This is a genomic window from Cupriavidus basilensis OR16, from assembly GCF_000243095.1.
Classification (GTDB): Bacteria; Pseudomonadota; Gammaproteobacteria; order Burkholderiales; family Burkholderiaceae; genus Cupriavidus; species Cupriavidus basilensis_D.
On the sequence record NZ_AHJE01000057.1, the window covers coordinates 1 to 56,659 of the forward strand.

General features: G+C 66.8%; 47 protein-coding genes and 8 pseudogenes (1 of these 55 cut by a window edge). 22 read left to right on the top strand and 33 right to left on the bottom strand.

Annotation, left to right across the window (positions count from 1 at the left end; translation table 11 throughout):
* The coding region (locus OR16_RS21205; protein ID WP_423739672.1) for an MFS transporter at positions 1–632 on the top strand (632 nt) is incomplete at its 5' end.
* 47 nt (positions 633–679) lie between these two features.
* Here OR16_RS21205 and OR16_RS21210 read toward each other — a convergent pair.
* Both OR16_RS21210 and OR16_RS21215 read right to left on the bottom strand, forming a co-directional pair.
* Complete coding sequence (locus OR16_RS21210) at positions 680–1,510, bottom strand: mechanosensitive ion channel family protein (protein WP_006160010.1); 831 nt, start codon at positions 1,508–1,510, stop codon at positions 680–682.
* A gap of 234 nt (positions 1,511–1,744) precedes the next feature.
* Positions 1,745–2,947 (bottom strand): ammonium transporter, encoded by a 1,203-nt coding sequence (locus OR16_RS21215; protein WP_006160011.1) that lies wholly within the window; start codon positions 2,945–2,947, stop codon positions 1,745–1,747.
* 620 nt (positions 2,948–3,567) lie between these two features.
* On the opposite strand from OR16_RS21215, the gene OR16_RS21220 reads away from it, so the two are divergent.
* Together OR16_RS21220 and OR16_RS21225 are read left to right on the top strand one after the other, a co-directional pair.
* Positions 3,568–4,077: a CreA family protein gene (locus tag OR16_RS21220; RefSeq protein ID WP_006160012.1), complete on the top strand. Its 510-nt coding sequence runs from the start codon at positions 3,568–3,570 to the stop codon at positions 4,075–4,077.
* 78 nt (positions 4,078–4,155) lie between these two features.
* Entirely contained in the window at positions 4,156–4,914 is a 759-nt protein-coding gene (locus OR16_RS21225; protein ID WP_006160013.1) for an SDR family oxidoreductase, read from the top strand.
* Between the two features lie 66 nt (positions 4,915–4,980).
* On the opposite strand, the gene OR16_RS21230 is transcribed toward OR16_RS21225, so the two are convergent.
* The 3 genes from OR16_RS21230 to OR16_RS21240 form a co-directional block, all read right to left on the bottom strand.
* A complete protein-coding gene (locus tag OR16_RS21230; RefSeq protein ID WP_006160014.1) occupies positions 4,981–5,784 on the bottom strand; it encodes an acid phosphatase in 804 nt (267 codons plus the stop codon).
* A gap of 92 nt (positions 5,785–5,876) precedes the next feature.
* Positions 5,877–7,625 carry a class I adenylate-forming enzyme family protein gene (locus tag OR16_RS21235; RefSeq protein ID WP_006160015.1) on the bottom strand — a complete coding sequence of 583 codons (1,749 nt, stop codon included), beginning with the start codon at positions 7,623–7,625 and terminating at the stop codon, positions 5,877–5,879.
* A 199-nt stretch (positions 7,626–7,824) separates the two neighbouring features.
* The gene (locus OR16_RS21240) at positions 7,825–8,589 is read right to left on the bottom strand and encodes an SDR family oxidoreductase (protein ID WP_006160016.1); all 765 of its coding nucleotides are present in this window, start codon (positions 8,587–8,589) and stop codon (positions 7,825–7,827) included.
* 354 nt (positions 8,590–8,943) lie between these two features.
* Here OR16_RS21240 and OR16_RS21245 point away from each other — a divergent pair, with 354 nt between their 5' ends.
* Positions 8,944–9,717, top strand: coding sequence for a TraB/GumN family protein (locus OR16_RS21245; protein ID WP_006160017.1), 774 nt, complete (start codon positions 8,944–8,946; stop codon positions 9,715–9,717).
* Between the two features lie 9 nt (positions 9,718–9,726).
* On the opposite strand, the gene OR16_RS21250 is transcribed toward OR16_RS21245, so the two are convergent.
* Together OR16_RS21250 and OR16_RS21255 are read right to left on the bottom strand one after the other, a co-directional pair.
* Positions 9,727–10,590 carry an arylamine N-acetyltransferase family protein gene (locus OR16_RS21250; RefSeq protein ID WP_006160018.1) on the bottom strand — a complete coding sequence of 288 codons (864 nt, stop codon included), beginning with the start codon at positions 10,588–10,590 and terminating at the stop codon, positions 9,727–9,729.
* Between the two features lie 72 nt (positions 10,591–10,662).
* Positions 10,663–11,373: a Crp/Fnr family transcriptional regulator gene (locus OR16_RS21255; RefSeq protein ID WP_006160019.1), complete on the bottom strand. Its 711-nt coding sequence runs from the start codon at positions 11,371–11,373 to the stop codon at positions 10,663–10,665.
* A gap of 219 nt (positions 11,374–11,592) precedes the next feature.
* Between OR16_RS21255 and OR16_RS41600 the strand changes: the two are divergent.
* Positions 11,593–11,919: pseudogene (locus tag OR16_RS41600) on the top strand (DUF962 domain-containing protein); the annotation flags it as partial.
* On the opposite strand, the gene OR16_RS21260 reads toward OR16_RS41600, so the two are convergent.
* The gene (locus OR16_RS21260; protein ID WP_006160021.1) at positions 11,895–12,830 is read right to left on the bottom strand and encodes a LysR substrate-binding domain-containing protein; all 936 of its coding nucleotides are present in this window, start codon (positions 12,828–12,830) and stop codon (positions 11,895–11,897) included. The pseudogene OR16_RS41600 and the gene OR16_RS21260 overlap by 25 nt on opposite strands.
* Before the next feature lie 134 nt (positions 12,831–12,964).
* Here OR16_RS21260 and OR16_RS21265 point away from each other — a divergent pair, with 134 nt between their 5' ends.
* Entirely contained in the window at positions 12,965–13,984 is a 1,020-nt protein-coding gene (locus OR16_RS21265; protein ID WP_006160022.1) for a DUF1338 domain-containing protein, read from the top strand.
* Positions 13,985–14,038: 54 nt separating this feature from the next.
* Here OR16_RS21265 and OR16_RS46165 read toward each other — a convergent pair whose 3' ends face one another.
* Genes OR16_RS46165 through OR16_RS21280 form a run of 4 tightly spaced genes read right to left on the bottom strand, consistent with a single transcriptional unit; the run spans position 14,039 to position 16,253 of the window.
* Complete coding sequence (locus OR16_RS46165; protein ID WP_237717161.1) at positions 14,039–14,350, bottom strand: ATP-binding protein; 312 nt, start codon at positions 14,348–14,350, stop codon at positions 14,039–14,041.
* Complete coding sequence (locus tag OR16_RS21270; protein ID WP_237717162.1) at positions 14,256–15,203, bottom strand: hypothetical protein; 948 nt, start codon at positions 15,201–15,203, stop codon at positions 14,256–14,258. Before OR16_RS21270 ends, OR16_RS46165 begins: the two co-directional genes overlap by 95 nt.
* Positions 15,204–15,206: 3 nt before the next feature.
* A complete protein-coding gene (locus OR16_RS21275; protein ID WP_006160023.1) occupies positions 15,207–15,899 on the bottom strand; it encodes a response regulator in 693 nt (230 codons plus the stop codon).
* 6 nt (positions 15,900–15,905) lie between these two features.
* Complete coding sequence (locus OR16_RS21280; protein ID WP_043420554.1) at positions 15,906–16,253, bottom strand: PepSY domain-containing protein; 348 nt, start codon at positions 16,251–16,253, stop codon at positions 15,906–15,908.
* 199 nt (positions 16,254–16,452) lie between these two features.
* Here OR16_RS21280 and OR16_RS21285 point away from each other — a divergent pair, with 199 nt between their 5' ends.
* The 6 genes and pseudogenes from OR16_RS21285 to OR16_RS21310 all read left to right on the top strand — a co-directional run bounded on the left by OR16_RS21285 (position 16,453) and on the right by OR16_RS21310 (position 22,716).
* Positions 16,453–16,698 carry a hypothetical protein gene (locus tag OR16_RS21285; RefSeq protein ID WP_006160025.1) on the top strand — a complete coding sequence of 82 codons (246 nt, stop codon included), beginning with the start codon at positions 16,453–16,455 and terminating at the stop codon, positions 16,696–16,698.
* A 191-nt stretch (positions 16,699–16,889) separates the two neighbouring features.
* Positions 16,890–17,695 (top strand): annotated as a pseudogene (locus OR16_RS21290) (cyclase family protein).
* A gap of 132 nt (positions 17,696–17,827) precedes the next feature.
* Positions 17,828–19,201, top strand: a complete 1,374-nt coding sequence (locus OR16_RS21295) for an AMP-binding protein (protein WP_006160026.1) — start codon at positions 17,828–17,830, stop codon at positions 19,199–19,201.
* A gap of 346 nt (positions 19,202–19,547) precedes the next feature.
* Positions 19,548–20,012: an HU family DNA-binding protein gene (locus tag OR16_RS21300; protein WP_006160027.1), complete on the top strand. Its 465-nt coding sequence runs from the start codon at positions 19,548–19,550 to the stop codon at positions 20,010–20,012.
* A gap of 159 nt (positions 20,013–20,171) precedes the next feature.
* On the top strand, positions 20,172–21,134 hold the full coding sequence (locus tag OR16_RS21305) for an alpha/beta hydrolase (RefSeq protein ID WP_006160028.1): 963 nt from the start codon (positions 20,172–20,174) through the stop codon (positions 21,132–21,134).
* 65 nt (positions 21,135–21,199) lie between these two features.
* Positions 21,200–22,716, top strand: a pseudogene (locus OR16_RS21310) (FMN-binding glutamate synthase family protein).
* Between the two features lie 9 nt (positions 22,717–22,725).
* On the opposite strand, the gene OR16_RS21315 reads toward OR16_RS21310, so the two are convergent.
* The 4 genes and pseudogenes from OR16_RS21315 to OR16_RS21330 form a co-directional block, all read right to left on the bottom strand.
* Positions 22,726–23,640 carry a helix-turn-helix domain-containing protein gene (locus OR16_RS21315; RefSeq protein ID WP_006160029.1) on the bottom strand — a complete coding sequence of 305 codons (915 nt, stop codon included), beginning with the start codon at positions 23,638–23,640 and terminating at the stop codon, positions 22,726–22,728.
* A gap of 91 nt (positions 23,641–23,731) precedes the next feature.
* Positions 23,732–24,843: pseudogene (locus OR16_RS21320) on the bottom strand (Bug family tripartite tricarboxylate transporter substrate binding protein).
* On the bottom strand, positions 24,819–25,850 hold the full coding sequence (locus tag OR16_RS21325) for an NADPH:quinone oxidoreductase family protein (protein WP_043420541.1): 1,032 nt from the start codon (positions 25,848–25,850) through the stop codon (positions 24,819–24,821). The pseudogene OR16_RS21320 and the gene OR16_RS21325 overlap by 25 nt, the downstream one beginning before the upstream one ends.
* A complete protein-coding gene (locus tag OR16_RS21330) occupies positions 25,850–27,118 on the bottom strand; it encodes a CaiB/BaiF CoA transferase family protein (RefSeq protein WP_006160031.1) in 1,269 nt (422 codons plus the stop codon). The genes OR16_RS21325 and OR16_RS21330 overlap by 1 nt, the downstream gene beginning before the upstream one ends.
* A gap of 100 nt (positions 27,119–27,218) precedes the next feature.
* On the opposite strand from OR16_RS21330, the gene OR16_RS21335 reads away from it, so the two are divergent.
* On the top strand, positions 27,219–28,166 hold the full coding sequence (locus OR16_RS21335; RefSeq protein ID WP_006160032.1) for a LysR family transcriptional regulator: 948 nt from the start codon (positions 27,219–27,221) through the stop codon (positions 28,164–28,166).
* Between the two features lie 201 nt (positions 28,167–28,367).
* On the opposite strand, the gene kdgD is transcribed toward OR16_RS21335, so the two are convergent.
* Positions 28,368–29,282, bottom strand: coding sequence for a 5-dehydro-4-deoxyglucarate dehydratase (gene kdgD, locus OR16_RS21340; protein ID WP_006160033.1), 915 nt, complete (start codon positions 29,280–29,282; stop codon positions 28,368–28,370).
* A 506-nt stretch (positions 29,283–29,788) separates the two neighbouring features.
* Between kdgD and OR16_RS21345 the strand changes: the two genes are divergently transcribed.
* From OR16_RS21345 to OR16_RS21355, 3 genes and pseudogenes are all read left to right on the top strand, one after another.
* Complete coding sequence (locus tag OR16_RS21345; protein ID WP_006160034.1) at positions 29,789–31,144, top strand: MFS transporter; 1,356 nt, start codon at positions 29,789–29,791, stop codon at positions 31,142–31,144.
* 126 nt (positions 31,145–31,270) lie between these two features.
* A pseudogene (locus tag OR16_RS21350) lies at positions 31,271–32,672 on the top strand (UxaA family hydrolase).
* Positions 32,673–32,938: 266 nt separating this feature from the next.
* Positions 32,939–34,104 (top strand): annotated as a pseudogene (locus tag OR16_RS21355) (FAD-binding oxidoreductase).
* A gap of 15 nt (positions 34,105–34,119) precedes the next feature.
* On the opposite strand, the gene OR16_RS21360 reads toward OR16_RS21355, so the two are convergent.
* From OR16_RS21360 to OR16_RS21385, 6 genes and pseudogenes are all read right to left on the bottom strand, one after another.
* Positions 34,120–34,641 carry an OsmC family protein gene (locus OR16_RS21360; protein WP_006160035.1) on the bottom strand — a complete coding sequence of 174 codons (522 nt, stop codon included), beginning with the start codon at positions 34,639–34,641 and terminating at the stop codon, positions 34,120–34,122.
* A gap of 181 nt (positions 34,642–34,822) precedes the next feature.
* Positions 34,823–35,749, bottom strand: a complete 927-nt coding sequence (locus tag OR16_RS21365; RefSeq protein WP_006160036.1) for a LysR family transcriptional regulator — start codon at positions 35,747–35,749, stop codon at positions 34,823–34,825.
* 8 nt (positions 35,750–35,757) lie between these two features.
* Complete coding sequence (garL, locus tag OR16_RS21370; protein ID WP_006160037.1) at positions 35,758–36,549, bottom strand: 2-dehydro-3-deoxyglucarate aldolase; 792 nt, start codon at positions 36,547–36,549, stop codon at positions 35,758–35,760.
* A 118-nt stretch (positions 36,550–36,667) separates the two neighbouring features.
* Positions 36,668–37,042 carry a 5-carboxymethyl-2-hydroxymuconate Delta-isomerase gene (locus OR16_RS21375; RefSeq protein ID WP_006160038.1) on the bottom strand — a complete coding sequence of 125 codons (375 nt, stop codon included), beginning with the start codon at positions 37,040–37,042 and terminating at the stop codon, positions 36,668–36,670.
* 45 nt (positions 37,043–37,087) lie between these two features.
* Positions 37,088–37,988 (bottom strand): annotated as a pseudogene (locus tag OR16_RS21380) (malate/lactate/ureidoglycolate dehydrogenase).
* A 123-nt stretch (positions 37,989–38,111) separates the two neighbouring features.
* Positions 38,112–39,164, bottom strand: coding sequence for a Bug family tripartite tricarboxylate transporter substrate binding protein (locus OR16_RS21385; protein ID WP_006160039.1), 1,053 nt, complete (start codon positions 39,162–39,164; stop codon positions 38,112–38,114).
* Positions 39,165–39,443: 279 nt separating this feature from the next.
* Between OR16_RS21385 and OR16_RS21390 the strand changes: the two genes are divergently transcribed.
* From OR16_RS21390 to OR16_RS47785, 4 genes and pseudogenes are all read left to right on the top strand, one after another.
* The gene (locus OR16_RS21390) at positions 39,444–41,156 is read left to right on the top strand and encodes a thiamine pyrophosphate-binding protein (RefSeq protein WP_050983055.1); all 1,713 of its coding nucleotides are present in this window, start codon (positions 39,444–39,446) and stop codon (positions 41,154–41,156) included.
* A 78-nt stretch (positions 41,157–41,234) separates the two neighbouring features.
* On the top strand, positions 41,235–42,659 hold the full coding sequence (locus OR16_RS21395) for an FAD-binding oxidoreductase (RefSeq protein ID WP_006160041.1): 1,425 nt from the start codon (positions 41,235–41,237) through the stop codon (positions 42,657–42,659).
* 128 nt (positions 42,660–42,787) lie between these two features.
* Positions 42,788–43,243 (top strand): Bug family tripartite tricarboxylate transporter substrate binding protein, encoded by a 456-nt coding sequence (locus OR16_RS21400; protein WP_006160042.1) that lies wholly within the window; start codon positions 42,788–42,790, stop codon positions 43,241–43,243.
* Between the two features lie 126 nt (positions 43,244–43,369).
* A pseudogene (locus OR16_RS47785) lies at positions 43,370–43,990 on the top strand (Ldh family oxidoreductase); the annotation flags it as partial.
* Between the two features lie 368 nt (positions 43,991–44,358).
* On the opposite strand, the gene OR16_RS21410 reads toward OR16_RS47785, so the two are convergent.
* From OR16_RS21410 to OR16_RS21425, 4 genes are all read right to left on the bottom strand, one after another.
* Positions 44,359–44,892, bottom strand: coding sequence for a nucleoside deaminase (locus OR16_RS21410; RefSeq protein WP_006160043.1), 534 nt, complete (start codon positions 44,890–44,892; stop codon positions 44,359–44,361).
* 111 nt (positions 44,893–45,003) lie between these two features.
* Complete coding sequence (locus OR16_RS21415) at positions 45,004–45,810, bottom strand: IclR family transcriptional regulator (protein ID WP_006160044.1); 807 nt, start codon at positions 45,808–45,810, stop codon at positions 45,004–45,006.
* Between the two features lie 38 nt (positions 45,811–45,848).
* The gene (locus OR16_RS21420; RefSeq protein WP_006160045.1) at positions 45,849–47,405 is read right to left on the bottom strand and encodes a class I adenylate-forming enzyme family protein; all 1,557 of its coding nucleotides are present in this window, start codon (positions 47,403–47,405) and stop codon (positions 45,849–45,851) included.
* A 128-nt stretch (positions 47,406–47,533) separates the two neighbouring features.
* A complete protein-coding gene (locus OR16_RS21425; protein WP_006160046.1) occupies positions 47,534–49,138 on the bottom strand; it encodes a methyl-accepting chemotaxis protein in 1,605 nt (534 codons plus the stop codon).
* Positions 49,139–49,432: 294 nt separating this feature from the next.
* Here OR16_RS21425 and OR16_RS21430 point away from each other — a divergent pair, with 294 nt between their 5' ends.
* Positions 49,433–50,251, top strand: coding sequence for an EAL domain-containing protein (locus OR16_RS21430; RefSeq protein ID WP_050983056.1), 819 nt, complete (start codon positions 49,433–49,435; stop codon positions 50,249–50,251).
* Here OR16_RS21430 and OR16_RS21435 read toward each other — a convergent pair.
* On the bottom strand, positions 50,169–50,894 hold the full coding sequence (locus OR16_RS21435) for a response regulator transcription factor (RefSeq protein ID WP_006160048.1): 726 nt from the start codon (positions 50,892–50,894) through the stop codon (positions 50,169–50,171). The genes OR16_RS21430 and OR16_RS21435 overlap by 83 nt on opposite strands.
* Before the next feature lie 93 nt (positions 50,895–50,987).
* Here OR16_RS21435 and OR16_RS43605 point away from each other — a divergent pair, with 93 nt between their 5' ends.
* Complete coding sequence (locus tag OR16_RS43605; protein WP_141639898.1) at positions 50,988–51,404, top strand: hypothetical protein; 417 nt, start codon at positions 50,988–50,990, stop codon at positions 51,402–51,404.
* Here OR16_RS43605 and OR16_RS21440 read toward each other — a convergent pair.
* The 5 genes from OR16_RS21440 to OR16_RS21460 all read right to left on the bottom strand — a co-directional run.
* Positions 51,382–52,695, bottom strand: coding sequence for a F390 synthetase-related protein (locus OR16_RS21440; protein WP_006160049.1), 1,314 nt, complete (start codon positions 52,693–52,695; stop codon positions 51,382–51,384). The two genes, OR16_RS43605 and OR16_RS21440, sit on opposite strands and share 23 nt — an antisense overlap.
* Positions 52,695–53,501: an MBL fold metallo-hydrolase gene (locus OR16_RS21445; RefSeq protein ID WP_006160050.1), complete on the bottom strand. Its 807-nt coding sequence runs from the start codon at positions 53,499–53,501 to the stop codon at positions 52,695–52,697. Before OR16_RS21445 ends, OR16_RS21440 begins: the two co-directional genes overlap by 1 nt.
* Complete coding sequence (locus OR16_RS21450; RefSeq protein ID WP_006160051.1) at positions 53,479–54,495, bottom strand: NAD-dependent epimerase/dehydratase family protein; 1,017 nt, start codon at positions 54,493–54,495, stop codon at positions 53,479–53,481. The genes OR16_RS21445 and OR16_RS21450 overlap by 23 nt, the downstream gene beginning before the upstream one ends.
* Entirely contained in the window at positions 54,492–55,472 is a 981-nt protein-coding gene (locus tag OR16_RS21455; RefSeq protein WP_006160052.1) for a 3-oxoacyl-[acyl-carrier-protein] synthase III C-terminal domain-containing protein, read from the bottom strand. Before OR16_RS21455 ends, OR16_RS21450 begins: the two co-directional genes overlap by 4 nt.
* A gap of 141 nt (positions 55,473–55,613) precedes the next feature.
* Positions 55,614–56,659, bottom strand: partial view of a potassium transporter Kup gene (locus tag OR16_RS21460; protein WP_006160053.1) — the 3' portion only. It continues 832 nt past the right edge of the window; the window shows 1,046 of its 1,878 coding nt (coding positions 833–1,878); its start codon lies beyond the right edge, outside the window — the gene reads right to left on this strand; the stop codon is at positions 55,614–55,616.

A 56,659-nucleotide genomic window follows, 5' to 3' on the forward strand; every position in this document is an offset into this window, starting at 1 on the left:
GTGTGCTCTCCAACTACGGCGAGTTGCTGCGAGATCGGGTTTTCGTCGGCTATTCGCTGTCGGCTGGCTGCGCGCAGGCGGGCATGTTTGCCTACATCGCGGGCTCGCCGTTCGTGCTGATCGAGTTGCATGGCATCGATCCCTCCCATTACGGCTTGGTGTTCGGCGCCAACGCATTGGGCCTGATCGGCATGTCGCAGCTCAACGCACGCCTGGTGCGCAACCGCACGCTCGACCACGTGTTGCGCGGCGCGCTGGTCGCGCCGTGCCTGGCCGGACTTGCGCTGGCCGCTGCCGTGCTGGCCGGCCTGGCGCCGTTGCCTGTGCTGCTGGCAGGCTTTTTTGTGTTTATCGCCAGTCTCGGCTGCATCCTGCCGAACGCCTCCGCACTGGCCATGGACCGGCAGGGCCATCGCGCCGGTACCGCTTCCGCGCTGATGGGGACGCTGCAATTCTCCCTGGGCACCCTGGACCCTGGCCGGCGCCGCCGTCAGCTTCTGGCGCGACGGCAGCGCGCTGCCGCTGGCGGTGGTCATGGGCGTTTGCGGTACCGGCGCCGTGCTGATGCGGGCCTTTGGCCGTTCAGGCGCTACGGTGCAAAGCGCCGAACCAACTGGGCCCTGATGGCGTAGCGGGGCGGCCCGGCTGCACGCGGCCGCACCATCCGGTCGATTCACGGCTAAGCGGCCGCGCTGTTTTGCAGCACCACCAGTTGGGCGGGCATGGGCGCGGCGAAACCGGCCTCGCCAAAGCTCTCGCGGATCATGCGGTTGCTGTCGAAATAGACCTGCCAGTAATGGTCGGTATGGCAGTACGGACGTACCGCGAGCACTGGCCCCACCAGGGTGAACTCGATAATCTCGACGTCGGGCGACGGTTCGGCCAGCACGTTGGGCAGCGCGGCCAACCGTTCCTTGAGCAGGGTGACGGCCGCCGCCACGTCGGTGCTTCCGGCCAGCTGGGCCTTGAGCTCGACCCGGCGGTACGCGTTGGCGCTGAAGTTCTGGATGGTGTCCGCAAAGACTTTGTTGTTGCCTACGACGGTGAGGACATTGTCAGGCGTGTCCAGCGTGGTGGCGAACAGGCCGATCTCCCTGACGGTGCCGGTCACTCCGCCCACGGTGACGAAATCCCCGACCTTGAAGGGCCGCAGCACCACCAGGAAAGCGCCTGCCGCGAAGTTGGACATCAGCCCCGACCACGCCATGCCGATGGCGATGCCGGCGGCCGCGATCAGCGCGGCAAAGCTGGTGGTCTGGATGCCGAAGTAACCCAGGATCCCGATCACCAGCACGATATTCAAGGTCACCGTAACGATGGAGCCGACGTAGCGCAGCAAGGTCGGGTCGACCTTCTGCTTGGTCAGGGACCCTTGCACCATCCGCACCACGACGTGGATCAGCCACCGGCCAACCACCCAGAAGACGAGGGCGGCGATGACTTTGAACCCGACTTCCGTCGCATAGGCGACGACAACATCCTGATACTTCTGCAGCGTTGTAGCATCCATCGCGTTTCTCCCTTGCTGGCTCGGTAGGTACTCATTCAAGTAACATCATGCAGCGGAAGCCCGGGCGCGTGGGGGGGGCGGGGCGCGAAGGCGGGCAACGCATTATTGCTACGCAGCGAGCGGAAGTTCAAGCACAAAATGGCCGCAAAGGGCGCAGGGCGCCACTCGCGGCTATGGCTCGCAGGAGAGGGGGCAGGCGCGGTGCGAGGGCGTTGTGCCCCTTCGCGCCGTGCCCTACCAGTTGGTTTCGCGTTCCGGCGTGGCGGAGATGCGATGCAGCGACAGGTCCGCGCCGTTGTATTCCGATTCAGCGTCAAGCCGGATGCCCACTAGCTTCTTGAGCGTGCCGTAGACCACGGTGCCGCCCACCAGGGCGATCACGATGCCAAGCAACGTGCCGATGCACTGCGCGCCGAGCGAAACGCCACCGATGCCCGCGAGCGACTTGCTGCCAAAGATGCCGGCGGCAATGCCGCCCCATGCGCCGCACAGCCCGTGCAGCGGCCAGACACCCAGCACATCATCGATATGCCACTTGTTCTGGGCCAGCGTAAACAGGTAGACGAACAGGACGCCGGCGATGGCACCCGTGACCAGCGCGCCCAGCGGGTGCATCAGGTCGGATCCGGCGCAGACCGCCACCAGCCCCGCCAGCGGGCCGTTGTAGGCAAAGCCGGGGTCGTTGCGGCCGGCCGCCCAGGCGGCCAGCGTGCCGCCGGCCATGGCCATCAGGGAGTTGATGGCCACCAGCCCGCTGATCTTGTCGACGGTTTGCGCGCTCATGACATTGAAACCGAACCAGCCTACCGCCAGCACCCATGCACCCAGCGCCAGGAACGGAATGTTCGAGGGCGGGTGCGCGCTGATGCGGCCGTCTTTCTGGTAGCGGCCGCGGCGCGCGCCCAGCAGCAAGATGGCGGGCAGCGCGATCCAGCCACCCATGGCATGGACCACGACCGAGCCCGCGAAGTCGTGGAACGGCGCGCCCGCGACCGAGGTGATCCAGTCTTGCACGCCGAAGCGGTTGTTCCAGGCAATGCCTTCGAAGAAGGGGTAGACCAGGCCAACCAGGACGAAGGTGGCTACCAGTTGCGGATTGAAGCGCGAGCGCTCGGCAATCCCGCCAGAAATAATTGCCGGTATGGCGGCGGCAAACGTTGCCAGGAAAAAGAACTTCACCAACTCATAGCCGCTGCGCTCCGCCAACGCGTGGGCGCTGGTGAAGAACTCGACCCCGTAGGCCACGGTGTAGCCGATAAAGAAATAGGCGATCGTGGAAACGGCAAAATCCACCAATATCTTGACCAGTGCATTGACCTGGTTCTTCTTGCGTACCGTGCCCAGTTCCAGGAACGCGAAGCCCGCGTGCATGGCGAGCACCATGATCGCTCCTAGCAAGATAAACAGGGCATCGGTACCGCTCTTCCAATTGTCCATACAATCCTCAATGCGCAAAATGGGAGCACACGGACGCAAAAAGCGTACCAGTCTGGGGCGTCTCGGCCGGGAAACTGCACCGTGTTGGTGGGTTTTGCACCGGTTTGTCGCGCTCGATTGGGGTGCGGCACGGATTGCGATGCATGATTTGGGGTGCGATCCTCATGCGACCGGCATGCCCGGTGTACGGGGCGTGCGCCAAAATGATGCAATGCTCCGCTTTGGGGCGCTCGCTCGCCAGCTTCATGCACCATAATGGGTTGCCATGGGGCGGTCCGAAACCACCGGGATGCGGCCGATCAAGCCGTCCATCGAGAGCCGGTCGGGCGATCCCGATGACGGCGCGGCGGGTGCGGAGACGGCCCGGCCTTGTCAAGCAATGTCGTCATCCCCTACGGGCGTTCGAATGGCCATTACCCTTGACGGCCGCATTTGAAAGCATGGAAAAGGCGGGGTAAATTCCCCGCAAAGGCGCTTGACTCAAGGATTTGCGGCTTTTTTCGTTGCATTGGTGCCACTGGGGATTGCCCAATGCGTAAAGCGCGGATTAGACTGCGCCGATCGGTAATTTGCCGCGTGGCAGACACTCCGATCAAGACGACCAACAAGGGAAATCAGCCATGAATAAAGGTGAACTGGTATCTGCCATCGCCGCTGACGCGGAACTGAGCAATGCTGCAGCACTGGCGGCGCTGGCACTGCTGGCGCCGGCCGCGCAAGCCGAGGAAATCGGCAGTGTGAGCACCAATTTCCGCATGACCGGTTCCGACAAGGTCGTGATTGAGGCCTATGACGACCCGCTGGTTGATGGCGTGACCTGCTACGTGTCACGCGCTCGCACCGGCGGTATCAAGGGCACGCTGGGCATGGCCGAAGACCCGGCGGAAAGCTCCATCGCCTGCCGCCAGGTCGGGCCGATCACGTTCAAGGGGCCGCTGCGCCAGCAGGACAATGTGTTTTCCGAGCGCATGTCGATCCTGTTCAAGACCCTGCACGTGGTGCGCACGGTGGACCGCAAGCGCAATACCCTGGTCTACCTGACCTACTCGGACCGCATCGTGTCCGGCAGCCCGCAAAATAGTGTGACAGCCGTGCCGGTGGCGGCCGCAACGCCGATCCCGGTCAAGTAGGCATCCAGGCATCGAGGCATTGAGGCATCCGTGTCACGATCCACGACCCATTCCACAATCCAGTCCGGAGAAGACAGCATGAGTGAGCAAGGCAAGGTTGCGCTGGTAACGGGCGCGGCCCGCGGCATCGGCAAGGCGGTGGCGCAGGCGCTGCTCGTGGCGGGCTATCGGGTGGTGTTTGCCGGGCGGACCGCCGAGCCCCTCGAGGCACTGGCCGCGCAAGCCCGGGCCGAGGGCCATACGGCGCTGGCGGTACAGTGCGACGTCAGCGATCCGGCTTCGGTGGAGAGTCTCTTCGCCCAGGTCCGCGACCATTTCGGCCGTCTCGACGTGCTGTTCAACAACGCGGGCATCAATGCGCCAGCGGTGTCGATCGATGAGCTGTCGGTTGCGCAATGGAAAGCGGTGCTCGACACCAACCTGACCGGCGTCTTCCTGTGCTCGCGCGCCGCCTTTGCGCTGATGAAGTCGCAGAGCCCGCGTGGCGGCCGCATTATCAACAACGGCTCCATCTCGGCGCACGCGCCGCGTCCCAATACGGTGCCGTACACGGCTACCAAGCACGCCATCACCGGGCTGACCAAGAGCATCTCGCTGGATGGCCGCGCGTTCGACATCGCCTGCGGGCAGATCGATATCGGCAACGCCGCCACCGACATGGCCTCGCGTATGGCGCGCGGCGTGCCGCAAGCCAATGGGGAGATCGCGCCCGAGCCGCTGATGGACGTGGCGCACGTGGCAAGCTCGGTGGTGCACATGGCCAACCTGCCGCTCGATGCCAATGTGCAATTCATGACGGTCATGGCGACCAAGATGCCGTTCGTCGGGCGCGGCTGAACGCCACGAGCCGCAGCGCCGCCTTGCCGTTTTGGATCGGCAAGGTGGCTGCCCTGAGCTATCTGGCTATCTGGCTGTCGGGGCCAGCGCCTCACTCTCCGCCTTGCAATCGCCTGCCGGGTTCAGGCCCTTGGCACGGATATCGGCAAGCTCTGCCTTTGCCGCAGCCAGGTCAGCTCTGAACGTGGGCTCGGCATGCAGCCGTGCCACGGTGGCCGCGCCCATCACGCGGCCTTGCGTGGCATCGCTTTGCCAATGCACATTGCAGACCAGCCGGCTTTGCCCGTACGCCAGCCCGCGCGCCAGGATGGCGTTGGAGCGCTCTGGCGCAATCTCTGCCAACACCAGTGCCCACGCCCAGCCAACGGCATTGTGCCCGGACGGGTAGGAGCCATCCTTGGCCAGCTTGGCCTCCTCGTCGGGCGTGCAGGTGGGCTGGTGGTTGACCATGAACGGCCGGGCGCGCGTGTACTTGTCCTTCACGGCATAGGTCGACAAGCCGGCATCGGCCAGGGTGCGCCTTAGCAGCAGGTACAGCCTGGGTGTCAGTTGCTCGGATACCGGCGCGTCCAGTGCGCAGGAGAAGGATTGCGCGGCCTCCGGGAATTTCAGGTTGGCATCCAGCGTGGCCTGACGCCACCGTGGCGTTGCACGCAAGGCCAGGTTGGCGCGTGACGTTTCATCGTCTAGCGCCTGGGCCGCAGACCCGGGGGCAGGTGGTGGGGGCACCAGCAGCAAGCTGTCCGGCCGCGCCTGCGTGGGCAGGTAGCCGGAGAGGACGCCGGGGCGTATTTCGGGCACGGGGCTGACGCTGCCTTGATCGAAACTTGCACAGCCGGCAACAAGCAGGGCGCCTGCCATGACCGGCATGGCGGCGTACCGCCGGCGGGCTGGGCGTGGCAAGCATTGCTCTCGGGACTGCGGTGGGTGGCGTAGTTGCATCTGTCTGGGTTCCCGTGATCTCAAGCAGCCGGATCGAACATCTTGCGCAGTGTCGATTTCAGGATCTTGCCGTTGGCATTGCGCGGCAGCATGTCGGGGCAGAAAACAATCCGCACCGGCACCTTGAAGGCTGCCAGCCTCTCGCCCACGAAAGCCTGCAGTTCCGCCTCGGTGGCCTGCGCGCCTGGTTTCAGGCTGACCACGGCCGCGGGTTCTTCGCCTAGCGTGCGGTGGGCAATGCCGACCAGTGCCGCATCCATGACCGCCGGGTGGTCGTACAGCGCGCTCTCGACCTCGATGCTGTAGATGTTCTCGCCGCCGCGAATCAACATATCCTTCATGCGATCGACAATGTAGACAAAGCCCTCCTCGTCCAGTCGGGCGATGTCGCCCGTCTTGAGCCAGCCGTCGATGAAGGTCTGCGCGGTGGCTTCCGGTTTGTTCCAGTAGCCACGCACCACGTTGGCGCCGCGCACCATCAGTTCGCCGGTTTCGCCGGTGGGCAAGCTGCGTCCGCGTCCGTCCACCACCTTCATCTCGCCGATGGGCAATGCCGGGCCGCCGCTTTCGGGCCGCTCCACATATTCCTCGGCGCTGTGGCTGGTGAAGGTAGCGGAGGTTTCGGTCATGCCCCAGCCAATGCCGGGGGCCGAATGTGGGAACACTTCCTTGATGCGGCGCACCAGTTCGGCCGACGCGGGGGCGCCGCCGTAGTTCACGTTTTCCAGCGAGGACAAGTCGAAGCGCTCACGCTCCGGATGCTCGATGATCTGCCAGGCGATGGTGGGCACGCCGCCGGCAGCCGTGCATCGCTCGCGCTCGATCAGGCCCATGGCACGCACGGCGTCCCAGCGGCGCATCAACACGAGCTTGCCGCCGCTGGCAAGCGCGCCGTTGAGCGCCGCCATGCAGCCGGTCACGTGGAAGAACGGCACCGACAGCAGCATGCCTTTTTGCGGCGCGGCCGGATCCGGCGCGGGGATCGCTTCGCCGCGGCGCAGGCAATTGCGCATCGGGCTGAAGGCGGCAGCAATGGCCACCGTGGTGGCGTTGCGGTGGGTGCCAAGCGCGCCCTTGGGTTTGCCGGTGGTCCCCGAGGTATAGAAGATGGTGGCGTCGTCGTCGGTGTCGATGGCCACGTCCGGCACCGGCAGATCGGGCAGCGATGCCCATTGCTCAGGCTTGCCGATCAGGCTTTCCAGCGTGGCGATGCGCGCATCGCCCGTCGGGGTTTCGGTGCGGCTGACGTAGATTTTCTCCAGCGCGGGGCAGCCTGGCAGGTGCTCGATGATGCGGCCCAGGCGTTCATCGTCAACGATGGCGATCTTGCTGCCGGAATCAGCCAGGCCGTATTCCAGCTCTGCCCCCGTCCACCAGGCATTGAGCGGCGTGACGATGGCGCCCGTCAGCAGGGTGCCATAGAAGACCGCGGGCCATTCCGGCAGGTTGCGCATGGCCAGCGCCACGCGGTCGCCTTTCTTGATGCCGTCGCGGATCAGCGCATGGGCGATGGTGATCGCAGCGCGTGCGAACGCTCCGTAAGAGACGCGCTCGTTTTCATAGACGACAAAGGTCTTGTCACCAAGCGCGCGCGCTTGCAGGAATAGATCGCGCAGCGTGGGCGGCGCATTTTTCCAAACCACGGTGGAAATGCCCCGGATCACGCGCGTTTCGGTTTCGAACGGGGTGCCGGGTGCGGTAAGGCGGGCGTGGGCCTCGGCCAGGCTGATAGCCGGCCAGGTCGTAGCGGATTGCGGGTTGTTCGACATCGGTGCCTCCCTGACTGCATGGCAGGATGGGCAACGCTCTGGCATGCCGGTGCGCAAGCTTGCCCGCATGCGGCGCCTGCCCGGAAAGGCGGGCGGCAATGCACGCGGGCACGAAGTGCCCGGCTCAGGCCTCAGGCATCGGGCATTGGGCCCTGGCCCCGGAGCGAGCCCGGAACGGGAACAGCAGCTGCGTGGCGGCTCAGATCGTGACGCCGCCGTCCACCACCATGGCCTGGCCGGTCATGAAGGTGCTGGCCGAGGAGGCCAGGAACACCGCGGCGCCGGCGATCTCCACCGGCTCGCCGATGCGGCGCAGGGGCGCGCCTTGCGTCGACAGCTTGTAGCGCTCCGGATCCTCCCACAGCGCCTTGGCGAAATCGGTGCGGATCAGGCCAGGAGCAATGCAGTTCACGCGCACGTTGCTCGGGCCGAACTCCACCGCGAGGTTGCGCGCCAGCTGGAAGTCGGCCGCCTTCGACACGTTGTACACGCCGATGGTGGGCGAGCCGCGCAGGCCGCCGATGGACGACACGATGATGATCGAGCCGTCCTTGCGTTCAAGCATCTGTGGCGCCACCATCTGGATCAGCCAGTGGTTGGAGATGACGTTGTTGTCCAGTACCTTGCGGAACTGTTCATCGGTCACGCCGCTCATCGGTCCATAGTAGGGATTGGAGGCCGCGTTGCAGACCAGCACGTCGATCTTGCCGAACGTGCTGTTGGTCTGGTCGACCAGGCGCTGCAGGTCTTCCTTGGAGGAGATATTGGCCGGCACGGCAATCGCGGTGCCTGCGCCGTGCTTGGCATTGATGGCATCGACGACTTCCTGGCAGGCTTCGGCCTTGCGGGAGGAAATCACGACTTTGGCTCCCTGCACCGCCATCTGCTCGGCGATGGCGCGGCCGATGCCGCGTGAAGAGCCGGTGACGACGGCAACCTTGCCGGTCAGGTCGAACAATGACATGCGTGTCTCCTGGTGTCCTGGTCCTCGCGGGGCGGGGCCAGATGATCATTAAAAGGCGCTATGGAATCTGCATCTTGGCAGCACTGCCCGGTGCGGGTTCTGCACAGCGGTTCGCGCAGAAGCCTGCGAGCATCAGGGTGCTACCGGCCGGTACATTATGGTTGGGAGGCATGGCTCAGTCCACAGGCAAATCGGCTGCCAGCCTGGCTTATCAGAGAATTTTCTGTTGGCAATGCATTCGGTGCATGACGTCTTGCCTGACTGCGGCATGAGGTCCGGGCCCACAAACGGCAAACAAGCCATAACAGGCCGTAACAGGCCACAACTAGCAACAAAGGACGAGGTAAGCGTTTCATGCTTTGGCAAATCAGGGGTACCGAGGTCTACCTGCTCGGAGCGATCCACGTGCTGGATGCGCCGTTGTCGGCGCTGGTGCCGGCCGCGGAGCGCGCCTATCGGGCTTCGGCGCGGGTGGTCTTCGAAGTGGCGCTGGACCAGCCGCCTGACTTTGGGCCGGCGTATTTCCCGGAAGGCGATGGTCTTAGCCAGCACCTGCATCCGGCCACCTTCGAGCAGGTGCGCGCGCTTTGGCTGGATTTCGGCCTGCCCGGCCCGGAGCTGGAGCGCCTGCGGCCCGTGTTCGCCGCGATGCACTTGCAGTTCGCGGTGGCCGCCAGGCACGGCATCCTCGCGCAGCACGGCGTTGATCGTTTCTTGTGGGGGCGCACCGCCGCGGATGGGCGGGCAACGGATGCACTGGAGGATGGCGCAGAGGCGCTACGCATGTTGCAGTGCGTGCCGCTGGCGGAGCAGGTTTCAATGCTGGCCTTCTTCGCCGAACAGCCGGAGCTGGCCGCGGCCGAGCCGGCCGATATGGTGCGCTGGTGGCGGCAGGGGCAGGCCGGGCCGTTCGCCACGCTGCTCGCGCAGCGCCGCGGCCAGTGGCCGGACACGCTGGCGGTGCTGGTCGACGCTCGCAACCGGCTGTGGGTACCGAAGATCCGAGCGCTGATCGCGGATCGCGTGCCGACCCTGATCGTGGCTGGTGCCCTGCACATGGTGGGCGACGCGGGGCTGCCGGCGCTGCTTGGGGCCGCCGGGTTCGATTTGCTGCCCGAGCCCTGGTGAGGCGAACGCCTATCTGTTGCGGCGCGCTTCAATCAGCGCGGGCAATATCCCGGCCAATTGCGCCTGGCTGGCAGGATCCAGCGCCAGCCCGAAGCGATCCCCCAGCACTTGGAGGATGGCCGCCGGCGTTTCCAGTTGCTGGCGCTGCACGCTGCCATCGGCCGCGCGCACGGCAAAGTCGCCGTTGACCAGCGTCAGCCGGGCGTCGTCCTGCGAGCGAGCCAGGGTCAGGGCGTTGCGGAACAAGCTGTCGGGATGCGTGGAGGTGTACCAGTTGCGGGACTCGAAATCGATGGCCTGTTGCGGAGAAAGATCGAATTGGTAGAGCTTGAACCAGGCGCTCGCGTTCCTGACCTCCAGGTCGTAGACGTGAAAGGCCGCACCTGACGCTGACGCCTCAACGCTCGACAGGCGGTACGGGAACGACGGATCGGCTGGCTCCGCTTGCGGCAGCGGCATGGCGCGATACGGGGTAGGGCCGCCAAAGCCCACGTCCACGATATAGCTGCGATGCGCGGCCTCTACGCGCAGCAGCATGTGCGATTGCATGGTGGGCACGTCTTCCGGCACATTCCAGCGCACGCGGGCGGCAAGCGGGGTGACCCTGTAGCCAAGCGCACGCAGCGCGGCGGCAAGCAAGGTGTTTTGCTCGAAGCAATAGCCGCCGCGCGCGTTGGCGACCAGCTTGTCGAACACCGCGTCCAGGCTGATCTTGATCGGGCGTTGCAGCAATACGTCGACATTTTCAAAGGGGACGTGCGCTAGCTGCGCGGCGATCAGGCTGTCGAGCGTGGCGAGGTCCGGCTGGCCGGGCAGCGGATGGCCAATGCGGCTGAGATAGGCTTGCAGGCGGGTGTCGTCTAGTGAGGTCATGGCGATGTTGGGTTGGCTTGTGCTGCCAGCGCAAGCTGAACGAATCGGAAAGGACGATGCTCTCAGCTGAGCTCAGCTCAGCGCCAGCAATGCGGGCAGGTCGATCAGCTCGATGTCGGCGTAGTGCAGCCGCAACAGCCCGCGGGCTTCGAGTTCGCGCAGGGCCTGGTTGACGGTCTGGCGCGACAGCCCGAGCATCTGGCCGAGTTGCTCCTGCGGGATATGCACGGAGCGGCGTTCGAGCCCGGGCAGGTCGCCATAGGCCTGGGCAATGGCTACCAGCCGGCGCCCGGTGCGCGCCAGCGGGGGCAGCAACTGCGTTTCTTCGACGTAATGAAAGGCCTCGCGGGTCTTGCCGGCGAGCAGTTTGCCGAACTCCCGCCACCATTCGGGATGCATGGACAGCATCGCGTAGAGCTTGTCGCGCTGCAGGTGCAGCACGGTGGCCGCGCTGGTGGCATGGGCGTCGTGCGTGCGCTCGAGTCCGTCGAACAGGCAAATCTCGCCAAACCAGCTGCCCGGCCCCAGCAGGCCAAGCAAAGCGGCCTTGCCGGATTCGCTGTGGGTGTCGATCTGCACCGTGCCGGCGACCACGCCATAGATGCCGTCGAAGGCATTGCCGCGGGTAAACAGCAACTGGCCCGCTGCCAGCTTGCGCGTGGCCGCGTCCCGCAGCAGGGCGTCCCGCATGGCTGCTGGCAAGGCGCCAAACCAGCTGCCGCCGCGCAAGGCGCGCAGCGGATCCAGGGCCGGCTCGTGCTGGCCGGGGGTTGCCAAGCGCATGATGGTCTCCTTGGTCGATGCCCTTGCGGACTGTCAAAAACCGGACAGACGGGCGTTTTCCTGCCTATTAATATACGGGCGCAAGCGTAGCCGCAATAGGTGGCCACGGATGCGCGACCGCAGATACGCGGCCACAACGATGCCCCGGCAGGAGACCCCTTGAAGACACTGATCGATCACCTGGCTAACTATGCAGCCTATCACCGCGACGCGCGCAATGTGTTCAGCCATTTCATCGGCATCCCCATGATCGTGCTGGCCGTGACCACGCTGCTGGCGCGTCCGGCCATGCCGCTGGGCGACGATGGTTCGGCGTACCTGACGCCGGCGATGGTCATGTATGGCCTGTCCTGCCTGTTCTACCTGCGCCTGTCGGCGGGCTTCGGGCTGGCGATGACGGTGATCCTGGCTGGCTTCGTCTACGCCGGCGGGGCGATTGCGGCGCTGTCCACCGGCGCGTGGCTGGCCTGGGGCATAGGGCTGTTCGTGGCGGGCTGGCTCATCCAGTTCGTCGGCCACTATTACGAAGGCCGCAAGCCGGCGTTTGTGGATGACCTTGTCGGGCTTCTGATCGGGCCGCTTTTCCTGGTGGCCGAGGTGGCTTTCGCGATGGGCCTGGCGCGCGACACCCGCGAGGCCGTCAGCGCCCACGCGCGTGGGCGAAGTAATAGGCCTTGCGATTGTCGATCTGCGCCGGTATATGCCAGTTCCTCTGTGATCAGAATGCGCGGGATCAGCGCTACGCCGATGCCCGCGGCCGCCGCCTGCGCCAGCATGGTGTAGAGATCGTAGCGCGGGCCGCGCAAGGCTTGTGCCGGCAGTGCCGCGCCCGTGGCGGCGAGCCAGTCGCCCCAGGCGCGCAAGCGCGTGTTCAGGTGCAGCAGCGGCAATGCCAGCAACTGATCCAGTTCTAGCCGCTTGCGGCGCCCCAGCAGGGCGGGGCTGCACACCGGCACCGACGGGCCTTCCTGCAGGATCCGCTCGCCCTGCGTGCCCGGCCACAGGCCTTCACCGTAATAGATTGCCGCGTCGAACGCGGTATCGCTGAGCTCGAACGCCTCGGTGCGCGCCGACAGATGCAGCGTGAGATCGGGCAGGGCGCGCGCTAGTTGCGGCAGGCGGGGGATCAGCCACTGGCTGGCAAAGGTGGGGCCGATCGCCAACTCGATGGCGCGCCCGCGCGGGCGCTGGGCCATCACATCCAGCGTTACCTGTTCGATCTGGTCAAGCCGTTCCCGCACTTCTTCGGCATAAGTCCCGCCGGCCGGGGTCAGCACGATGCGCTTGCGGATGCGGTGAAACAGCGGCACGCCAAGCCGTGCCTCCAGCCCTGCGATCTGCCTGCAAACCGCGCTCTCTGTCACCGCCAACTCGTCGGCGGCGCGGGTAAAGCTGCCCAGGCGTGCCGCGGCCTCGAACATCTGCAGTGCCGTGAGACTGGGAATGCCTTTGCGCATAGTGCGTTTTTGGAAGGAAGTTGGTGCGAAGTTATCAATTGTACGAAGTCTGCCGCGGTCGCACAATAAGCCCCACCCGGAGGCCACCGGCCCCCGCCATCCCCCGAAAACAAACGAATTCCAGCGCATAGACCATGACGAAGCCGAATCTGCAACGCCTCCTCGAGACCGTTTGTGGCGAGACCCAGGCAGCCGAGTTGCTGCAATTGATGAATGTTTCTCCGCAACTGCTGTCTTCCACCAGTGAACAAGCCAGCCGCGCCGAAGTGGCGCAGGCGCTCAATATGGTGCTGTTCGCCGGCATCCTCGAGCGCGTGCCGACCGGCATGGCCTATACCCGCGACGTGATCCAGGCGGGCGGGCAAGTGGTGTTCGACCACGGCGCGCTGCGCACGGTGAAGTGGGATTGCGGCAACCTGCCCGCGGGCGAGATCGCTTTCACCCGCATCCTGGCGCCGCTGGGCTACCGCCTCAACGGCACCTATCCGCTCGATCGCATCGGCATGACGGGCCGCTCGTACGCGCATGCCGACTTGCCTGACGATATTGCCCAGTACTTCCTGAGCGAGTTGCATCCCGAGCGTTTCAGCGCCGGGTTCCAGGCCGCCGTGTCGCGCGTGGTGTCGCGATCCGACGATCCGCTAGGCGACGACGCTGTGGCGCAACTGGCCCTGCTCGAGCGCGACGCGAGCCTGCCGATGGCCGATGCGGCACGCCTGGTGCCGCAATTGGCGGCCTGCTTCGCCCGCCAGCACGCCGAGCCGGCGCTGGCCGACTATGAATTGCTGCTGAAGGAATCGGCCGAGATGGCCTGGATTTCCACCGAGGGCAATGCCTTCAACCACGCCACCGACCGCGTGGCGGATGTGCGTGCCGTGGCCGATGCGCAGCGCAGCCTGGGCCGTCCCATCAAGGATTCGGTGGAAGTGTCGCGCTCCGGGCGGGTCCTGCAGACGGCATTCAAGGCCGATCCGGTGGAGCGCGGGTTTGTCGGTGCCGACGGCGCGGTGGTCAGGCGCAGCGTGCCGGGCTCGTTCTACGAGTTCATCACGCGCGATTTCGTGCCCGCGACAGAGGCCGCAGGCGGCACGCTGGACCTGTCGTTCGATGCGGGCAATGCGCAAGGCATCTTCAAGATGACTGCGGCCTGTTAAAGCAGGGCATGCGGAGATCGGAAAAGGGTCGGCTCGTCCGGCCCTTTTTTTGATTTATGGCTGGCCGGCCGGCAGGCGCAGGCGGACCAGCAACCCGCCCAGCTCGCTGTTGCCCAGCTCCAGCCCCCCTTCATATAGGGCTGCTATCTCGCTGACGATGGCCAGACCCAGTCCGCTGCCGGCAGCGGACTCATCCAGCCGCCCAAAGGGTGCCGCAGCCAGCTTGTGGGCCTCGGCCTGCATGCCCGGCCCATCGTCTTCCACCACGACCTCAAGCATGCCGCCACGCTCCGCGAGCTTGACGCGAACACGCGAGCGCGCCCATTGGCAGGCATTGTCGAGCAGGTTGCCAAGGATCTCGATCAAGTCCTGGCGATCGCCGGCGAAGTGCCCGTTGCCTTCCACCTGGATCTCGATCTCGCGCCCGCTGTGCAGGCGGGTCAGCGCGCGCGCCAGCTCGCCCGCAGGGCGTCTTGACGGCGTGGGCGAGGTCGGCGGCCTGGCGTCGCGAGCGCTCCAGCGCGTCGGCGTTGCGCGCTAGCAAGGTATTGATCTCGGTGACCAGCGGCACTACCTCGGCTGGCCACGTGCCGCCCAGGCGGCTCTCGCGCCGGGCTTGCAGGGTAGCCAGCGCTTCGCGCAGCCGCGCCAGCGGCGCAAGGCCGAACTTGACCTGGGCCGCCACCGCCAGCAGCAGGCCGGCGCCCAGCGCCGTCAGCGACCAGCCCAGCAAGCGGTTGAAGGCCTGGCGCGCCGCCCGCAGCTCGGTGCGGTCCAGCGCCACCGACAGCATCACCGGCGTATCGGCCGACGCCAGCACGATGGGGCGCGACACCACCAGCAACGATTGCCCGTTTGGCCCGGGCCGGATCTCGGCGTGGCTGCCCGCCACCTTATTGCCCACCGTGGCGGGCATCTCTGCATCCCAGAGCGAGCGTGAACGCAGCGTGGCCCCCGCCGCCTGCGCCTGCCAGTAGGCGCCGGAGTAGGGCAGTGCAAAGCGCGGGTCGGCCGGGGTGCGGGTCAAGGTGAGCTTGCCGTCGGGGCTCCAGTCCAGCGCGGCGGCGAGGCTGGTGAGCTGGTTGTCGAGCTGCCGCACATAGGTGTCGTTGACGTGGCGCGCGAACAGGGTGGAGAGCAGCCAGCCGGTGCCGCTGAGCGCCGCGGCCAGCCAGATGGCCGCGACCGCGAGCAGGCGGATGGCTAGTGACTGGCGCATGGGTCAGTTCGCGGCGGCTGCGGGGGCGCCGCGAGATGCCGGCGGGCGCAGGCGGTAGCCTTGCCCGCGCACGGTCTCGATCACGTCCACGCCAAGCTTGCGCCGCAGCCGTGCGATGAAGACTTCGATGGTGTTGCTGTCGCGGTCGAAATCCTGCGCGTAGATGTGCTCGGTCAGCACCGTCTTGCTGATGATCGCGCCCGGATGGTGCATCAGGTAATCCAGCACCTTGAACTCATGCGCGGTCAGCACCACCGCACTGCCATCGACGGTCACCACGCCGGTGCGCGCGTTCAGCCGAACCGGGCCGCAGGCCAGCTCGGGCGCCGACATGCCATGGGCGCGGCGGATCAGCGCGCGGATGCGGGCCAGCAACTCCTCCATGCGGAAAGGCTTGGCGAGATAGTCGTCGGCTCCGGCATCGATGCCCTCCACCTTGTCGGTCCAGCTGTCGCGCGCGGTCAGGATCAGCACCGGCAGGTTCACCTGCGCGGCGCGCCAGCGGCGCAGCACGGACAGTCCGTCGAGCCCCGGCAGGCCAAGGTCGAGCACCACGACATCGTAGGGCGCTTCGGCGCCCAGGTGCCAGGCATCGATGCCGTCCGCGGCCGTATCGACCGCGTAGCCCGCGTTGACCAGCGCGGCGTGGATCTGGGCGGCCAGCACGGCCTCGTCTTCTACCAGCAGGATGCGCATGGGGAATCAGGGTTTCTTGCGGGCCTGGTCAAGATCGCGTCCCTTGGCCTTGAGCAGGGTGGCGGTCTTTGCATCGTATTCGAGCTTGGCGACCGAGCCGCTCGCCAGCAGCAGCTTGACCTCGTATTGCCAGACGCCATCGTCGCGGTCGAGCTTGACGCCGATCACATCGCCTGTGTATTGCGCCGACACCGCCTCCAGGATGCGCGTGAGCGGCAGGATCTCGCCCGACTGCACGGCGGCGCGGGCGCGGTCGGCGTCCTTGTCGGCATGGGCGGGCGGCGGGACTGCCAGCAGCAACGACAGGGCGGCGACCAGCGGCAACAGGGCGCGCGGCAGGAATGCGGTGCGCACGGATCGCGCGGTGTGGGACGAAGGCAATGGCGTGAGGGAGCGGGGCAAACCGGTTGTGGGCAAGCCTTGGTTGATCAATGCAGTCTGCCATGCCGTGGCTGAACGCAAGCTGAACGGGGCACTCAGCAGCGGTTCAGGCAGAGATTGCCAGAATCGGCGCCACAGATCGTCATCGCCATCTGGATCCAGGAGCCATGCCATGCAAGCCATCCGCAGCACCCCCAATGATAGCCCTTCCGATATCCACCGCCGCGCCACGCGCGACGGCCTCGCGCTGGCCGCGGCGGTGATCGTCGTCCTGCTTGGCGTGGTGTCCTTGTTCTGGGCGCAGGTCGATGCGCATGCCGTGCTGCACGAATGGAAGCACATGGACAGCGGCCTGTCCATGATCGTGCTCGGGGCGCTGGTGCTTGGTCCGCTGCTGGCCTTTGGCCTGGACGACTGAGGCAAAGTCCCTGACGCCCGCGGACGGGTTTTCCATGTCTGGACTTCTTCCTGCGCCTGGTCCTACACTCGATTCACAATAAAAGCGCACGACCGTTCTAATTTATGCCCCCCGCGCATGGTTGACCATGCGCGGGGGGCATGACCGGCACAGTGCGATCCCTCAGGGTCAATCCACCAAGGAGACATGGCATGGAATCGAAGAACGTCCCGCTGGTAGCCGAATTGTTGCGTGATGCACCAAAGAACTGGGGCAAGTGGGGGCCGGATGATGAGGTTGGATCGCTCAACTACCTGACCCAGGCGGAGGTGCTCCCGGCGAGGCCGAGTACGCCGACGACATGATGATCATGTACCTGCAGGGCTCCACCCAGTACGATGCCCTGGGCCATGTCTGGTACGGCGATCAGCTGTGGAACGGCTACGATGCCAAGTCCACGATCGGCGGCCTGGAAAAAGCCAGCGTCCTGCCGATCGCGGAGCGCGGCGTGGTCGGGCGCGGCGTGCTGATCGACATGGCGCGCCATCGCGGCAAGGACGTGCTCGCGCCGGGCGAGACCTTCACCCACCTGGACTTGCTCGCCGCCGCCGAAATGCAGGGCGTGCGCATCGAGAAGCACGACATCCTGGTGATCCGCACCGGCTGGATCGGCTCGTTCTACAAGCGCGACCAGGCCGAGTTCTACCGCGAGTTCGTCGAGCCCGGCCTGACCTACAGCCCCGAACTGGTCGAGTGGTTCCATCGCATGGAGATCCCCAACCTCGTCACCGACACGATCGCCAACGAGGTGACGGTGGACCCGGTCTCGGGCGTGGCATTGCCGCTGCACAATGCGCTGATGCGCAACCTGGGCATCACCCTGACCGAGATCGCCCAGCTCGACCCGCTCGCGGCGGACTGCGCGCACGATCAGCAGTGGACGTTCCTGTATACGGCGGCGCCGCTCAAGGTAGTGAACGGTAGCGGCGCGCCGGTCAACCCGGTGGTGATCAAGTAAGCCAGGCAGAAAACCAGCCCCCGGCGCCGCCCGGTGGAGAAGCCTGAACGGCAGCTTCCGCCGGGTAGCGCCAGCTTCGTTCCGACCAAGCGCTATCCTTGACACTCCCCGCCGTGCCTATCGAGGTGCCTCATGACGCCCTATGAAGAGAAGCCCTGGCTCTCCAGCTACAACGCTGGCCAGCCGCACACCATTACCCCGCAATTTACCGACGCGCTGTCCATTTTCCGGGCCGCGGCGGACCGCGCGCCGGCCAGCCCGGCGATCCATTATTTCGACGCCACGCTCAGTTATGCCGAGGTGGATACGCTCTCCGATGCGCTGGCGGTAGCGCTATCATCGCGCGGCTGCACGCGCGGCGAGCGCGTCGCGCTATACCTGCAGAACGTGCCCCAGTTTGTCATCGGGCTGGTTGCCGCGTGGAAGCTCGGCGCCATCGCGGTGCCCGTCAACCCGATGAACCGCGCACGCGAGCTGCGCCTGGTGCTGGCCGACTCCGGCGCGAAGGTGCTGATCTGCCACGAATCGCTCTATGCCGACGTGGTCAGCGGGTTGTTCGACGCCGAGCGCGGCGGCCAGGGCGGCGGTGCCTCGCCCCTGGCGCTGCCCGAGGTGATCACGACGTCCGAGCTGGATTTCCAGACGCGCGCCGATCCGCGCTTGTTTGCCGCGGCAAAGCGCCAGTCCGCCGATGGCGTGCCCGATCTGCTGGCGCTGGTGCAAGAGCACCTGGGCCAGAGCCCCGCGCCGGTTGCGCTTTCGGCCAACGACGTCGCGATGCTGGTGTACACCTCCGGCACCACAGGGGTGCCCAAAGGCGCGATGAACACCCATGGCAATGTTGCTTTCAATGCGCAGGTGTACCGCGACTGGATCGGTTTGCGGGAGGGCGGCCCGATCCTGGGTGTGGCGCCGCTGTTCCATATCACCGGACTGGTGGGGCACGTGGCAGCGGCGTTCATCTGTGCCGCGCCGCTGGTGCTGGCCTGCCGTTTCGAGCCGGGCGTGGTCCTGGAGGCCATCCGCGACCGGCGGGTCGAGTTCACCATCGGCTCGATCACGGTCTTCATCGCGCTGATGAATCATCCCGAGGCGACCCGCGAGCATTTCGCCACGCTGGGCAAGATCTACTCGGGCGGCGCGCCGATCCCGCCGAGTGTAGTGGAGCAATTCCAAGCCAGGTTTGGCCACTATATCCTCGACCGCAAGAAGGACATGATCGTCGCCGCCGGCTACAAGGTCTGGCCGCGCGAGGTGGAAGACGTCTTGTATACGCATCCCGCGGTGCGCGAGGCAGCCGTGGTGGGCATCCCCGACGCCTATCGTGGCGAGACGGTGAAGGCCGTGGTCAGCCTGAAGCCGCAGGCCAGCGTCACGCCGGAAGCGCTGCTGGCCTGGTGCAAGGAGCGCATGGCAGCCTACAAGTACCCGCGCGTGGTGGAGATCATCGACGAGTTGCCGAAGACGGTCACGGGCAAGATCCTGCGGCGCGAGCTGCGCGGCTGAGGGTGCCGTGCGCGCAAGAAGGCGGCTGAAATCCTCGGCGCGCGCGCGGCATCCGGCGTGGCAAAAAAGACGAAATCACGCGTTTACCCCTTGTATATAGAGTCAGCGGACGCATCCACTGCTGCGTCTGCGCGACACAACGGCAGGCCGCGCGAGGCAAAACCTCAAAAAAACCCGGGGAAAACCCCGGTTTTTACACTCGCACACACGAAAACCCCTTGACGTCTCGTTGTTTCCGCTATGATTCAGTCGATGCCGCACGCCGATAGTCGATCGACGAAGCGTCGAGCGACATCCGATGCGACATCCCGTGCGACATCATTCTGTTCAACTCATATTTATCGATATGGCGACCAAAGCGAATCCGACCGCGAAGACTGCAACCAAGACCGCTGCCAAGAAGGCACCGGCAACCAAAGCCGCTCCCGTAAAGGCGGCTGCCAAGAAGGCCGTGCCGGCCAAGAAGGCTGCTCCGGCTGCCGCGGTGACCCCGCGCCCGCTGAAGGAAACCTTCAACAAGTCGAGCCTGGTCGCTCACCTGGTAGCACAGACCCAGCTGGAAGCCAAGGCCGTGAAGACGGTGCTGGCCCATCTGGAAAACACCATCGTCAGCGCGCTGCACAAGAAGGGCGCCGGCGAATTCACGCTGCCTGGCCTGATGAAGGTCACGGCTCAGCAAGTACCGGCCAAGAAGAAGCGCTTCGGCAAGGACCCGTTCTCCGGTGAAGAGCGTTGGTTCCCGGCCAAGCCGGCCAGCGTCAAGGTCAAGGTACGCCCGCTGAAGAAGCTGAAGGACGCAGCTGCCGCCTGATAGGGGCCCTGTTTCCAGCTTGAAAAGGAGCCGCTAGCCGGCTCCTTTTTTATATCTGGCGAATACGTTGCCGTGCCCGTAGTTCCCGCTGTTTTGGTAGTTTCCGCAGTTCCTCAGCCGGCCGCCAATGAAGCCGGCGCACCACACCGGGAGATCGTCATGCCTAGCATCCAGTGCCGCCTGTGGCGGCTTGCCTTGCGCCTGGTCCGGCGCAAACAGCGTTTTTCCAGCGCGCAGGCGCTGCATGAGGAAATCCGCCGTCGGCGCAAGATCGGCCGCGCGGAGCCCACGCCGAGCTTGCTGGCGCGTCACCAGGTGAGCATGGAACCTGTGGCCGGCGTGGAGGTCTATACCGTGCGCCCGCGCGGCAACGACAGCGGCAGGCAGATCCTTTACCTGCATGGCGGTGGCTACGTCTTCGATATCGTCAGCCAGCACTGGGACTTCATCGGCAAGCTGGTGGACGCGCTCGGCGCGACGGTGGTCGTGCCGATCTATCCGCTGGCGCCCGAGCATACCCACCGTGAAGTTTTTGCAGGATTACTGCCGCTCTACGACCAGCTGGTCCGCGGCATGCCGCCCGCCAGCCTGACCGTCATGGGCGACTCCGCTGGCGGCGGCATGGCGCTCGCGCTGGCGCAAGTGGCCCGGGATACCGGACGCGCGCTGCCTGGCCGCCTGGTCTTGCTGTCGCCGTTCCTGGATGCCACCGGCAGCAACCCGGCCATCGATGCGCTCGAGCCCCTCGATCCGATGCTGTCGAAGCCCGGCGGTATCGAGTGCGGACGCGTCTATGCTGGCGGCGATCCCGTCACCCTGCCGCAGGTCAGCCCCCTCTACGGCAGCCTGCGTGGCCTGCCACCCGTGACGCTGTTCATCGGCACCCACGACGTCTTGCTGCCAGACTGCCGCGCCTACCGCGCGCTTGCGGAGCAGCAGGGCTTGCCGCTGCGGTATTACGAATACGAGGGCATGTTCCACGTGTGGATGCTGTTGCCAATGCCGGAATCCAATGCCGCCTTCGCGCAGATCGTCGCCGCCATCGAGGCCGAGGACGCTCCGCAGCGGCCGCCGGAGGTGCGCGCTGGGCAGGGCGCTGCAACCGGGTATCAGCCGATGTAGCAAGGAACGGCGATAATCGCGGGGTTGCCGGCCAGGTGCCGGCCTAAAGTAGTTAGGGAGTCCCCATGCTTTCTCGTCGTTATGGCGCGGTCTGGCTGACCGTGCTCGCCTTGCTGATCCTTGGCGCACTTGCCGCCGGTCACCGGATTTCCCCGGCGTGGCTGGCTGGGCCCGTCGTGCTGCTGCTGGTTGGCCTGCATGACATCAGCCAGTCGCGCCACTCCATCCTGCGCAACTATCCGATCTGGGGCCACCTGCGCTTCTTGTTCGAGTTCATCCGCCCGGAGATCCGCCAGTATTTCATCGAGGACGACACCAACGAGATGCCGTTCTCGCGCCAGCAGCGCAGCCTGGTCTACCAGCGTGCCAAGAACGAGGTCGACAGCCGGCCCTTTGGCACCGAGATCGATGTGCGCCTGGCGGGCCATGAGTGGATCAGCCACTCGCTCGCACCGACCCGCATCCCCTCCGCCGACTTCCGCATCACCGTGGGCGAGGGCCGCGCCCAGCCGTACTCGCTGTCGATCTTCAACGTCTCGGCCATGAGCTTCTCGAAGGGTCCATCTCGCCGTACCACCGTGCCGAAGGCGGCGACCTGATCTGGGAGGTGGCCTCCGGCTACTTCGGCTGCCGGCGTCCCGATGGCGGCTTCGACCCGGACAAGTTCGCCGAGCAGGCACGCTCGCCGCAGGTCAAGATGATCGAGGTCAAGCTCTCCCAGGGCGCCAAGCCGGGCCACGGCGGCGTGCTGCCGGCGGCCAAGGTGACGCCGGAGATTGCCGCCACGCGCGGCATTGGCATGGGCGAGGATTGCATCTCGCCGGCCACCCACAGTGAGTTTTCCACACCGCTTGGCCTGCTGCAGTTTGTCGATCGGCTGCGCACGCTGTCCGGCGGCAAGCCCACCGGCTTCAAGCTTTGCATCGGGCACCCGTGGGAATTCTTCGGCATCGTCAAAGCCATGCTGGAATCCGGCATCCTGCCCGACTTTATCGTGGTGGATGGTGCCGAAGGCGGCACGGGCGCGGCGCCGCTGGAGTTCGTCGACCATATCGGCGTGCCGCTGCAGGAAGGGCTGCTGCTGGTGCACAACACACTGGTTGGCGTGAACCTGCGCGACAAGATCCGCGTTGGCGCAAGCGGCAAGATCATCACGGCGTTCGATGTGGCGCGCACGCTGGCCACCGGTGCCGACTGGTGCAACTCGGCGCGCGGCTTCATGTTTGCGCTTGGCTGCGTGCAGGCGCAAAAATGCCATACCGACCGCTGCCCCGTGGGCGTGGCCACGCAGGATCCGGTGCGCCAGCGCGCCATCGTGGTGCCGGACAAGGCGGATCGCGTAGCCAGCTTCCACCGCCAGACGTTGCATGCGTTGCTGGAAATCCTGCAGGCAGCCGGCCTGCATCATCCGGCCGATCTCAAGCCGCACCATATCGTGCGGCGTATCTCGCCCAACGAAGTGCGGCTGATGTCCGAACTGCTCAAGTTCCTGACGCCGGGAGACCTGATCAACGGCAATTTCCGCTACCAGCTCTACGAGAAGTATTGGCCGCTGGCGCGCTCCGACAGTTTCGCGATGTAAAGCGCTGCGCTAGCGTGCGGCTTGCGGCGCCGGCAGGCGGGCGCGCCCGTGCTGGCGGAATGCGCTGGGCGCCTGCCCGACATGCTTGGCAAAGAAGCGCGCGAAATACGCGGCATCCGCAAAGCCCAGCGTCGAGGCGATCTGCTTGATATCGAGATCGCTATAGAGCAGATCGCGCTGCGCCTCCACGATCAGGCGCGAATGGATCAGCTGCAGCGCGCTCCTGCCGGCAAGCTGCTGGCAGATGCGGTTGAGCTGGGTGGGCGAGATACCGAGCGTGTCGGCATAGCCGGCCAGATCCTGGTGGTTCCGAAAACGTGCCTCCACCAATTGCTGGAACTGCTGAAAATGGCGTGCGGTCCTGCCCGCCGGCTGCGCCCCGGTTGCACCCGCGCCCGAAGCGCGCCGGGCAATACCGACCAGCAGCAAGGACAGCAGCGCCGACAAGGCCGCGCCGCGCCACAGCGAGACCGCGTTCATTTCCGCACGGAACAGTTCCAGCGCCCCGGCAAGCACGGTGGCGTCATCGCACTCTGCACGGGCCGGGTCAGCGAACTGGTCGTGGTAGGGCCGCTCGAACAGCGGCAGCGCATCCGGCACGCCAGCCAGCAGCGTGTGCAGGTAGTGATCGGTCATGGTGATCACGATGCCGTCCACGTCAGGCGTAAACCGAAAGCCATGCACGCAGCGCGGCGGCACCGTCACCACGGTGCGCGAGCCCAGCGGGTACTCGCGGTCGTCGAGCAGCGCGCGGCCGCCCCCCTCGTGCACGTAGAGAACCTGGAAGAAGCGCTCGTGGCGGTGCGGCTTGATCTCCCAGTCATTGATGCCGCTGCGCTCCGGGATCGACTCGAAATGCAGTTGTTCCAGCAGGGGCTCGTTGGAGTTGACCCCATAGAGCGAATAGGTCGGGACGGTTTTCATGGGGCGGGGGCAGCACCGGGGTGCCAATTGTCTCGCCAGGGGGCGGATCTGTCCATCCGCGCTGCCGCTCTCCATGGCAGCGCGGCGATGGTTACTGATCCGCCTTGGCGCCCGACTTGCGCACGATCTCGGCCCACTTGTTGCCCTCCGCCACGGTGTAGCGCGCGAACTCGGCGGGGGAAGAGCCTACGGGCTCGGCGCCCATGTCGGCGTACTGGCGCTGCACGTCGGGCTGGCGCAACGCTTGCGCGGCGTGGGCCGCCAGTTTCGCCACGATCGGGGCCGGCGTGCCGCGCGGTGCCCATAGGCCGTACCAGGTGCTGATATTGAAGCCAGGCAAGCCCGACTCCGCCACCGTAGGCACGTCCGGCAGGGCGCGCGCGCGCTTGAGCGTGGTGACGGCCACGGCGCGCAGCTTGCCGGCCTTGATAAACGGCATGGCTGATGGCATGGAATCGAACATCAACTGGATCTGGCCGCCCATCAGGTCGGTCAGCGCGGGCGAGCTGCCCTTGTACGGCACGTGCTGCATCGAGACGTTGGCGGCGAACTTGAACGACTCGCCCGCCAGTTGCTGGGCCGACGCATTACCCGCTGAACCAAAGTTGATGCTGCCGCCCTTGGCCTTCGCATAGGCAATCAGGTCCTGCACGGTCTTGACCGGCGAATCGTTGTTGACCACCAGCACCAGCGGCACATCGGCCAACTGCGTGATGGGCACAAAAATCGCGGAACGCGTCGTAGCGCATCTTGGGGTAGATGCTCGGGTTGATCACATGCAGCGAGGCATTGGCCAGGGATCGTGTANCCCGTCGGGCGCGGCCTTGGCGACCACTTCCGCGCCGATCATGCCGCTGGCGCCCCGTCGGGCGCGGCCTTGGCGACCACTTCCGCGCCGATCATGCCGCTGGCGCCCGGCTTGTTGTCGATCACGACCGTCTGGCCGAGCGTGTCGCCCATCTTGACGCCGACCACGCGCGCCAGCAGGTCGGTGGGACCGCCCGGCGGGTAAGGCAGCACCATGCGGATGGGGCGTTGCGGGAAATCATCGGCGGCACGGGCGGGAGAAGCGCCGAAGGCGGCGATGGTGGCGACGGCAGCCGTGGCCAGGCTCGCCAGCAAGACCAGATGGCGTGCGTTATGGCGATGCTTGGTGCGGTGTGTACCGTGTTGCGTGTTCAGGACCCTGAATCGGAATGGCATGACTTTGTCTCCTTGATTTTTATCGCGACTTTGCCGATGACCTGCCGGGCTTCCAGGGCGCCCAGCGCCTCGGCCAGCCCGCTCATCGGGTACACCTTCGACACCGTCGGTCGAATCTTGCCCTCGCTGGCCCAGGCGCACAGCGTGCGCATGACGGCCTGCAGCGCAGGTGCATGCTGTGCCCGCTCGTTGGCGGGGGTCCAGCCGATATAGCGGCCGACAAAAAATCCATGCAGCGTCAGGTTCTTCACCAGCAGCAGGTTCAGCGGCGCTTGCGGGATGCGGCCGCTGGCAAAGCCGATGCTGAGAATCCGCGCATTGGCAGCGGCCGCGCGCAGCGCCTGGTCGAACAGGTCGCCGCCTACCGGATCTACCACCACGTCGGCGCCATGCCCGCCGGTTACGCGCTTGACGGCGGCGGCCAGGTCTTCCGGGGCCAGCGCATGCTGAGCGCCGCGGAGCAGGGCCTGCGCGCGTTTCGATTCGGTGCTGGCGCAGGCGATCACCTGCGCGCCCAACTGGTGGGCGATTTCCACCGCGGCCAGGCCCACGCCGGCGCCGGCGCCGAGCACCAGCACCGTTTCGCCCGGCTGCACGGCGCCGCGCCACACCAGGCCGCAGTAAGCGGTGCCGTAGGAGAGCGGGACCGGCAGGGCTTGCAGTGCGTCAAGCGTATCGGGTATGGGGTAGACCGTGTACTCCGGCAGCGTGACTTCATCGGCAAAGCAGCCCCAGTCGGCAATGGCCACCACGCGGTCGCCGGGGCGCAAGCGCGTGACGGCCGCGCCGCAAGCCACTACCCGGCCGACCGCCTCGGTGCCGGGCACGAACGGCAACGGCGGCTTGGTCTGGTAGCGTCCCGCGACCATCAGGCCGGTGGCGTGGCTCACACTTGCATATTCCACGGCAAGCGTGACCGCGTGCGGATCCGCAAGCGCCGGCCGCGGGATGCTCGCCAGGCGGACGTCTTGTGCTTTGCCGAAGTGCTCGCAGAGCAGGGCGCGCATCATGCTGTGGCTCCCGCCGTGTTTTGGCCAGCCAACGGGCTAGCCTGCCTGACAACGCCGCACTCCAGCAATCGGGCGAGCTTGTCAGGCGTTATGCCACATTCGCGCAGCACGGCTTCGGTGTGTTCGCCGACACGCGGCGCTGCGCTCGGCGCGCGCCGCATGCCCTTGGCCGGGATGCCGGCAAACGGCAAGGTACCCAGGCCAGCCTGCGCTACCGTCTGGAACGTCTCCTGCTGCGCGGCTTGCGGGTGGTCGAGCACTTGCCGGTAGTCGCGCACCGGCGCATGGAGGATATCGTGCGCCTGAAGGACGCGCAGCCAGTGCCCCGTGCTCTTGCCGGCAAGCACCGCAGCCACGGCGTCCTGCAGCCACGCCGCGTGCGCCATGCGGCTGGCATTGTCGGCAAAGCGCGCATCGTCCGCCCACGCCGGGCGATCCAGCGCCACGCACAGCCTGCCGAACTGCGCGTTGTTCAGCGCCAGCAAGGTGAGGCTGCCGTCGCTGGTGGCAAACACGCCATTCGGCGCGCTCACCGGCCCGGCAGCCACGGCGCCCTGGATGGCGTACTCGAGGATATTGTTGGCCTGCAGCGCTACGCAGGCGTCGAACAGGTTCAGCTCGACATGTGCGCCGAGGCCGCGGCGAAAGCGCCTGCACAAGGCGGCGGCGCAGGCCTGCGCTGCATACAGGCCGGTGGCCGCGTCCGCCAGCAGCATGCCGATGCGGCGCGGCGTGCCGTCGGCCATGCGGTTGGTGTGCATGAGGCCGCTGTCGGCCTGCATCACCGAGTCCGAAGCCGGATAGTCGGCATAGGGGCCGTGCGCGCCGTAGCCGCTGATCGACACATAGACCAGCGCCGGGTTGCGCGCGCACAGCGCGGCATAGCCCACGCCGAGCCGCTCGGCAACCTGCGGCCGGAAGTTCTGCACCACGATATCCGCCTGCAGCGCGAGGTCGAACAGCAGCGCCTTGCCGGCGTCGGTGGCCGCATCGATGCAGACGCCGCGCTTGCCGGCGTTGTACGCGATCGACAGCGCGCTATGCTCCCCGCGCACCACGCCCACATGCCTGCCCCAGTCGCCCGCCGGCGGATCGACCTTGATGACCTCGGCGCCTTGTTGCCAGAGGATATGCGCACAATACGGGCCCGCAATGCCCTGGCTGATATCCAGGATGCGCAGGCCAGAGAAGGGCAGCTCGTCGACCGCTTCGGAAGATGAGGCGGTATGTGAAGCTAGGGCGGATTGCAGGTCGGTCTGGGACATCGGCAGGGATCCGGGAGTCGTAAGGTGGTGTCGGATGGCTTATGCTAGGGCGTACTCCTGGCCGTGACAATCCGCCGGCCTGTGCCACCCGTGTTGACTCATGATTGACAATAATCCCAGCTTCGACCTGAACCTGATCCGGCTGTTCGTCACGCTGGTGGAGTCCAGAACGCTCACGGCCGCCGCCGCGCGCGGCGGCATGACCCGCTCCAATGTCTCGCGCCGTCTCAAGGCGCTTGAGCAGCATATGGGCGCGCAATTGATGCGGCGCACTACCCGCCATGTGGAGCTGACCGAGGCCGGGCGGCTGCTGTATGCGCACGGCGTTCGCATGCTCGATGAGCTGCAGGCGGCGGGCACCTCTATCGACAGCCTTGGCCAGACCGTGCGCGGCGACGTGCGGATCCGCCTGCCCACCGGACTCGGGCATCTCTACCTGGCGCAGGTATTACTGGAGTTTGCCCGGCAATACCCGGCCATCTCCCTGCGCGTGCTGATCAACGACTATATCGGCGACCTGATTTCCGCCGAGGTGGATGTGGCGCTGAAGATCACCTCCCTGCCGCCGGAGGACCACGTGGCGCGCAGGATTTGCGGGGTAGGCTGGTGCCTGTGCGCAGCGCCGGCCTTCCTGGCCGAGCATGGGCCAGTGAGCCGCGCCGAGGATCTTGGCCATTGCGACCTGATTGCGCCGGCATCGCTCGGGCGGCGCTTCGATCTCAAGCTGAGACTGGCCGGCACGCCGCTGATCCTGCGGGTCGCCCCGCGCATCCAGTCCGGCGATTATCCCTTCCTGTTCGAGTCGATGATGGCTGGACTTGGCGTTGCTCTGTTGCCGCGCTATGCGGTGTGGCAACAGATCGGCCGCGGCGAAGTGGTGGAGGTGTTGCCCGAATACGAACCCGAAGGCGTGGGCGACAGCATTTACATGCTGACGGCGCCGAACCGGTTTCCCACGCTGGCCACCCGCACCCTGATGGATTTCATCCGGGCGCGGCTGGAGAGCCAGGCGGGCAACTGGATTGGGCGTGGAGCTGGCGGGGAATGAGCGCGAGGAGCCTGGCGCGCCTATTGTAAAAACAGGCGCCACTTTTTAGTGACTCTGGTTTCGTGGAGCACTCGAACTGATTTGCCTGGAAATACCCTGGGCAACCAGCTGTGGCGGCTGACCGTTGGATGCTGAAGCGGATATTCGAAATACCGCCCTCCCAGGCGGCTCGCCTCGAGCAGGCGCGACTAGCCGCGCCCCTTACTGCGGGCCCAGCTTCTTGATCAGCGCGTCCAGCATCGCCAGCTCCTGCTCGTCCAGATCCGTCAGCGGCGCGCGGACCGGGCCGGCGTCGTGCCCGACCAGCTTGGCCCCGGCCTTGACGATGCTCACCGCGTAGCCTGCGCGGCGGTTGCGGATGTCCAGGTAGGGCAGGAAGAACTCGTCGATCAGGCGGTTGGTGGTGGCGTGGTCGTCGGCGGCAATCGCGCGGTAGAAGTCCATCGCCGTCTTGGGGATGAAGTTGAACACGGCCGACGAGTACACGGGCACGCCCAGCGCCTTGTAGGCCGCGGCATAGACTTCCGCGGTGGGCAGGCCGCCCAAGTAGGAAAGGCGGTCGCCCAGCTTACGGCGGATGCGGACCATGCCTTCGATCTCGCCCACGCCATCCTTGAAGCCGATCAGGTTCGGGCAGCGATCGGCCAGGCGTTCCAGCATGTCCGCGTTGATGCGGGAATTGCCGCGGTTGTACACGATCACGCCGATATGGACCGACTTGCAGACTTCTTCAATATGGTTGGCAATGCCGTCCTGGCAGGCTTCGGTCAGGTAGTGCGGCAGCAGCAGGATGCCCTTGGCACCCAGACGCTGGGCTTCCTTGGCGTAGGCGATGGCCATACGGGTTGGGCCGCCTGCGCCGGCGAGGATGGGCACCTTGCCGGCGCAGGTTTCCACCGCGGTGCGGATGACGTTGGCGTAGTCGTCCGGCGTCAGCGAGAAGAACTCGCCGGTGCCACCGGCGGCGAACAGGGCGGTGGCGCCGTAGGGGGCCAGCCATTCCAGGCGCTCTACATAGGTCTCGGGGCGGAAGTTGCCTTGCGCGTCGAAGTCGGTCACGGGGAAGGAAAGCAGGCCTTCCGAGACGATCTGCTTGAGTTCTTGTGGTGTGGTCATGGGGGCTGGTCCTGATACCCGCAAGGGCAGGGTTGGTTCACGGGGTCTTGTGCTGGATTCTGATTGGCACAATTTCGATATACGTCATCGTACAACTAGGAATTTGAATGCGCAAGTGTTTTTGCCCGGATGGAGGCCGTGACCCCGGCGGTGCTCGCATGGCACTTTGCCCGAAGGCGGCGGCGGTCATCTGAGACAGCCCCGGCGAGCCGTTGAGAGGGTGGAGCAGAATCTTCCCAAAGCACGGTGAAAGCTGGCTGAAAGCTTCTTGTATCCCTTTTTTTTTGGCACAGGACGCGGGAGGCGGTCACGGCTCGGCGGGCTAGAACGGTCTCGCGGAGGTGTTGCACCCAAACTCGGGTAAACACTTAATGTTGTCGATCAACGCCGGTGCCTATAATTCGAGTCATACGATGACATATCACGTAGCCGACCAAGCACGCGAGAAGGACGCCAGCCGCAAGCCGGTCTCCGGATCTCTCAGCCGGCTCCGTGCAGGAGACCCCATGAATCTCAGCAATTCAATCAGTGTGGCCGGCGCGGCCACCCGTCGCAGCAATGTCCGTTACTGGATCCTGCTGATGATCTTCGTGGTGACGACGGTGAACTACGCCGACCGCGCCACGCTTTCCATCACCGGCCCCGCGATGCGCGCGGAGTTCGGCTTCGATGCCGTGCAGATGGGCTTTATCTTCTCGGCCTTCAGCTGGGCCTATGTGATGGCGCAGATCCCGGGCGGCTGGCTGCTCGACCGGTTTGGCGCCCGCCGCATCTACGCCTGCAGTATTTTCCTGTGGTCGCTCTTTACGCTGCTGCAGGGTTTTATCGGCGTGTTCGCCACGGTTGGCGCGGCGGTGACCACGTTGTTCGTGCTGCGATTTGCCGTGGGCCTGGCCGAGTCGCCGGCGTTCCCGGCCAATGCCAAGGTCGTGGCCAGCTGGTTTCCCACGGCCGAGCGCGGCACGGCTTCGGCCATCTTCAACTCGGCGCAGTATTTTGCCGCGGTGCTCTTTACGCCCTTGATGGCGTGGCTGACCCACGCGCTGGGCTGGCACCACGTCTATATGTGGATGGGTGCGCTGGGCATGGTGCTGGCCGGTCTCTGGCTCAAGGTGGTGCGCAGCCCGGCGACGCATCCGGGCGTGAACCGCGCGGAACTTGACTACATCAAGCAGGGCGGCGGGCTGATCGAGATGAGCGGTGACGCTGGCAAGAAGGAGAAGGAAGCGCCCGGCACGCGCTGGTTCTACGTGCGCCAGTTGCTCTCCAACCGGATGTTGCTGGGCGTGTACCTGGGCCAGTATTGCATCAACGTGCTGACGTACTTCTTCCTGACGTGGTTTCCCGTGTACCTGGTGCAGGCCCGCGGCATGTCGATCCTGAAAGCCGGCTTCGTGGCTTCGCTGCCAGCGATCTGCGGCTTCCTGGGTGGCGTGCTGGGCGGCGTGATCTCCGATGGGTTCCTGCGCCGCGGCTATTCGCTGACGGTGGCCCGCAAGGTGCCGATCGTCGCCGGCATGCTGCTGTCGGTCAGCATGATTGCCTGCAATTATGTGGATAGCGAATGGCTGGTGGTGGGCTTCATGGCGCTGGCGTTCTTCGGCAAGGGGATCGGCGCGCTGGGCTGGGCGGTGGTGGCGGATACGGCACCGAAGGAAGTGATCGGCCTGGCCGGCAGCATCTTTAACATGTTCGGAAACATCGCGGGCATCGTCACGCCGATCGTGATCGGCTATATCCTTGGCACCACCGGTTCCTTCAACGGCGCGCTGGTCTTCGTCGGCGCCAACGCGCTGGTGACCGTGATCAGCTACCTGGTGATCGTCAAGGAAATCAAGCGCGTCGAGCTCAAGCATCCCTGAATTCAGTGGCGCCGGCTGCGCGGGCGCAGCCCCGGCGCAGCGGCCAAGCGTTTCGCAAGGAAAAAAGACATGTCGGTGATCGATATCAAAGTAGAGCAGCCAGGCGGTTCGCAGCCGGCTGCGCAGGTGCAGGGCACTCCGCTGTACATTCGCATCCACGAACTGGATAACGTGGCCATCGTCGCCAACGATGGCGGCCTGCCGGAAGGCACGGTGTTTCCCTGCGGCCTGACCCTGCGCGAGCGGGTGCCCCAGGGCCACAAGGTGGCGCTGGCCGACCTGGCGGCCGGCGATGCCGTGGTGCGCTACAACGTGGTGATCGGCTATGCGCTGCGCGACCTGCCCAAGGGCAGCTGGGTCAATGAGCGCGTGATCGAGATGCCGGTGGCGCCCGGGCTGGACAACCTGCCGATCGGCACGCGCGTGGCGGACCCGCTGCCGCCGCTGGATGGCTATACCTTCGAGGGCTTCCGCAATCCGGACGGCTCGGTCGGCAGCCGCAACATCCTTGCCATCACCACCACCGTGCAGTGCGTGTCGGGCGTGGTGGAGCACGCGGTGCGGCGCATCAAGGCCGAGCTGCTGCCACGGTATCCCAATGTGGATGACGTGGTGGGGCTGGAGCATACCTATGGCTGCGGCGTGGCCATCGATGCGCCGGACGCCATCGTGCCGATCCGCACCCTGCGCAATATCGCGCTGAACCCGAATTTTGGCGGCACCGCGATGATGGTGAGCCTGGGTTGCGAGAAGCTCCAGCCAGAGCGCCTGCTGCCGGCCGGCAGCTTGCCCGGCGGCCTGGATGTGGGCGTGGTGTGCCTGCAGGACGACGAGCTTTTCGGGCGTGACCGCCAATCCCGCCGTGGGGTTTGCCACCGACCTGCTGGTGCGCGCCGGCGCCACCGTAATGTTCTCCGAAGTCACTGAAGTGCGCGACGGCATCGACCAGCTCACCGCGCGCGCCGCCACGCCGGAAGTGGCGCAGGCCATGATCCGCGAGATGGATTGGTACGACCGCTACCTGGAAAAGGGCCGGGTCGACCGCAGCGCCAATACCACGCCCGGCAACAAGAAGGGCGGGCTGTCCAATATCGTCGAGAAGGCCATGGGCTCGATCGTCAAGTCCGGCAGCACAGCCATTACCGGCGTGCTCTCCCCGGGCGAGAAGCTCAAGCAAAAGGGCCTGATCTATGCAGCCACGCCCGCCAGCGACTTTATCTGCGGGACCCTGCAGCTGGCCGCCGGCATGAACCTGCACGTATTCACCACCGGCCGCGGCACGCCGTATGGCCTGGCCGAAGTACCCGTGATCAAGGTGGCAACGCGCAGTGATCTGGCCCGCCGCTGGCACGACCTGATGGACGTGAATGCCGGGCGCATCGCCACTGGCGAGGCCACCATCGAGGATGTGGGCTGGGAGTTGTTCCGCTTGATGCTGGACGTGGCAAGCGGGCGCAAGAAGACCTGGGCCGAGCACCATAAGCTGCACAATGCGCTGGCGCTGTTCAACCCGGCGCCGGTGACCTGAGTGTCTTGCGTGGCCTGCGCCCCTCGGAATCGTTGCCGGCGGCCGGGACCAGAGTCACGGCCGCTTTACATTCCCGCCGGACCCACCTTAAATGAGGAGGGATCCGGCCCCTCCCGGCCACCACACCTTCCGCCTTTCTCTCCCTCGGTTCGCCATGCCATCCTTCTTCCCGACATGACGCTGGAGACGGAGAGATGCCGTTCTTCGTGGCGCGTAGCCGGCGGGACGGCCGAACCCGTATCCGGGATTCCGTCGCGAGGTGCATCATGGCCGATTTGTCGAGTGAGCTGGTCAATGGGTTGAAGTCGAAACTGAGAGGCCAGGTGCTGCAACCTGGCGAGGCGGGCTATGAGGAGGCGCGGCAAGTCTGGAACGCCATGATCGACCGCCGTCCCGCGCTGATCGTCAAGAGCGCCGGCACGGCCGATGTCATCGATACCATCGTGTTCGCGCGGGACAACGGCATGCTGCTGTCCGTGCGCGCTGGCGGCCATAATATCGGCGGCCTGGCTCTTTGCGATGGTGGCGTCACGCTGGACCTGTCAGGCATGAAATCGGTGCGGATCGACCCCACCGCGCTGCGCGCCTACGTGGAGCCCGGCGCCACGCTGGGCGATTTCGACCACGAGGCGCAGGCCTTCGGCCTTGCTACGCCGCTCGGCATCAACTCCACCACCGGTGTGGCCGGACTCACCTTGGGCGGCGGCTTCGGCTGGATCAGCCGCAAGTACGGCACCACCGTGGATAAGACCGTTTCGACGCCATGCCCGATGAGCTGACCGTATGGGCCGTGCTGCGGCTCGCGCCGCCGCTGCCGTTCCTGTCGCCCGAGACCCATGGCAAGCCCGTCGTGGCGCTGGCCATCTGCTATATCGGGCCGCCAGCGAACGGGCCGCAACTGGTCGAGCCATTGCGTCATTTCGGCACGCCGTATGGCGAGCATGTCGGGCCCATGCCGTTTGCGGCCTGGCAGCAGGCGTTCGATCCCTTGCTCACGCCCGGTGCGCGCAACTACTGGAAGTCGCACAACTTCGCCGGACTCGACGATGGCCTGCTCACGCTGTTGACGGACTACGTCAACAAGCTGCCCTCGCCGCACACCGAGATCTTTATCGGCGCCATGGGCGGGCAAACCAACCGGGTCGCGGTGGACGCCGCTGCGTATCCCAATCGCGATAGCAACTATGTGATGAACGTGCACGGACGCTGGACCGAGCCGGCCGACGACGACGCCTGCATCGCCTGGTCGCGCGAGGTCTTCCAGGCTGCGGCACCCTACGCGCTCGGCTCGGTTTACGTGAATTTCCTGACACAGGAAGAGGGCGATCGCGTCGGCGCCGCGTACGGGCCGAACTACGCGAGGCTGGTCGAGGTCAAGCGGCGCTACGATCCCGACAACCTGTTCCGCCACAACCAGAACATCAAGCCCTGAGCGCGCCTTTGCAGCCTATGCCGCCGGCCCCGTGCCGACGGCATGGGTAACGTCGATCTTCGTGCCGCCGGCGAGCGTCTGGTACACCACGCAATAGCGCTCGGTCAGCCGCAACAGCGTTTCGACCTGATCGGCCCGCGCGTCCGTATCCAGTTCAAACCGCACCCGGATCGCGTGGAAGCCCACGGCGGCGTCCTTGCTAACGCCAAGCGTGCCGCGAAAATCGAGGTCGCCTTCCACCAGCACGCGCGCGCCGCGCAGTGCAATGTCCAGCGCTGTCGCTACGGCGTTCAGCGTGACCCCGGCGCAGGCAGCCAGGGCCTCCAGCAGCATGTCGCCGGAGCAGGCGCTCAGGCCGGTGCCGCCGGTGGCGGGATGCAGGCCGGCTTCGACCAGCGCCTTGCCGGTTTCGAGGCTGCAGGTGATTCCTTCACCGAGACGGCTGGAAGCCCGCAACGTGATCGATGCGGTTTCCGGGTGTTCCCGATACTTTTCCTTGAGCGGGGCCTGGAGGGTGCGGAGCTGGTCGGCGTTCATGGGAGTGCTCTCGACGCTAGGTGTTGGTCGTGACCGGTGGCGGTCCTGGCAGTGTAATCCTCAACGCTTCCGGGGATTTGCCATGGCGCCTGAACGGCTGGCTGCAAGGCCGCCGCAGGTTCTCCAGAAGCATGGTTCGGTCGCGTTTGCCTGATCGCCGGTTTCAGGACAACCAAGCGATTCAGATCAACCGCGCCCCCGGCCAGGCCCCCGACATCACAATATTGCGCACCGACTGCCTGACTGTCTGCATGATGTCCCACAATTCAGGCACTGGCGTGCGGTTACGCGCGGTGGCGAGCGCCACTTGCCGCGTCACTACCGGCTCCACCAGCCGGGCTGAATGCAGCCGGCCTTGCGCCACGCGATCCGCCACGGCGGCAAATGGCAGCAGGGTAGCGCCGCAGCCGTCTTCCACCAAGCGCATCGATACGGTGTTCGACGCATCGCACTCCAGCGCGAGCTGCAGGCTGGCGCCCGCCCTGGCCGCGAGCGATTCGGCCAGGACCCGCAGGCCATGCCCGGTACTGGGCAGTATCAGCGGCACTTCGCCAAGGCGGCGTACCGGAAAGGTCGGGCCGAGGTGGCTCCAGGATGTGGGCGTGACCAGCGTCAGGTCTTCTTCCAGCAGGATGTCGACCTTCAGCGCCCCTTGTTGCTCGGGCAGGTAGAGCAGGGCGACGTCAATCTCGCCCGCGGCCAGCCAGGCCAGCACGGGGCTCGCCAGCCCTTCGACAAAGCGCACCTTGGTCGCGGGAAAGCGCTGTTTGAGCGCGGTGCCGATGCTGGCAAACGCGGTGTTGGCGATGGTGGGCTGTGCCGCGATCACCAACTGCGCGGGGCCCTGCGCCGACGATGCGCGGATGGCTTCGCGCGCTTCGGCCAGCGTGGCCGCTACCTGGCGGGCGTAGACGATGAGGGTCTGGCCGGCCTCGGTCAGCACCACGCCGCGCCCGCTGCGGTGGAACAGGCGGGTGTCCAGCGCGGCTTCGAGCCGGGCGATCTGCCGGCTTACGGTCGACTGGTCCGCGCCCATCTCGAGCGCGGCGCGCGAGATGCTCTGCGTGTTGGCGACGCAGACGAAGCAGGCCAGATCCTCGGAGTTCATCGCGACGCTCAGCCGGCGAAGCGATCGCGCAGTGCCTGCGTCGCGGTACGGAAGAGATTCTGGTCCAGGCCCACCGCCACGAAGCTCGCGCCCATGTCCAGGTAGCGGCGCGCGTCGGCTTCCACCGGCGTCAGCGTGCCCACGGCCTTGCCGGCGCGCTTGGCGGCCTCGAAGATGCGCGCCACTTGCACCTGCACTTCGGGATGGTTGGGGTTGCCGAGGTGGCCGCAGGCGGCCGCCAGGTCATTCGGGCCGATAAAGATGCCGTCCACGCCATCCACCGCGCAGATCTCGTCGGCCGCATCCACGCCTTTCTGGCTCTCGATCTGCACCAGCACGCAGATATTGTCGTTGATCTGGCTGAAGTACTCCGGCACCGTGCCGTAGCGGTTGCTGCGCTGGACCATCGACACGCCGCGCACGCCAGCGGGCGGGTAGCGGGTGGCGCTCACCGCGCGCTCGGCCTGCTCGGCGCTCTCCACGAAGGGAATCAGGAAATTATAGAAACCGATATCCAGCAGGCGCTTCATCAGCACCGGATCGTTGACGGGAGGGCGCACTACCGGCGCGCTCGCGCTGCCTTGCAGCGCCATCAGTTGCGGGATGAAGGTCAGCACATCGTTGGGCGAATGCTCGCCATCGAGCAGCAGCCAGTCGAAGCCGGCCAGGCCGAGGATCTCGGTGGTGGTGGCGTTGCCGAGCGAGCACCAGCACCCGATCGCGCGCTTGCGCGCCAGCACGTCGGCACGAAAGCGGTTGGGCAGGGGCGAGGGCAAGCTCGAATTCGGGAGGGTGGACATCACGATGGTGTTCCTGTTTTCAGTCTGGGAGGCGAATGCCTCAGCCGATGATGCCGGTCTGCCAGGGCGGCGTGGTCCTTCATGCCGCCGTTGACAGGCTGCTTGCTTGCCTGGCGGGTCAGTGCGAGCCGCTGACGATCTGCTTGGTGAAGCTGGCGCGCTCCATCTGGACCACCTCCACGCTGACCTGCACGCTGTCTTCCGAGTTGGCTGGGCGCACCGCGTCGGCAATGATCTCGCAGATCGCTTGACTCAGTGCCTGGCGCACGGCCAGGTCGCGGCCGTCCAGGATGTGCAGGCGCGCATGGACGAAGGCGCGCTCGCGCGCCTCGGTGCCCTGGCGGTAGGAGGTCAGCGTGATGCAGCGTGACTTGATGTCCGGCTCGCCGAACTGGCCTGAGGCCAGCAGCGCGGCATTGGCTTCGTCCAGCAGTTCTTCCTGCGAGCAGGTCAGCCGGGTGTTTTCGGTGATTTCAATGATGAGGTGCGGCATGGTGGCTAGGCCTGAAAGTTACGGTTGGTTGCCGGGGCGGGCGGACTAGTCCACCGCCAGCCGCGATAGCGGGCCGGGCGATTTGCCTCGGGCCGCGTGCACGCGCGCGGCGGCATCGTCGAGCTGGGCCAGCGTGCCGCTGTCCACCGGCATGAACTCGGCGCGGGCACGGCGCCACGCGCGCTCAGGCTCGCCGGGCAGCAGGATGGCATCGGTGCCGGGCTGCAGGTGCGACGAGCGCAGCCAGTCGACGAAGGCCTGCACTTCATGGCCAAAGGTGGTGCTGCTGCCCAGGCGTTCCGGATCGAACACGATGGCCAGCATGTTGTTCCAGACCGCGTGCGGGCACCGTCACGCCCTTGTTGTTGGCCACGCGCACCTTGCCCAGCGCGATCGCGCTGGTGGCGAAATCCATCACCAGCGGCTCGCCGCCGGCCACCGGCACGCCGATGGTGAACGGGTTGGTGCCATAGCGCGCCTCATAGCCGCCATGCGGGGCCACGATCGGCTTGGATAGCACATTGACGAAGTGGATGGAGATCATGCCGGCAGCGGTAGCTTGCTCGGCCCAATGGCCAACCCGGCCAAGATGGTGCGAGCTGCGTAGCCCCAGCACGCATACGCCGTGCGCGCGCGCGCGCTCGATGGCCAGGCCCATGGCTTCCTCGGTCACCGCCTGGCCCATGCCGCGGTTGCCATCCAGGCTGAGGATGCCGCCAGCCTCGTGCACCACGCTCACGCGCTGGTTCAGTTGAAGCTGCTCGCCTTGCCAGGACATCACATACTTCGGGATCATGCCGACCCCGTGCGAGTCGTGGCCTGACAGGTTGGCGCCGACCAGGTGGTCGGCGGTCAGGCGGGCCTCGCGGGTATCGGAGCCGGCGGCGAGCCAGAGATCGACCACCCATTGATGGAGGGCGGGAGTCGGGATGCGGTGTTCACTCATGGGCTTGGGCGTTGAAAGAGGAGGGGAGATCGGTGGGGAAATCGGTAGAACAAGGCGGCCCCCATGATAAGCCGCCGGGCCCGGCTTGGGTACCCGGCAAGCCATGCGAGCCATGCGCCGGCGTCATTCCGCCCGGATGTTCGCGCTCTTGATGAGTTGCGCCCACTTGGCCACTTCGCTCTTCTGGAACGCGGCCAGTTCGGCCGGGCCCGCGCCGGAAGGCTCGATCCCGAGCGAGGCCAGCCGAGCGCGCATGTCCGGCTCCTGGATGATCTTGCCGATGTCCGTGGCAAGGCGGTTGACGATGGGCGCGGGGGTGCCGGCGGGGGCGAACACGGCTTGCCAGGAAACGATCTCGTAGCCTTGCAGCTTCGGGCCGCCGGCCTCGGCGATCGTGGCGACGTCAGGCAGTTCGCGCGAGCGCTTGGCGGCGGTGGTGGCCAGCGCCCGGAACTTGCCGGACTGGATCATCGGCATGGCGGCCACGCTGTTCTCGAACAAGACATCGACCTGGTTGCCCAGCAAGGCCTGCACGGCCGGGCTGCTGCCCTTGAACGGCACGTGGAGCAGCTTGACGCCGGCCATGCTGGAGAACAGCTCGCCGGCCAGATGCTGCGAGGTGCCGTTACCAGCCGAGCCGAAGGAGACCGCGCCGGGCTTGGCCTTGGCGGCGGCGATCACGTCTTGCACGTTCTTCCACGGGCTGTTGGCGTTGACCACCAGCAGGTTGGGCAGCGTGCCGATCAGGGCCACGGGCTGAAAGCTCTTGATCGGGTCGTACGGCATCTTCGGGTACAGGCTCACATTGATCGAGTGCGAGCTGATGGTGCCGCCGACCAGGGTGTAACCATCCGGCGCGGCCTTGGCCACGTAGTCGGAGCCGATATTGCCGCCTGCGCCGGCACGGTTTTCCACCACCACCGGCTGGCCGATCATCTGCGACAGGCGCTGGCCGATCAGGCGGCCGAGCACGTCGGTGGTGCCGCCCGCGGCAAAGGGAACCACATAGCTGATCGGCTTGGCCGGCCAGGCGTCCTGTGCATGGGCCGGGGCGCCAACGGTCGACAGGGCGCAGGCAAGCAGGCCTAAGGCGAGGCGGCAACGGGAAAGCGGATGGGACCGGCGGGACCGATGGGCTGGCTGGCTGGCCCGGAGGGGCCGCAGGTGCAGAAGCATGTCTTGGTCTCCATGGTATTTTTGTCTTGGCTATCGTCCTTTGCGCTGCGTTGCACGGCCGCTATGATCTGGCAAGCGGCACATGTGGCAGGGCGGGATCGCCTGGCAACAATCTACACGCGTGCTGCAGCAGTAGCCTTGCGTTTCATGCATAACAGAAATGCGCCTTATGCCAAGCGCTCAAAGCATTCGCGACATAACAATCGCTACATTCCCGGGCCTTCCGGATCCCCGTGAGCCGGCCCCGGCCTGATCGCACCGCACCATTGCTTCCCTGCCATGACCAGCCAATCCGTTGCAGCTACCGTGTCTTCCTCCTCCTCTTCTTCAACCACCGCCAAGCCGGCGGCCCGCTCCGGCGGCCGGGTCCTGGTGGATGCGCTGCGCATCCATGGCGCCGAGCGCATCTTCTGCGTGCCCGGTGAGAGCTTCCTGGATGTCCTTGACGCACTGCACGATCAACCCGCCATCGACCTGATCGTCTGCAAGCACGAAGGCGCGGCGGCCAATATGGCTGAGGCCGATGGCAAGCTCACCGGCCGGCCGGGCATCTGCTTTGTCACGCGCGGGCCGGGTGCTACCCACGCCAGCATCGGCGTGCATATCGCGGCGCAGGATTCCACGCCGATGCTGCTCTTCGTTGGGCAGATCGCCCGCGGCCACAAGGGCAGGGAGGCCTTCCAGGAGGTTGACTACGGCGCCATGTTCGGCTCCATCGCCAAGTGGGTGGTGGAGATCGAGGATCCGGCTCGTATCCCCGAGCTGGTGGCGCGCGCGTTCCAGTGCGCGACGTCGGGCCGGCCGGGCCCGGTGGTGATTTCCCTGCCGGAAGACGTGCTGGACGGCCTGTGCGAGGTGGCCGATACCGGCCGCTATCGCCCGGTGGCGGCGGCACCGGGCGCGGCTGATGCCGATGCACTCGCGACCGCGCTGGCCGGGGCCGAGCGCCCGCTGGTGATTGCCGGCGGCGCCAACTGGAGCGCGCGCGCCGCGGCCGATTTTGCGGCCTTCGTGCAGCGCTGGAACCTGCCGGTGGCCTGCGCCTTCCGCCGCCAGGACGTGTTCGACAACCGTGACCCGCACTACGTCGGGCACCTCAGCCTGGGCGTGAACCCGGCGCTGGCCGAGCGCGTGCGCACGGCCGACGTGATCCTGGCCTTCGGCACGCGGCTGGGCGATATCGTGACCGACGGCTATACCTTGCTGGAGGCCCCGCAGCCGCGCCAGCGCCTGTTCCACCTGCATGCCGACAGCGCCGAGCTGGGCCGCGTCTACCAGCCCGAGCTGGCCATCCACGCGGGCATCGAACCCGGCGCTGCCATGCTGGCCGCGCTCACGCCGCCGGCGGCGGCGCGCTGGGGCAATTGGACCAGCGCCGCGCGCGCCGCGCATGGCGCCTTCGTGGCCCCGGCCAAGCCGCACCCGCAGCTCACCGGCGTGGACATGGGTGCCGTGATCGCGCACCTGGACCGCGTCCTGCCCGACGATGCGGTGCTGACCAATGGCGCTGGCAACTACACGGTCTGGCTGCATCGCTACTATGCCTATCGGCAGCCGCGCACCGAGCTGGCCCCCACCTGCGGCGCCATGGGCTACGGCCTGCCCGCGGCGGTCGCCGCCAAGCTGCGCGACCCGCAGCGCACGGTGGTGTGCTTTGCCGGCGACGGCTGCTTCCTGATGTACCCGCAAGAAGTGGCCACGGCCGCGCAGTACGGCGCCAACCTGATCGTGGTGGTGGTCAACAACGGCATGTACGGCACCATCCGCATGCATCAGGAAAAGCGCTATCCCGGACGCGTCAGCGGCACGGATATCCCGAGCCCGGATTTCGTGGCGATGGCGCAATCGTGCGGAGCCTGGGCCGAGCGCGTGACGCGCACGGAAGACTTCGCCGCGGCCTTTGCGCGTGCCCAGGCCGCGGGCAAGCCCGCCGTGCTGGAACTGGTCACGGACCCGCGCCAGATCACCCCGGCGATGCGGATCGCGGACTAAAGGAAAAAGCAAAAAAACAAAAAACGAAAAACGAAAAACAAAAAACAAAAAACAAAAATACAAGACAGGAGACACCACATGACCGATGCCACGCTGGCCGGCTTGCGCAGCCAGTTTGCCGGCCGCTTGCTGACCACCGCCGAGGACACGGCGCCGTTTCTCACCGACTGGCGCCGCAGCCGCACCGGCCGCGCCCTGGCGGTGGCGCAGCCCGATAGCACTGCCGACGTGGCGGCCATCGTGCGCTGGTGCGCAGCGCACCAGGTGCCGCTGGTGCCGCAGGGTGGCAATACCGGCATGGTCGGCGGCGCCATCCCCGACGACGGCGGCCGCGCGCTGGTGCTTTCCACGGCGCGGCTGAACCGCATCCGCGAGATCGATCCGCTCAACAATACGTTGACCGCCGAGGCGGGCTGCATCCTGGCCGCCGTCCAGCAGGCGGCGCAGGATGCCGGGCGCCTGTACCCGCTGTCGCTCGGCGCTGAGGGCAGTTGCACCATCGGCGGCAATCTCGCCAGCAACGCGGGCGGCGTGCAGGTGCTGCGCTACGGCAATACGCGCGAGCTGTGCCTGGGGCTGGAAGTGGTGACGCCCGACGGCGAGTTATGGGACGGCCTGCGCGGCCTGCGCAAGGACAACACCGGCTACGACCTCAAGCAGCTCTTCATCGGTGCGGAGGGCACGCTGGGCGTGATCACCGCCGCCACCCTCAAGTTGTTCCCGCGCCCGGCAGCGCGCATGACAGCGCTGGCGGCCGTGAGCGATCCGCAGGCGGCGTTGCGCCTGCTGGAACTGGCCCAGCGCCGGCTGGCCGCCACGCTGACGGCGTTCGAGCTGATGAGCGACGTGTGCGTGGCGCTGGTGGCGCGCCATTTCCCGGATTGCCGCACGCCCTTCGAACAGGCGCATCCGTGGTATGTGCTGCTGGAGAGCAGCGATCCGCATGGCGAGGCGCGCGCCACGCAGGCCTTCGGGGAGCTGATGGAAGAGGCCTTCGAGGCCGGCATCGTGGCCGACGCCGCCATTGCCGCATCGCTGGCGCAGTCCGACGGCCTGTGGCGGATCCGCCATCACCTGCCGGATGCCCAGTCGCTGGAGGGCGACAACCTCAAGCACGACATCTCGGTGCCGATCTCCGCGATTGCCGAGTTCATCGCGCACACCGGCGCCGCCATCGTGGCCGCCAACCCGGGCGCACGGGTGATTGCATTTGGCCACTTGGGTGACGGCAACCTGCACTACAACGTCAGCGCGCCATACGGCGTTGCGCAACCGGACTTTGTGCGGGCCAACGGCGCGGCCATCGGCGCGCTGGTGTACGAGGCCGTGCACCGCGTGCGCGGCTCGATCTCGGCCGAACATGGCATCGGCCAGCTCAAGGTCGAAAAAAACGCGCACTACAAATCCGCCGTGGAAATGGCGCTAATGCAAAAGATCAAGCAGGCGCTGGACCCGCGCGGGCTGATGAACCCGGGCCGGCTGCTGCCGGGCGCATCGCGCTGAGTACACCGCGCGCACCACGACAAGAACCACAGAGGAGACACCATGCACCAAGGCTATCAGCCGTCGCGCCGCACGCTGCCCGCGGTCCTGGCCGCCATCGCCGCATACGTGGCGTTGCCGGCGCGGTCATGACCGGCACCCAGATGGTGCATGTGCCTTACAAGGGCAGCGCGCTGGCGGTGACGGACCTGATGGGCGGCCAGGTGCAGATCATGTTCGATAACGCGCCGACCTCGCTGCCCTTCGTCAAGTCCGGCAAGCTCACGGCGCTCGCGGTGACCGGCACCCAGCGCATGAGCGCGCTGCCCAATGTGCCGACGATGGAAGAGGCGGGCCTGCCGGGCTTTGTGACCGGCTCCTGGTTCGGCCTGTTCGCGCCCGCCGGCACGCCGCGCGAGATCGTGGCGAAGGTGAGCGACGCGGTGATGGCGGCCATGCGCAGGCCCGAGTTCCGCGAGCAGCTGGTCAACGCCGGCGCAGAGCACGGCCCCAAGCCCGCCGCCGAGTTTCAGAGCTTTGCGCTGGCCGAGAAGGTGCGCTGGGAAAAGGTCGTCAAAGCTGCCGGCGTTTCGGTCAACGAGTAAAACCCTGGGCGCGCCATGCGCGCCGGATCTGACGGAGCCCCTATGCAAAGCCAACCCCCAGCCACCGTGCGCCACGGCGCCGCCGCGCTGCGCACCATGGCGCAGGCCATGTTCGAGCGAGTGGGCATGCCCGCCGACCGGGCCGCCGACGTGGCGGACATCCTGGTCGAAGGCGACCTGATGGGTCACGATACGCACGGCCTGCAACTGCTGCCCATCTACCTGGCCGAAATCGAGAGCGGCAGCATGGCAGTCAAGGAAGACTACGAGGTGCTGGCCAACCGCGCTGCCGTGGCCACCTGGGACGGCAAGCGCCTGCCGGGGCCGTGGCTGACGCTGCGCGCCATGGAAAGCGCGATGGCGCGGGCGCGCGACTACGGCACCGGCACGGTCACCATCCGGCGCGCGCACCATATCGCGTGCCTGGCGGCCTACCTGGAGCGGGCCACGCGGGCGGGTTTTGTCATGCTGCTGTACTCGTCGGCGCCAGCGGCCAGTACCGTGGCACCGTTCGGCGGCACCCGCCCGGTGTTTTCGCCCAGCCCGATGGCGGCGGGCTTTCCCACGCCACAGGGGCCGGTGCTGATCGATGTCTCGACCTCCATCACCACGGTTGGGCTGACCACGCGGCTGTACAAGGAAGGCAAGCGCCTGCCGCATCAGTGGCTGATCGACGAGAACGGCAACGCCAGCGACGACCCTGCCGTCATGTTCCCGCCGCACGCGGGCTCGATCCTGCCGCTGGGCGGGCTCGATGCCGGCCACAAGGGCTATGCGCTATCGCTGATGGTGGAGGCGCTGACCGCCGGCCGGCAAGCGCTGGGGCAATACCGTGTTCCTGCAGATACTGGATCCATCTGCCTTTGCCGGCGAAGAAGCCTTTGCCGGGCAAATGGGCTGGATCGCGCGGGCCTGCACGGACAATCCGCCTCGGCCGGGCGTGGATCGCGTGCGCCTGCCAGGGCAGGGCGCGCTGGAACGCAAGGCGCGCCAGCTGCGCGATGGCGTGGCCCTGAACCCCGCCATCCTGCCGCAGCTCCAGCCCTGGCTGGACAAATTCGGCATGGCCGCGCCAGCGCCGCTGGCTTGAGGCCAGGCCTGGCGCCGAGGCGCGATCAGTCTTGCCAGAAGCCCACGTGCGCCTGCGCCGCCTCGTCCTCCAGCGCGGGGCCCAGCACGGCAACGCTGTGCTGCCCGCGCGCGAACACCTCCCGGCAGGGCAGCGAAAAGGTGGGGTTCTCGGGATGCGCGCCGGTCAGCGTCAGCAAGCGGTGCTCGGACAGCGCATACACCACCCGGCCGATGTTGCACCAGTAGATGGCGCCGGCGCACATGCAGCAGGGCTCCGCGCTGGTGTAGAGCGTGGCGCGTGCGAGCGCCTGCGGCGACAGCTTGCGGGCAGCATCGGCCGCGGCGGCCAGTTCGGCGTGCTGGGTGGGGTCGCCCTCGGGCGGCATCGAGTTGTTGCCGGCGCTGGCGATGACGTTGCCATCGGCGTCCGCGACCAGCGCGGCAAAGGGATGCCGCCCGCGCGCGCGGGACTCCGCCGATAGGCGAATGGCCTCGCGCAGCAGGCGCAGGTCCTGTTGGCTCAGCGCCGTCGCGGCGGTGTCCGTAGCAGTGGCGTCGGCGGCGATCAATGTGGTCATGGTCCGGTCCCGGTGGGTTCGTGGCGTGCGTGGAGCGAATCATGACATGCCAGCCGCAGGCCCTGGCCACGGCGCCACCATCTGGCCGCTGGTGCGCTGGTGCGCTGGTGCCTAGCGATCCTGCGCGCGCAGCGCCGCTTCGATGCCGCGAATGCTCTCGACCAGTTGCGGGCGCACCGTCTCAAGCAGTAGCGCGGCCGGCACGATGGCGGTGGGTCCACTGCACGACAATGTCATCGGCGGCAGCGCGGGGCCGGGCCGGAACGCGGCGGCGATCGAGTTGATGTCCGGCAACCATTCGCCAAACGATGTGGTGCAGCCCTGGCGCTCGACTTCCGCGCGGCTGCGTTCCACAATGGCCTGCGCACTGGCAGCGTCCGTCCCTTCCTGCTGCCGGAAGGCCGCCAGTGCTTGCCGTTGCTCCACGGCCGGCAACGCTTCCAGGTAGGCACGCCCCGCGGCCGAGGTGAGCCCGGAAATGCGTGTGCCAACCGCCACCCGCAACGTCAGGTAAGACTCCGACTGGCAGTTCTCAAAGATCAGCATCTGCGCCCGGTCGCGCACGATCAGCGATGTCACGCCCTGGGACAGGTCGGCCAGCTCCTGCATGAACGGCCGCACCACCGCCAGCACATCCACGCCACGCTGCGCCGCCGGCGCGAGGGCCAGCGCCGAGCTCCCCAGCTGGTACTTGGCCTGCTCCGGGTCCAGCCGCAGGTAGCCCAGCTCCGTCAGCGTATGCGTGAGGCGCGATACCGTGGACTTGGGCAAGCCGCAGCGCTGCGCCAGCTCCGCGTTGCCCAGCCGTGTCTCGAAGCTGCGGAAACTCGCCAGCACGTCGAGGCCCCGCGCCAATGCAGTCACGAAATGCCGGTCTTCCTTATGCTGCGGGTTGTCTTCGGTCTGCGGGTCGGACATGGGTGGCCTCGGCGGCTTGGGGGGACTTACCGGCGGCCTCAGCCTGCGCTGGCCAGCAGCTCACGCAATTTGGCCTTGAGGATCTTGCCGGACGGTGCGGCCGGCAGGTGGGCCACGATCCTGACCTCGGCCGGGATCTTGTAGGGCGACAACTGCTCTCGCAGGAACGCGCGCAACGCGGCCTGGTCCAGCGTCATGCCCTCGCGCACTTCCACAAAGGCGATGACTTCCTCGTTGCCTTCCACCGCGCGGCCCACCACCGCCGACTGCAGCACCGCCGGGTAGGCGTTGATCGATTGCTCGACTTCCTCCGGATACACGTTGAAGCCAGAGTGGATGATGATTTCCTTTGAGCGCCCCACGATGGAAACCGCGCCGTCGGCGTCGATGCGGGCCAGGTCGCCGGTGTGCAGCCAGCCGTCGCCATCGATCACCTGCGCGGTCAGGTCGGCTCGGCGGTAGTAGCCCTTCATCACGTTGGGGCCACGCACCAGCAGCTCGCCGCTGCCATCGGGCAGGGGCTCGCCCAGGCGGATCTCCACGTCAGGCACCACCGGGCCCACCGAGCAATCCGTGCGCGGCGACTCCACCCGGGTCTGGCAGACCGTGGGCGAGGTTTCGGTCATGCCATAGCCGTTATGCAGGATGATCCCGAAGCTGGCTTCGAAGGCGGCCTTGAGCGAGGCAGTGAGCGGTGCGCCGCCCGATTGCGCCATGCGCAGCGCGGGAGCCCGCAGGGGCGTGGCCTGCGCACGGCTCCACTCGATCAGCTTGGCGTACATGGCGGGCACGCCGTGCAGCACGGTAAGTTGCTCCGCGACCAGCGCGTGCGCCAGCTTCTCAGGGCGGAAACGCGGTTCGTAGAACACCGTGGCGCCGTTCGAGAGCGGGCCCACCAGCAGCACGGACAGGCCGTAGACGTGCGAGATCGGCAGCACGCCATAGACGCGGTCGCCCGGCTGCACGCGCGCCTGCAGGCGGTTGGAGCGGCCGATGAACATCAGGTTGGCGTGCGTCAGCATCACGGCCTTGGCGGCGCCGGTGGTGCCGGTGGTGTAGATCAGCGCGGCAACCTGGTCGCGCGCCGCTGCGTCGACCGGCTCGGCCACCGCGGCTTCATTGAGCGTGCCCAGCAGCAGCTTGCCCACATGCGGCCACTCGGCCGGTTGCGCGGCGCGCGCCAGGCCATGCTCGCGCGCTTCGGGATGGGCGTTGTCAAGGTACAACGCGATGCGCGCGCCCGAGTGCTCGATGATGTTGTCGATCTCGCGGGCGGACAGGCGGGCGTTGACCGGCACGGCCCACGCATCCAGCGCGCTCAGCGCCAGGATCAGCACGGCACAGCCCACGCTGTTCTCGGTCACCAGCACCACGCGATCGCCACCGCGCACGCCTGCGCCAGCCAGCGCGCGGGCGGTCTGCGCAATGGCGCCGTCCAGCTCGCCGTAGCGCAGGGACCGCTCGGCATCCATCAGGGCCACGCGCTCGGGGTGGCTTTGGACCCAGGGGCCGATGGTCTGGTGCAGACGGGAAAAAGACGTGGCGGGCCAAGTGGCGGGGGCGGCAGCCGCCGCGGGCGTGGGGGTGCTACTCATCACGGTCTCCAGATAAGGCGTCCGGCGTGGGCCGCCGGATTTTTCGATGGGGCAATAGTCCCACCGATCGCCTTACGCGTCAACTGCACCGTGGAACCAATGTTCTGCAATGCAGAACATTGGTTCCCTCAGAAGCGGAACCGCGCGACCCCCGCAGACAGGCCTGCCGCTTGCTGATCGAGGCTGGCCGCCTGTGCCGTGACGGCATCGACCAGCTCGGCGTTCTGCCGGCTGGTCTGGTCGAGCTGGGCCACCGCTTCGCCCACCGAGCGGATGCCGCGCGCCTGCTCATCGGCCACGCCGCACAGCCGCTCGGCCAGTTGGTGGCTTTGGCCCACCGCTTGTTCGATGCCGCGCATGGCGCTGACCACTTGCCCGCTCAGGCGCGCCCCGCGGGCGATCTCCGCGCTGGCCTGGCCGATGGTGGTGCGAATCTCGCGGGCGGAGTTGGCGCTGCGCTGTGCCAGCCCGCGCACCTCCTGCGCCACCACGGCGAAGCCGCGCCCGGCCTCGCCCGCGCGGGCCGCTTCCACGGCAGCGTTGAGCGCCAGGATATTGGTCTGGAAGGCAATGCTCTCGATCACCTCGACCATTTCCGCAATATTGCGCGAGTGCTGGTTCACGGTGTCCATGGCGCCGCTCATCTCGTTCACCACGGCCATGCCTGCGTCGGTGGCTTCGCGCGCCTGGCGTGCCATCTCGCTGGATTCGGTGGCCTGGGCATGCGCTTGCCCGACCAGCGCGGTGAGGCTGGCGACGCTGTCGGCGGCGGCCGCCAAAGCGGTCGCCTGCAGCGCCGTGCGGCGCGACAGGTCCTGGTTGCCGCTGGCGATGCCGTCGCTGGCCGCGGCGATCTCGGCGGCGGAGAGCTGGATGCCTTCCAGCACACCGGCGAGCTGGTCGCGCATGCGCGCCAGCAGGCTCATCAGGCTGTGATCGTCGCCGGGGTGCACGCGCACTGCTTGCTGCAGGTCACCCGAGGCGATGCGGCTTGCCACCTTGGCCGCATCCGCCGGCTCCCCGCCCAACTCCGAGAGCAGCAGGCGCGAGGCGAACCACGCCAGCGCCGCCGCTGCCGCAAGGCTCGCCACCAGCATGCCGACCATCACGGCCTGGGCGCGCAACTGGCTTGTCGTCACCGTGGCGACCGTATCGGCGGCCTGCTGTTCCTGCTGCTTGCGCGCGACCTCGACCTGGTCGGCCAGCTTCTGCAATTGCTCGCCAAGAAAATGGCCGTCGACCGAAACGGAGCTGTCGAATTGCAACGCGTCCAGAGGCTGCTTGCGCAGCAGCGTGACATAGTCGCGCAGCATCGCCGCGGCGCTGTCGCGTTCGGCCTGCAGCGCCTTTGCCTGTGCGGGCACGGCCGTGCGCACGGTGGCAAGGGCCTGGTCGAGGCGCGCGAGGGCGCCATCGATGTCCGCCGTTGCGCTGTCGCGCTCGGTGCCGCTGGTGGCCATGGTCAGCGCCAGTTGGGCGCGGCCCAACTGCGCCAGTGCCGATTGCGCGCGCTCCGCGGCGATGGCGCCCTGCATGTCGCGTTGATAGAGCGTATCGGTCATCTGCTTGACCGATACCAGGCTGTAGATGCCTGTCAGCCCCACCACGGCGCCGAACACATAGACCAGCGCAAATGCCGCGCACATGCGCGCACTGAGCGGAAGCCGGCCCAGCCAGGCGGGCATGCGCCGGCCGGCGCGGCGTGGGAGGCGAAGGTGGATGGCTTGCAACACGGTTGAGACTCCGATGGACCACGCGGTCCACATGCTGACCCTGGGGTACCGCCATCGGGCGCGCCGGTTTGTAGCACTGGCGTCGCATCGGATGACGGCATGGTGATGTAATGGTTGGCATACTGGCTGCAACCTGTGACGCATGGATGACATCCCGGCATTGCGCAGGGGTAATCGGCTTTGTCATCGTCGTGACACATCCTTGACATGAAATAGAGGGCGAGTCACATTGGCTCACCAGCTTCTCGCGCCTGGCGCCGCGCCTTCCTACGTCACGTCACGTTTACTCCGCCCATGCAGATTGCCTCCCCCCTGGCTGGCGCACCCGTGCCGCGGCTACGCTTGCCGCCGCTCCACGCCGTCTTCCAGCCGATTGTGGTGTTTGGCACCGGCGAGGTGCTGGGCTACGAGGCGCTGGTCCGGGGGCCTGCCAGCTCGCCGCTTGCCATGCCGGACGCCTTGTTCCGCCTGGCCCGCAACGAGGCCGAGACCATCGAGCTGGAGCTGCAGGCGGCGCGCACCGGGCTGTCCACGTGCCTGGCCAACGGCTTGCACGGCAAGCTGTTCCTCAACTTCAGCGCCATGGCGCTGCGCTACCTGCTGGCCGACGGGGGAAGCGCCATGCGTGCCCTGGTGGCGAACAGCATCGCGCCGGATCGCGTGGTCATCGAAGTCACCGAGCAGACACCTATCGAGGACGCGGAGCGCTTCGGGCAGGCCATGGCCGTGTTGCACGAACTGGGCATGCAGTATGCGCTGGACGATTTCGGTACCGGCCATGCCAATCTCGACCGGCTGGTCCACCTCGCGCCGCACTACACCAAGCTGGACAAGTCGCTGGTGCGCGGCATCGGCACCTGCTCGCGCCGGCTCGAGGTCGTGCGCACGGTGCTGGCGCTGGTCAAGGCGCTGGGCGGTGCGGTGATCGCCGAAGGTATCGAGGATGCCGATGAACTGGCGATGTTGCACGATCTCGGCGTGGCCTTCGGGCAGGGATACTATCTCGGGCGGCCGGCGCCGCGTCCAGCGCTCAGCCAGTGCTGGGCGAGCTTGGCCGAGGCAGCCGCGCGGCGGTCTCATCCAGGCGATAGCCCTGGCCATACACAACCGTGATCACCAGGCCATTGCGGGGATGCAACTCCAGCGCCCTGCGCAGGCGCGAGACCAGGCTCGCCAGCGCGCGGGACAGCGGTGGCAGCGAATAGCCCCAGATCGTGCGTTCGATATGGGCGTGGGACAAGACGCGCCCGACGCTGGCAAACAGCAACGATGCCAGATCGAACTCCCTGGGGGTCAGCGCGAGCCGGCGCCCCTGGAACACAACCTCGCGCGACAGGCAATCCAGTGAGTAAGGCCCGACTGTGATGTCGGGGTTCAACGCTTGCCAGCGCGTGGCGGTGCGGCGCTGCAGCGCGTGCAGCCGGGCTATCAGTTCGCGCGCGCGCAGCGGGCGGGTCATGTAGTCGTCGGCGCCCGCCTGCAGGGTATTGACGACCGAATCTTCGTCGCGCCGGTCGGAAACCACCATGACCGGCACCTCGCTGCGCCAGGCGCCGCGCACCGCGCGCACGGCTTCCACGGCGGGCATGTCGGCAAGCTCGTGGTCGATCAGCAGGACGTCGTAGCCGGCCTGGTCAATGCCACGGAAGAGCTCCCCGCTTGCGTGGTAGGTGTGGCAATGCACGCCGGCACGCGAGAGGGCGTCTGCAATGGTCTTGGCCTGGAGCGACATATCCGCTAGCAGTGCAATCTTCATAGGAATTGTCCAACTGGCATTAGTGCGGTTCGGAGGCCAGCGTGGCATCGGCCTGCCAGCCCGCAAGGCGACTAGGACAGGATAGTCCGCGGCGTGAGGGATATCAGTCGGAGCAATCTGCAAGGGCGGGCCGAGGATTCCCAAAACAAGCGAGGGGGCAATCAACGCGGCGAGAGATATCGCACCGGGCCACAGTCGATTGTTGCGGTGCGTATACACAATTTGTCCACGATTGCCGGATCGTGTTATCCACAGCTTGTGTGGATAACCGGGCTTGACGCGCCGCGCTTGGCCAATGGTGGCGGTTATGTATCGGTCTGCCTAAATTTTGAACAGAATCGCTGGCGATGCCTCGCCAGCAATGGCAGACAGTGGCAGATTCAGCGCGGCGGCCTGCGCAGCAGCAATCGCCTGCGCAGCAGCAATCGCGGCGCAACCAAGGCAACCGGCCGCGAGGGGCGAGGGGCGAGGGCAAAACTGACGGGTATCAAGGCGAAGAACGACAGGTAAATTGCGTGGCTTCGCGCAGCCGCACGATGCGGCGGCGCTTGGTGGTGAAATCCGCGGGCGGCGCGGCATCGCTCTGCCATTCGAGGTCCGCCACGGCCACGCCAAGCCCGTCCAGCACCGTTTCCAGCCGGGCGCGGCAGGCCATGCGCACCGCGCTGCCGCCTTCGGCATACAGGCTGAGCGTGCGGCCGCCGGTCTGGCGCAGCCGGTAGTCGGCGGCGAGCGGCAGGGCCTGCGCGAAGGCGCGCGATAGGACGTCGGCAAAGACATGGACTGGCTCGCCGCGCCGTCCCGGCAGCACCAGCATGTCGTCGCAGCGGCCTTCGATGCGGGCCAGCGCCAACGCCGGGCTCCCGCACGGGCATGCATCCGTGCGCCGCACCAGCACGTCGTCCAGCCGGTAGCGCACGACGGGCTGGGTGGTGCGGGTGAAGTCAGTCACGATGGGCACGAAGCGCTCGTGGTCCTGGTCCAGCCATTCCGGCTCGATGTGGACGAACTCCTCATTCAGGTGCAGCGTGCCGTGCGCGCACGTGACGCCGAGAAATCCCTCGGTGGCCTGGTAGACCTCGCCAGGCTCGCCGAATACGTTCGCCAGCAAGGCGCGGTCCTGCGCGTCCAGCACTTCGGCGACCGAGACGACCCGCGCCGGGCGCAGCGCCGTGCGGCCCGCCTGCCGGGCCAGCGCGAGGCTGCGCAGCACCTGCGCGGGCGCCACGACGATGGTGGGCGCGTAGCGCTCCAGCCGCGCCAGATGCGCCTCGAACGGCGTGAACAGATCAAAGAACGCGAACGAGAGCCAAGGGTTGCGCACTGCCGTGTAGAGGTTGCTGTTGGCGCGCAGGAACAGCGCCACGCGCTCCCCCGCGAGCAGCCCGCGCGGCACCAATCTGGCCAGCAGCGTGCCGGCCCATTGCGCCTGCTCCCGGCGGCTCACCACAAATGCGCCGCGCCCGCCCGAGGTGCCCGAGGACAGCCCCACGCTAAAGCCCTGCAACGTCGGGCTGAAATCCCGCGAAGCCTCGGCCTGCCGGGCACAGGCAAGGACATCGTCAAGGCGCAGCCCGGCCGTGTTGATACGGTCGAAATTGGCCATCATCACCGCCTTGTCCATGCGCGGCCAGTCTTGCGTCGGCTGTGCCAGCAACGGGGCGAAGTACGGGCTGCGCGCCAGCACGCGTTGGCGGAAGCGGGCCATCTGGCGGGCCTGGTGCGCCTCCAGTTCGGCGCGGCTGGCAAAGCGCAGCCTGCGCGCGCGCCAGTAGGCGCCGAGCATGCGTGGCAGTTGCATCAGAGCGCTCCCTCGTGGGTCAGGCGAATCTTCACCTGGCCATTGCGATGCAAGGCGTGCAGTTGCCTGAGCGTGGCATGGTAGGTGCGGGGGTCTTCCATGATCAGGTTGGCGATGGAAGACGGACCGATCAGCTCGCGGTAGCTGGTGGGCGACCATGCCGCGTCGGACGCCAGCAGTACCCAGCCATCCGGCGTTTGCACGAAGGCGCCCAGGTGGCCGGCGGCGTGGCCCGGCAACGCCACCAGGAAGACTTCTCCGTCGCTGTCCGGCAAGGCGTAGCCTTCATGGAACGGCGTGAGCGCGATGGGCAGCGGCCGGCGCGCAAAGGCTTCGATAAAGCCCACGCGCTGCTCGAAATCCGCCGGCATCAGCCCCGGCACGAAGCCCCGGCGCAGCGCGCCAATGCCACGGAGCGACCGCGTGGCTTGCCACCCGGCCCCGGCGCAGTAAAAGCGTGTGCCGGGAAAATCGCGCAGCCCCGCGATATGGTCTCCGTGGAAATGCGACAGGATCACGCCGGCGAGGTCGCGCGCGCCAATGCCTGCCGCGCGCAGCTGGCTCGCCGCCGCCTCGCCGCTGTCGAAATGCACCGGCGTGACCATGCGGTACAGCGCGAACAGCCCGCTGCGCGTGTGGTCGAGGAAGTGCGTGGCATAACCGGTATCCCACAGCCAGCGCTTGCCGCCGGCTGCGATCAGGTAAGCACGCGCCGGGAAGCGGCAGACCGACAGCCCCGCGCCCTTGAGCGCCATGCAGGCGCGGTGCGTGCAGAAGCCCGCCTCAAAGGTGGTGATGCTGGCCATGGTCTCGCATCCATTGCGCCGTCAGGCGGATTCCTTCATCCATCGTATAGGCGGGCCGATAGCCCAGCGCCGCGATGGCCTGCGTGTTGTCGAGTGTCATATCGTAGTGCAGCACGCCCATGGCGTAGCGCGTGAAGGCGGGCTCGCGCCGGCTCAGGGCCGACCAGGTTTCCATGCCGCGCGCCACGGCGTCGGCCAGCGCATAGGGCAGGCGGCGCAGCTGCGGCGGCTGGCCCAGCTCGTCGCCAAGCAGTTGCCCGAGCACCTGGCACAGCCGGCGCGGTTCGTGGTTGGTGATGTTGCAGGCGTGGCCGGAAGTCACCCGGGCACTCGTGCTGGCGAGCTGCATGGCATGGACCACGTTGGGGGTAAAGGTCAGGTCCATCAGCACCTCGCCGGCGCGCGGCAGCGGCAGCTTGCCGCGGCGTTGCGCCATCAGCGCCAGCACGCGCGGCATCAGCACGCGGTCATGCGGGCCGAACAAGGCGCGTGGGCGCAGCATGACGAAGGTGGTGGCGGCCTGGCTGCCCGAGCGCTGCCGTATCGCCGCTTCGGCCAGCGCCTTGGTGTGGGCGTAGTGGTTGGCGTAGCGCCGCGGCCGGTAGCTCTCGGTGATGTCGAGATGGTGCTGATAGTCGAAGTAAAGCGACGGCGTGGAGACGTGCACGAAGCGCGCCACGCCAGCCGCGATCGCCGCGTCGGCGAGCCGCTCGGTGGCGTTCACGTTGGCCGCATGGAAGTCGGCGCGCGCGCCCCACGGCGACGATAGCGCGGCGCAGTGCCAGACCGTGTCCACGCCCTGTAGCAGTGAGCGCGCCTGCGCGGCGTCGAGCGTGGCCAGGTCAGCCGGCACGAAGTTCGCACCAAGCGCGCGCAGCGCCTCGCCTTGCGCGGCGTTGCGGCCGGTGGCGCGCACGGGCAGGCCATGCTGCAACAAGTACTCGATGGCATTGCGGCCGAGGCCGCCGGTTGCGCCGGTCACCAGCGTGATCACAATCGCAGCACCATGGCGCCAAGGGTGAGGCCGGCGGCGGTGCCCAGCAGCAGCGCGCGCGAGCCGGCGCTGGCCCTGCCGCTGAGCATGGCTTCGTGCAAGGCGGTGGGCAGGGATGCGGCCACCTGGTTGCCGTGCGAGCGGTAGATATCCACCACGGATGCCGCTGGCACACCCAGGCGGCGCCCGATGTGCTGCATGGCGAGATGGCTGGCCTGGTGCGGCACCACCACATCGATCTCGTCCAGGCGCAGCTTGCCCGCGCCGAGCAAGCCGGCCAGGAAGGCGTCCATCACTGTGGAGGCCATCTTGAAGACGCGCTTGCCTTCCATATGGAACAGGAAGTCGGACTCGCGCGCACCCATGCGCGGGCTAGTGCGGGTGCCACCGGCGCGGATCTCGCAGAAGGCCTTGCCCGCGGGATAGGTCTCCATGCGGTACGCTTCGATACCGGTGCTGCCGTCGCCACGCTCCACCACCGCCGCGGCGGCGCCGTCGCCAAAGATGAGAGAGGCCTCCGGCTGGCTCCAGTCCAGCCCGCGAGAGGCCAGGTCGGACGCGACCACCGCGATGCGGCGATAGGTGCCGCTGTGCAGCAGGCTGGCCGCCACCTGCAAGGCGGCCAGGAAGCTCAGGCAACTGGCATTGACGTCGAAGGCCGGTGTGCCGGCGGGGATGCCGGCGGCCTCGAGCAGCCGGGCACCGGTGCAGGGCAGGGCTTGCTCCTGCACGCCGGCGGCGGAAATCACCAGGCCGATCGAATCCGGGGCGATGCCGCCGCGTGTCATGGCCTGGCGCAGCGCGGCGGCGGCCAGCGCGGATTGCGTGTCGCCCGGGCCAGCATGGTAGCGGTGGTCGATGCCGGAGGTTTTCCTGACGTAACCGGCGGCCTTGCCGAGCAGCGTGTCCAGCTCGGCGGAGGTGACCTGCCGGGCAGGTAGTGCTTTGCCTGTGGCCAGGATTCGTAATGGCAGCATGTCTATGGTTTGGTCTCCCGACGGCGTAAGCAAAGCGGCGGGATGAGATTGTTCCTTAAGGTGCGGTGCGGTGAGGTGGGTCAAGAAGGAGAGCGCGTATTGTAATGATTTGGGCGGCAGGGTGGCCTGATCGCTTGCGCCTCAGATGGAAACGCGGCGGCCAATCTCCACCACTTGGTCGCTTGGCAGCCGGAACAGATCGGTAACGTGCATGCCGTTCTTCACCATCAAGGCGAACAGCTTGCCTTGCCATCGCGGCATCCGGCTGTCACTCTCGCGCAGCACGATCGTCTCCAGCCCCATGTAGTAGGTGATGGCGCCCAGGTCCAGCGCGCAGGGCAGCACCTGGGGCTGCAGCAGCAGCTTGGGAATGTCGGGCCGCTCCATGAAGCCGTAGCGGGCATTCAGGCGCCAGACGTCCGGCATCAGTTCCGTTAGCGTCAAGCGCTCGGCATCCTTGATCCACGGCACTGTCTGCGTCACGACGCTCAAGGCCAGGATCTTCTGCTGCAGGGCGTGGTTGCGCTTGACATGCCACAGCATGACTGGTGGCGTGCCATCCAGCGTTCGTGTCAGGAACACCCCGGCCCCGGGCACGCGCGGAATGTTCTTTGCCTGCACCTCGCCCAGGAACGCTTCGATCGGCATGACGTCTTCGTTGATGGCCGCCGAAATCGCGGCCGTGCCCCGATGCCAGATCAGCATGACGCCATAGACAACCGCGGCCAGCATCAACGGGATGTACCCGCCATCCAGCATCTTGGCGAGATTGGCCACGAAGAACCCGCTGTCGATGATCAGGAAGACGCCGGACACGGCCGCGCTGGCCCACAGATTCCAGCCCCAGATATCGCGCATGGCGATAAACAGCAGCACGGACGTCATCAACATGGTGAGGGAAACGGCGATGCCATACGCGGAAGCCAACTGATCCGACGATTTGAAGAACAGCGCCAGGCTGACGGTCACAAGCATCAACAGCCAGTTGACCGTGCCGACGTAAATCTGCCCATAGCCTTGCTCGGAGGTCTGCCTGATCTGCAGGTGCGGCAGCCATCCCAGCAGGATCGCCTGACGCGTCATGGAGAAGGCGCCGGTAATGATGGACTGGCTGGCGATCACCGTCGCCACGGCGGCCAGGATGACCAAGGGCACCAGCAGCGGCGGCGGGCAGAGGAGGTAAAAGA

Coding starts and splice junctions, on each gene's coding strand:
- OR16_RS21225 (WP_006160013.1), top strand. CDS start 4,156: ATGAGTGAGCAAGGCAAGGTTGCGCTGGTAACGGGCGCGGCCCGCGGC.
- OR16_RS21240 (WP_006160016.1), bottom strand. CDS start 8,589: ATGTCATTGTTCGACCTGACCGGCAAGGTTGCCGTCGTCACCGGCTCT.
- OR16_RS21395 (WP_006160041.1), top strand. CDS start 41,235: ATGACCGATGCCACGCTGGCCGGCTTGCGCAGCCAGTTTGCCGGCCGC.
- OR16_RS21435 (WP_006160048.1), bottom strand. CDS start 50,894: ATGAAGATTGCACTGCTAGCGGATATGTCGCTCCAGGCCAAGACCATT.
- OR16_RS21360 (WP_006160035.1), bottom strand. CDS start 34,641: ATGAACGCCGACCAGCTCCGCACCCTCCAGGCCCCGCTCAAGGAAAAG.
- OR16_RS21455 (WP_006160052.1), bottom strand. CDS start 55,472: ATGCTGCCATTACGAATCCTGGCCACAGGCAAAGCACTACCTGCCCGG.
- OR16_RS21230 (WP_006160014.1), bottom strand. CDS start 5,784: ATGCCGGTCATGGCAGGCGCCCTGCTTGTTGCCGGCTGTGCAAGTTTC.
- OR16_RS21245 (WP_006160017.1), top strand. CDS start 8,944: ATGCTTTGGCAAATCAGGGGTACCGAGGTCTACCTGCTCGGAGCGATC.
- OR16_RS21325 (WP_043420541.1), bottom strand. CDS start 25,850: ATGCGCGCCCTGCTCTGCGAGCACTTCGGCAAAGCACAAGACGTCCGC.
- OR16_RS21345 (WP_006160034.1), top strand. CDS start 29,789: ATGAATCTCAGCAATTCAATCAGTGTGGCCGGCGCGGCCACCCGTCGC.
- OR16_RS21285 (WP_006160025.1), top strand. CDS start 16,453: ATGCAAGCCATCCGCAGCACCCCCAATGATAGCCCTTCCGATATCCAC.
- OR16_RS21445 (WP_006160050.1), bottom strand. CDS start 53,501: ATGGCCAGCATCACCACCTTTGAGGCGGGCTTCTGCACGCACCGCGCC.
- OR16_RS21430 (WP_050983056.1), top strand. CDS start 49,433: ATGCAGATTGCCTCCCCCCTGGCTGGCGCACCCGTGCCGCGGCTACGC.
- garL (WP_006160037.1), bottom strand. CDS start 36,549: ATGTCCACCCTCCCGAATTCGAGCTTGCCCTCGCCCCTGCCCAACCGC.
- OR16_RS21295 (WP_006160026.1), top strand. CDS start 17,828: ATGACGCCCTATGAAGAGAAGCCCTGGCTCTCCAGCTACAACGCTGGC.
- OR16_RS21210 (WP_006160010.1), bottom strand. CDS start 1,510: ATGGATGCTACAACGCTGCAGAAGTATCAGGATGTTGTCGTCGCCTAT.
- OR16_RS21315 (WP_006160029.1), bottom strand. CDS start 23,640: ATGAAAACCGTCCCGACCTATTCGCTCTATGGGGTCAACTCCAACGAG.
- OR16_RS21440 (WP_006160049.1), bottom strand. CDS start 52,695: ATGCAACTGCCACGCATGCTCGGCGCCTACTGGCGCGCGCGCAGGCTG.
- kdgD (WP_006160033.1), bottom strand. CDS start 29,282: ATGACCACACCACAAGAACTCAAGCAGATCGTCTCGGAAGGCCTGCTT.
- OR16_RS21330 (WP_006160031.1), bottom strand. CDS start 27,118: ATGTCCCAGACCGACCTGCAATCCGCCCTAGCTTCACATACCGCCTCA.
- OR16_RS21260 (WP_006160021.1), bottom strand. CDS start 12,830: ATGCGCAAAGGCATTCCCAGTCTCACGGCACTGCAGATGTTCGAGGCC.
- OR16_RS21390 (WP_050983055.1), top strand. CDS start 39,444: ATGACCAGCCAATCCGTTGCAGCTACCGTGTCTTCCTCCTCCTCTTCT.
- OR16_RS21305 (WP_006160028.1), top strand. CDS start 20,172: ATGCCTAGCATCCAGTGCCGCCTGTGGCGGCTTGCCTTGCGCCTGGTC.
- OR16_RS21365 (WP_006160036.1), bottom strand. CDS start 35,749: ATGAACTCCGAGGATCTGGCCTGCTTCGTCTGCGTCGCCAACACGCAG.
- OR16_RS21410 (WP_006160043.1), bottom strand. CDS start 44,892: ATGACCACATTGATCGCCGCCGACGCCACTGCTACGGACACCGCCGCG.
- OR16_RS21420 (WP_006160045.1), bottom strand. CDS start 47,405: ATGAGTAGCACCCCCACGCCCGCGGCGGCTGCCGCCCCCGCCACTTGG.
- OR16_RS21415 (WP_006160044.1), bottom strand. CDS start 45,810: ATGTCCGACCCGCAGACCGAAGACAACCCGCAGCATAAGGAAGACCGG.
- OR16_RS21250 (WP_006160018.1), bottom strand. CDS start 10,590: ATGACCTCACTAGACGACACCCGCCTGCAAGCCTATCTCAGCCGCATT.
- OR16_RS21215 (WP_006160011.1), bottom strand. CDS start 2,947: ATGGACAATTGGAAGAGCGGTACCGATGCCCTGTTTATCTTGCTAGGA.
- OR16_RS21385 (WP_006160039.1), bottom strand. CDS start 39,164: ATGCTTCTGCACCTGCGGCCCCTCCGGGCCAGCCAGCCAGCCCATCGG.
- OR16_RS21375 (WP_006160038.1), bottom strand. CDS start 37,042: ATGCCGCACCTCATCATTGAAATCACCGAAAACACCCGGCTGACCTGC.
- OR16_RS21270 (WP_237717162.1), bottom strand. CDS start 15,203: ATGCGCCAGTCACTAGCCATCCGCCTGCTCGCGGTCGCGGCCATCTGG.
- OR16_RS21255 (WP_006160019.1), bottom strand. CDS start 11,373: ATGCGCTTGGCAACCCCCGGCCAGCACGAGCCGGCCCTGGATCCGCTG.
- OR16_RS21220 (WP_006160012.1), top strand. CDS start 3,568: ATGAATAAAGGTGAACTGGTATCTGCCATCGCCGCTGACGCGGAACTG.
- OR16_RS21300 (WP_006160027.1), top strand. CDS start 19,548: ATGGCGACCAAAGCGAATCCGACCGCGAAGACTGCAACCAAGACCGCT.
- OR16_RS21335 (WP_006160032.1), top strand. CDS start 27,219: ATGATTGACAATAATCCCAGCTTCGACCTGAACCTGATCCGGCTGTTC.
- OR16_RS21275 (WP_006160023.1), bottom strand. CDS start 15,899: ATGCGCATCCTGCTGGTAGAAGACGAGGCCGTGCTGGCCGCCCAGATC.
- OR16_RS21400 (WP_006160042.1), top strand. CDS start 42,788: ATGACCGGCACCCAGATGGTGCATGTGCCTTACAAGGGCAGCGCGCTG.
- OR16_RS21235 (WP_006160015.1), bottom strand. CDS start 7,625: ATGTCGAACAACCCGCAATCCGCTACGACCTGGCCGGCTATCAGCCTG.
- OR16_RS21265 (WP_006160022.1), top strand. CDS start 12,965: ATGACGAAGCCGAATCTGCAACGCCTCCTCGAGACCGTTTGTGGCGAG.